Source organism: Sphingobacterium sp. 40-24 (assembly GCF_001899705.1).
Taxonomy (GTDB): Bacteria; Bacteroidota; Bacteroidia; order Sphingobacteriales; family Sphingobacteriaceae; genus Sphingobacterium; species Sphingobacterium multivorum.
Genome location: NZ_MKWH01000063.1, coordinates 115,343 through 173,013, shown reverse-complemented (window position 1 = coordinate 173,013; position 57,671 = coordinate 115,343). Strand labels below are relative to the sequence as shown.

48 protein-coding genes (2 of these 48 running past the window's edge) are annotated in these 57,671 nt (G+C 39.3%); 24 read left to right on the top strand and 24 right to left on the bottom strand.

The annotated features are described in order from the left end of the window. From BGP15_RS24180 to BGP15_RS24155, 6 genes are all read right to left on the bottom strand, one after another. Positions 1 to 3,508, bottom strand: partial view of a helicase-like domain-containing protein gene (locus tag BGP15_RS24180; RefSeq protein WP_286770862.1) — the 5' portion only. Its footprint begins 1,814 nt before the window's first position; 3,508 of the gene's 5,322 nt are visible here — the first part of the coding sequence; it begins with the start codon at positions 3,506 to 3,508; its stop codon lies off the left edge, out of view. Next, entirely contained in the window at positions 3,495 to 3,932 is a 438-nt protein-coding gene (locus BGP15_RS24175) for a DUF1896 family protein (RefSeq protein ID WP_286770861.1), read from the bottom strand. Before BGP15_RS24175 ends, BGP15_RS24180 begins: the two co-directional genes overlap by 14 nt. A gap of 174 nt (positions 3,933 to 4,106) precedes the next feature. Next, complete coding sequence (locus tag BGP15_RS24170) at positions 4,107 to 6,191, bottom strand: type IA DNA topoisomerase (protein WP_286770860.1); 2,085 nt, start codon at positions 6,189 to 6,191, stop codon at positions 4,107 to 4,109. 5 nt (positions 6,192 to 6,196) lie between these two features. Next, entirely contained in the window at positions 6,197 to 7,582 is a 1,386-nt protein-coding gene (locus BGP15_RS24165) for a DUF3945 domain-containing protein (protein ID WP_286770859.1), read from the bottom strand. A 71-nt stretch (positions 7,583 to 7,653) separates the two neighbouring features. Then, positions 7,654 to 7,953, bottom strand: coding sequence for a helix-turn-helix domain-containing protein (locus tag BGP15_RS24160; protein WP_061084772.1), 300 nt, complete (start codon positions 7,951 to 7,953; stop codon positions 7,654 to 7,656). Positions 7,954 to 8,192: 239 nt separating this feature from the next. Further along, positions 8,193 to 9,035 (bottom strand): RteC domain-containing protein, encoded by an 843-nt coding sequence (locus BGP15_RS24155; protein ID WP_286770858.1) that lies wholly within the window; start codon positions 9,033 to 9,035, stop codon positions 8,193 to 8,195. 472 nt (positions 9,036 to 9,507) lie between these two features. On the opposite strand from BGP15_RS24155, the gene BGP15_RS24150 reads away from it, so the two are divergent. The 3 genes from BGP15_RS24150 (at position 9,508) to BGP15_RS24140 (ending at position 14,312) form a co-directional block, all read left to right on the top strand. Further along, a complete protein-coding gene (locus tag BGP15_RS24150) occupies positions 9,508 to 10,119 on the top strand; it encodes a Crp/Fnr family transcriptional regulator (protein WP_124535535.1) in 612 nt (203 codons plus the stop codon). Between the two features lie 627 nt (positions 10,120 to 10,746). Then, positions 10,747 to 11,724, top strand: a complete 978-nt coding sequence (locus tag BGP15_RS24145; RefSeq protein ID WP_286770857.1) for a DUF6602 domain-containing protein — start codon at positions 10,747 to 10,749, stop codon at positions 11,722 to 11,724. A gap of 1,475 nt (positions 11,725 to 13,199) precedes the next feature. Then, positions 13,200 to 14,312: an acyltransferase family protein gene (locus BGP15_RS24140; RefSeq protein ID WP_286770856.1), complete on the top strand. Its 1,113-nt coding sequence runs from the start codon at positions 13,200 to 13,202 to the stop codon at positions 14,310 to 14,312. A gap of 9 nt (positions 14,313 to 14,321) precedes the next feature. On the opposite strand, the gene BGP15_RS24135 is transcribed toward BGP15_RS24140, so the two are convergent. Further along, positions 14,322 to 14,822, bottom strand: coding sequence for an SRPBCC family protein (locus tag BGP15_RS24135; protein WP_286770855.1), 501 nt, complete (start codon positions 14,820 to 14,822; stop codon positions 14,322 to 14,324). Between the two features lie 310 nt (positions 14,823 to 15,132). Here BGP15_RS24135 and BGP15_RS24130 point away from each other — a divergent pair, with 310 nt between their 5' ends. Next, complete coding sequence (locus BGP15_RS24130) at positions 15,133 to 16,713, top strand: discoidin domain-containing protein (protein ID WP_286770854.1); 1,581 nt, start codon at positions 15,133 to 15,135, stop codon at positions 16,711 to 16,713. Positions 16,714 to 16,906: 193 nt separating this feature from the next. Beyond that, a complete protein-coding gene (locus BGP15_RS24125; RefSeq protein WP_286770853.1) occupies positions 16,907 to 17,428 on the top strand; it encodes a DinB family protein in 522 nt (173 codons plus the stop codon). A 71-nt stretch (positions 17,429 to 17,499) separates the two neighbouring features. On the opposite strand, the gene BGP15_RS24120 is transcribed toward BGP15_RS24125, so the two are convergent. Beyond that, on the bottom strand, positions 17,500 to 17,955 hold the full coding sequence (locus BGP15_RS24120) for a GNAT family N-acetyltransferase (RefSeq protein ID WP_070569080.1): 456 nt from the start codon (positions 17,953 to 17,955) through the stop codon (positions 17,500 to 17,502). Positions 17,956 to 18,174: 219 nt separating this feature from the next. Here BGP15_RS24120 and BGP15_RS24115 point away from each other — a divergent pair, with 219 nt between their 5' ends. From BGP15_RS24115 to BGP15_RS24105, 3 genes are all read left to right on the top strand, one after another. Then, on the top strand, positions 18,175 to 19,269 hold the full coding sequence (locus BGP15_RS24115) for a sensor histidine kinase (protein ID WP_286770852.1): 1,095 nt from the start codon (positions 18,175 to 18,177) through the stop codon (positions 19,267 to 19,269). Positions 19,270 to 19,411: 142 nt separating this feature from the next. Continuing rightward, the gene (locus BGP15_RS24110; protein WP_286770851.1) at positions 19,412 to 20,725 is read left to right on the top strand and encodes a sensor histidine kinase; all 1,314 of its coding nucleotides are present in this window, start codon (positions 19,412 to 19,414) and stop codon (positions 20,723 to 20,725) included. 128 nt (positions 20,726 to 20,853) lie between these two features. After that, positions 20,854 to 22,974, top strand: coding sequence for an ATP-binding protein (locus BGP15_RS24105; protein ID WP_286770850.1), 2,121 nt, complete (start codon positions 20,854 to 20,856; stop codon positions 22,972 to 22,974). Between the two features lie 101 nt (positions 22,975 to 23,075). Here the strand turns inward: BGP15_RS24105 and BGP15_RS24100 are convergent, their stop codons facing one another. Together BGP15_RS24100 and BGP15_RS24095 are read right to left on the bottom strand one after the other, a co-directional pair. Beyond that, positions 23,076 to 23,405, bottom strand: coding sequence for a YegP family protein (locus BGP15_RS24100; RefSeq protein ID WP_070569093.1), 330 nt, complete (start codon positions 23,403 to 23,405; stop codon positions 23,076 to 23,078). 162 nt (positions 23,406 to 23,567) lie between these two features. Next, entirely contained in the window at positions 23,568 to 24,908 is a 1,341-nt protein-coding gene (locus BGP15_RS24095; RefSeq protein WP_286770849.1) for a M60 family metallopeptidase, read from the bottom strand. 925 nt (positions 24,909 to 25,833) lie between these two features. On the opposite strand from BGP15_RS24095, the gene BGP15_RS24090 reads away from it, so the two are divergent. Continuing rightward, the gene (locus BGP15_RS24090; protein ID WP_286770848.1) at positions 25,834 to 26,235 is read left to right on the top strand and encodes a helix-turn-helix domain-containing protein; all 402 of its coding nucleotides are present in this window, start codon (positions 25,834 to 25,836) and stop codon (positions 26,233 to 26,235) included. A gap of 151 nt (positions 26,236 to 26,386) precedes the next feature. On the opposite strand, the gene BGP15_RS24085 is transcribed toward BGP15_RS24090, so the two are convergent. The 3 genes from BGP15_RS24085 to BGP15_RS24075 all read right to left on the bottom strand — a co-directional run bounded on the left by BGP15_RS24085 (position 26,387) and on the right by BGP15_RS24075 (position 29,912). After that, positions 26,387 to 27,685 carry a hypothetical protein gene (locus tag BGP15_RS24085; protein ID WP_070561061.1) on the bottom strand — a complete coding sequence of 433 codons (1,299 nt, stop codon included), beginning with the start codon at positions 27,683 to 27,685 and terminating at the stop codon, positions 26,387 to 26,389. Between the two features lie 210 nt (positions 27,686 to 27,895). Beyond that, entirely contained in the window at positions 27,896 to 28,411 is a 516-nt protein-coding gene (locus tag BGP15_RS24080; protein ID WP_070561062.1) for an N-acetyltransferase, read from the bottom strand. Positions 28,412 to 28,496: 85 nt separating this feature from the next. Then, the gene (locus BGP15_RS24075; protein ID WP_070561063.1) at positions 28,497 to 29,912 is read right to left on the bottom strand and encodes an aminotransferase-like domain-containing protein; all 1,416 of its coding nucleotides are present in this window, start codon (positions 29,910 to 29,912) and stop codon (positions 28,497 to 28,499) included. Positions 29,913 to 29,970: 58 nt separating this feature from the next. Between BGP15_RS24075 and dxs the strand changes: the two genes are divergently transcribed. Then, the gene (gene dxs, locus BGP15_RS24070) at positions 29,971 to 31,893 is read left to right on the top strand and encodes a 1-deoxy-D-xylulose-5-phosphate synthase (RefSeq protein ID WP_312351356.1); all 1,923 of its coding nucleotides are present in this window, start codon (positions 29,971 to 29,973) and stop codon (positions 31,891 to 31,893) included. A 287-nt stretch (positions 31,894 to 32,180) separates the two neighbouring features. Next, a complete protein-coding gene (gene msrB / locus BGP15_RS27085) occupies positions 32,181 to 33,176 on the top strand; it encodes a peptide-methionine (R)-S-oxide reductase MsrB (RefSeq protein ID WP_236560210.1) in 996 nt (331 codons plus the stop codon). A 59-nt stretch (positions 33,177 to 33,235) separates the two neighbouring features. Here the strand turns inward: msrB and BGP15_RS24060 are convergent, their stop codons facing one another. Further along, positions 33,236 to 33,991: a response regulator transcription factor gene (locus BGP15_RS24060; protein WP_115048810.1), complete on the bottom strand. Its 756-nt coding sequence runs from the start codon at positions 33,989 to 33,991 to the stop codon at positions 33,236 to 33,238. Positions 33,992 to 34,141: 150 nt separating this feature from the next. Between BGP15_RS24060 and BGP15_RS24055 the strand changes: the two genes are divergently transcribed. After that, a complete protein-coding gene (locus BGP15_RS24055) occupies positions 34,142 to 34,948 on the top strand; it encodes a DUF5694 domain-containing protein (protein ID WP_070561200.1) in 807 nt (268 codons plus the stop codon). 86 nt (positions 34,949 to 35,034) lie between these two features. Continuing rightward, positions 35,035 to 35,766, top strand: a complete 732-nt coding sequence (locus BGP15_RS24050) for a DUF3667 domain-containing protein (RefSeq protein ID WP_236560211.1) — start codon at positions 35,035 to 35,037, stop codon at positions 35,764 to 35,766. Positions 35,767 to 35,811: 45 nt separating this feature from the next. Here BGP15_RS24050 and BGP15_RS24045 read toward each other — a convergent pair whose 3' ends face one another. The 3 genes from BGP15_RS24045 to BGP15_RS24035 all read right to left on the bottom strand — a co-directional run bounded on the left by BGP15_RS24045 (position 35,812) and on the right by BGP15_RS24035 (position 39,858). Then, the gene (locus BGP15_RS24045) at positions 35,812 to 37,527 is read right to left on the bottom strand and encodes a M14 family metallopeptidase (protein WP_115048812.1); all 1,716 of its coding nucleotides are present in this window, start codon (positions 37,525 to 37,527) and stop codon (positions 35,812 to 35,814) included. 140 nt (positions 37,528 to 37,667) lie between these two features. Further along, positions 37,668 to 38,612 (bottom strand): aldo/keto reductase, encoded by a 945-nt coding sequence (locus tag BGP15_RS24040; protein ID WP_070561067.1) that lies wholly within the window; start codon positions 38,610 to 38,612, stop codon positions 37,668 to 37,670. Between the two features lie 190 nt (positions 38,613 to 38,802). Then, positions 38,803 to 39,858 (bottom strand): NAD(P)-dependent alcohol dehydrogenase, encoded by a 1,056-nt coding sequence (locus BGP15_RS24035; RefSeq protein WP_070561202.1) that lies wholly within the window; start codon positions 39,856 to 39,858, stop codon positions 38,803 to 38,805. A gap of 199 nt (positions 39,859 to 40,057) precedes the next feature. Between BGP15_RS24035 and BGP15_RS24030 the strand changes: the two genes are divergently transcribed. Both BGP15_RS24030 and BGP15_RS24025 read left to right on the top strand, forming a co-directional pair. Next, on the top strand, positions 40,058 to 40,624 hold the full coding sequence (locus BGP15_RS24030; protein WP_070561068.1) for a YceI family protein: 567 nt from the start codon (positions 40,058 to 40,060) through the stop codon (positions 40,622 to 40,624). A gap of 234 nt (positions 40,625 to 40,858) precedes the next feature. Beyond that, positions 40,859 to 41,443: a hypothetical protein gene (locus tag BGP15_RS24025; protein WP_070561069.1), complete on the top strand. Its 585-nt coding sequence runs from the start codon at positions 40,859 to 40,861 to the stop codon at positions 41,441 to 41,443. Positions 41,444 to 41,475: 32 nt separating this feature from the next. On the opposite strand, the gene arr is transcribed toward BGP15_RS24025, so the two are convergent. Then, the gene (gene arr, locus BGP15_RS24020) at positions 41,476 to 42,219 is read right to left on the bottom strand and encodes an NAD(+)--rifampin ADP-ribosyltransferase (protein WP_083295751.1); all 744 of its coding nucleotides are present in this window, start codon (positions 42,217 to 42,219) and stop codon (positions 41,476 to 41,478) included. A gap of 268 nt (positions 42,220 to 42,487) precedes the next feature. After that, positions 42,488 to 43,714 (bottom strand): amidohydrolase, encoded by a 1,227-nt coding sequence (locus tag BGP15_RS24015; RefSeq protein ID WP_175441938.1) that lies wholly within the window; start codon positions 43,712 to 43,714, stop codon positions 42,488 to 42,490. Between the two features lie 390 nt (positions 43,715 to 44,104). Between BGP15_RS24015 and BGP15_RS24010 the strand changes: the two genes are divergently transcribed. Then, positions 44,105 to 44,749 carry an ankyrin repeat domain-containing protein gene (locus BGP15_RS24010; RefSeq protein ID WP_201303541.1) on the top strand — a complete coding sequence of 215 codons (645 nt, stop codon included), beginning with the start codon at positions 44,105 to 44,107 and terminating at the stop codon, positions 44,747 to 44,749. Positions 44,750 to 44,898: 149 nt separating this feature from the next. On the opposite strand, the gene BGP15_RS24005 is transcribed toward BGP15_RS24010, so the two are convergent. Beyond that, a complete protein-coding gene (locus BGP15_RS24005; protein ID WP_115048814.1) occupies positions 44,899 to 46,083 on the bottom strand; it encodes a metallophosphoesterase in 1,185 nt (394 codons plus the stop codon). A gap of 317 nt (positions 46,084 to 46,400) precedes the next feature. Here BGP15_RS24005 and BGP15_RS24000 point away from each other — a divergent pair, with 317 nt between their 5' ends. The 5 genes from BGP15_RS24000 to BGP15_RS23980 all read left to right on the top strand — a co-directional run bounded on the left by BGP15_RS24000 (position 46,401) and on the right by BGP15_RS23980 (position 51,277). Beyond that, complete coding sequence (locus BGP15_RS24000; RefSeq protein ID WP_115048816.1) at positions 46,401 to 46,916, top strand: DUF2975 domain-containing protein; 516 nt, start codon at positions 46,401 to 46,403, stop codon at positions 46,914 to 46,916. Between the two features lie 3 nt (positions 46,917 to 46,919). Continuing rightward, positions 46,920 to 47,126 carry a helix-turn-helix domain-containing protein gene (locus BGP15_RS23995; RefSeq protein ID WP_046672837.1) on the top strand — a complete coding sequence of 69 codons (207 nt, stop codon included), beginning with the start codon at positions 46,920 to 46,922 and terminating at the stop codon, positions 47,124 to 47,126. A gap of 69 nt (positions 47,127 to 47,195) precedes the next feature. Then, a complete protein-coding gene (locus BGP15_RS23990; protein WP_070561072.1) occupies positions 47,196 to 48,068 on the top strand; it encodes an ABC transporter ATP-binding protein in 873 nt (290 codons plus the stop codon). A gap of 2 nt (positions 48,069 to 48,070) precedes the next feature. Then, the gene (locus BGP15_RS23985; protein ID WP_070561073.1) at positions 48,071 to 50,287 is read left to right on the top strand and encodes a hypothetical protein; all 2,217 of its coding nucleotides are present in this window, start codon (positions 48,071 to 48,073) and stop codon (positions 50,285 to 50,287) included. Positions 50,288 to 50,548: 261 nt separating this feature from the next. Further along, on the top strand, positions 50,549 to 51,277 hold the full coding sequence (locus tag BGP15_RS23980) for a M1 family aminopeptidase (RefSeq protein ID WP_070561074.1): 729 nt from the start codon (positions 50,549 to 50,551) through the stop codon (positions 51,275 to 51,277). A gap of 73 nt (positions 51,278 to 51,350) precedes the next feature. Here the strand turns inward: BGP15_RS23980 and BGP15_RS23975 are convergent, their stop codons facing one another. Further along, entirely contained in the window at positions 51,351 to 52,556 is a 1,206-nt protein-coding gene (locus tag BGP15_RS23975; protein ID WP_070561075.1) for an aminotransferase class I/II-fold pyridoxal phosphate-dependent enzyme, read from the bottom strand. A 144-nt stretch (positions 52,557 to 52,700) separates the two neighbouring features. On the opposite strand from BGP15_RS23975, the gene BGP15_RS23970 reads away from it, so the two are divergent. Next, positions 52,701 to 53,159, top strand: coding sequence for an Lrp/AsnC family transcriptional regulator (locus BGP15_RS23970; protein ID WP_070561076.1), 459 nt, complete (start codon positions 52,701 to 52,703; stop codon positions 53,157 to 53,159). A gap of 6 nt (positions 53,160 to 53,165) precedes the next feature. Here BGP15_RS23970 and BGP15_RS23965 read toward each other — a convergent pair whose 3' ends face one another. Continuing rightward, complete coding sequence (locus BGP15_RS23965) at positions 53,166 to 54,188, bottom strand: bestrophin family protein (protein WP_046672841.1); 1,023 nt, start codon at positions 54,186 to 54,188, stop codon at positions 53,166 to 53,168. Between the two features lie 266 nt (positions 54,189 to 54,454). Between BGP15_RS23965 and BGP15_RS23960 the strand changes: the two genes are divergently transcribed. Beyond that, entirely contained in the window at positions 54,455 to 54,991 is a 537-nt protein-coding gene (locus BGP15_RS23960) for a hypothetical protein (RefSeq protein ID WP_139144872.1), read from the top strand. Between the two features lie 37 nt (positions 54,992 to 55,028). On the opposite strand, the gene BGP15_RS23955 is transcribed toward BGP15_RS23960, so the two are convergent. Next, positions 55,029 to 55,598 (bottom strand): gluconate 2-dehydrogenase subunit 3 family protein, encoded by a 570-nt coding sequence (locus BGP15_RS23955; protein ID WP_070561079.1) that lies wholly within the window; start codon positions 55,596 to 55,598, stop codon positions 55,029 to 55,031. Positions 55,599 to 55,619: 21 nt separating this feature from the next. Beyond that, positions 55,620 to 57,308, bottom strand: a complete 1,689-nt coding sequence (locus tag BGP15_RS23950) for a GMC oxidoreductase (protein WP_115048818.1) — start codon at positions 57,306 to 57,308, stop codon at positions 55,620 to 55,622. A 348-nt stretch (positions 57,309 to 57,656) separates the two neighbouring features. Between BGP15_RS23950 and BGP15_RS23945 the strand changes: the two genes are divergently transcribed. Continuing rightward, positions 57,657 to 57,671, top strand: the beginning of a protein-coding gene (locus tag BGP15_RS23945) for a sugar phosphate isomerase/epimerase family protein (RefSeq protein WP_070561081.1). It continues 1,038 nt past the right edge of the window; 15 of the gene's 1,053 nt are visible here — the first part of the coding sequence; it begins with the start codon at positions 57,657 to 57,659; the stop codon falls past the right edge of the window.

Sequence of the window (57,671 nt, the reverse complement as noted above, 5' to 3'; positions counted from 1 at the left end):
TAAAAAGGCAGTATAACTCTGTAAGTGAATTTGAAATAGTGGTTCCAGAAAGAAAAGTTGCACCAAGATCTTTCCCATTTCTTTCCTGAATTGTACGGATGGCAAAAAGGAGGTTGAGTGCCTTTTGGCTGCCTTGTACATTGCCCAATCCGGCGACGCGCTCATGACGCGTATTGAACATGAGATTTTTGAATTTATGGCTCTCATCCACAAAAATATGATCAATACCCATCATTTTAAAGTCGACGACATCATCCTTTCGGTTTTCGATATCATGCTCCAGTGTCTTAAGCTTCACAGCTAAGTTTTTCTTCCGGATTTCTACACCTTTCATCATTGCACCAGATACATCTTTCCCCTGACTGCGCAGTGCGTCAAGATTTTGCTCCACAGACATCAGTTCCGCTTGAAGTATCTCTTTCTGCAATTCTGTTGATTGGGGGATCATACCAAACTGGTCATGTGTGAGGATAATGCAGTCCCAATCATTGTTCTTGATATCGCCAAAAATCTTAAGCCTTTTCCGGGGTGTGAAGTCCTTTTTACCGGGGTATAATATCTTTGCGAAAGGATAAGCTTTTCGATAGGTTTCTGCAATCTCGTGAACATTGGCCTTTAGCGCTATGATCATTGGCTTGTGAACTAGCCCCAACCTTTTCATTTCTTGCGCTCCTGCACACATAATAAGTGTCTTGCCTCCCCCAACTTCATGATCACAGATACCGCCATTATTGCTTTTAAGCATGTAAATAGCATCTTTCTGACTTTGATAAAGATCCTCTATGCCTACTGCCCTTCGGTCAAGCCCTGGAAATGTTTGATGGCTACCATCATAATACGGTCTGACATGACAATTAAAAAGCTCGTTATATCTTCCGGTAAGTTCCCATTTAAAATTATCGTCCTGCTGATAAAGCCAATCCGTAAATTCATGTCGGATCTCATCAATTTTGCCATTGGCCATCTGGATAGCATCCATATCCTTGACCTTGATGGCATTCCCATCCGCTAAGTACTCAGTTTTGGTGATATCCGGAGTGGTATTAACAAGAGCATGCCGCAGCAGGTTCAAACCATCAAATGTCCGGTTCTCAGATTTAATAGCGTATTTTTCTGAAATCCTAATATTGCTGGATTTTGCATTTACAGAAAAATCATCGCTGCTCTCTGAATAGTAAATCCGTACATCGGTGTCAAAGAGATGGCTTGCGAAACGGTTATAAATTTCTGTGTCGATCCACCGCTCCCCCAGGTTAAAATCTAGCTCCTCAAATTTAATCGGTTCAGGAATGACTTTTTCAAGCGCTTCCAGACTCTGCCGGGCTTCCATGTCTTCCGGATGGTTAGCAAGGTAATCATTCAGTTGCGTCGCTTTTAAAACAACATTTCCAGCAAGAAATTTCTGAGATACTTCCAATTCACCAGATAACGGATTGAAGAAAATTTGGCCCTGCAGATCTTTCCGTAATTCGTTTTCGGAAAGGCCGCTCACCTGCATCATAAAAGCAAGATCTATGGAGCCCGTTTGATTAAGTGAAGCCGACAAAGCCTCTGAAGCGCTGCTTACAGCAACTTCTGCCGTGGAGAAACTAACTGGATGTGTAAAAATATCTGCCTTATGGATGACACCACCAACCACCCGCTCAAGAAAAGGAACTTCATTTCCGGAAGAGTCCATTTTAATGAATCTAATATTTTCGGCTATATTTAAATTTCCATACCGTCCAGTAAACTCATCATATGTCCTATTTAAAAGCTGTCGCCCCTCTTTATCCTCCGCTCTACTTCTAGCTTCAATTTCATACAGCGAATGGTAGCTATCCCTTAGGTTGATATAGCTCTGGATTCGCTCCTGATCCTTTTTGGATAATTCAAGTGGATGAAAAATATAGGTCCCATCACGACGGTTAATTTTTAGTTTCCCGATACTGCTACCCGAAATAATTATAGTATCTTCACGGTAAAATGCCTTCACTTCACCGTCAAAGGCTCTTACCTCATTTTTTAACACCGCATTGTCAGGTAGTTCATGAAATAACGATGCGACCTCTTTAGGTTTCGTTAAGTTTGTTGCTAGAGGCTTTTTTTGCACGCTTTCTTTCTGATCCGATCTACTTGCCCGTCGCGGTTTATTATGACTTGTATTGACTTCATCTGCATCAAAAAAGGAAAGCTGCTGAAAATTTGTAATCTTACTTTGGCCTGTGCTTTTCCTACTTTTCTTTGCCTTTTTAACCGATAAATCATCAATAACCTGATCGGAAAAAAGGCTTAGTTGAGTCACTGTTTCAGAATTACCAGCATCAGGTTTTACGCTTTTTGGAATATTTAGAATTCGTTCTGATGTCAAATTATTACCAACCTCTTTCATGCTGTGTTCATCATAAAGCTCGCGGTTGAAATACTGCAGGAAAGCCTCTGAAAGTTTTAGATGAACATCCTTTGCAATTCCAGCAACTCCACCATCATGCACATGCACCGTTGTCGGCTTCCCATATTGATCAGTATCCTGAAAAGAACGCGTAGCAATAATGTAGTTTGGATTATAAAATAAGAGGTTGCAGTTTTCTGTGGTCCCCATAAAATCGCATGCACGCATAGATAAGGAACGAGGCTGTGTATTTTTTTGCAGAACAATGAGGTCTGTCCCTACAGACGTACCACTTTCTTCAAATAGATTATTCGGTAACCGTAGCGCAGCCACGAGATTGTGCTCACGCATCAGTGCTTCACGGATCGGATAGTTGGAAGGACTGTTCAGAACCCCTTGCGAAGTTATAAATGCCAGCAGCCCCCCTTCGCGCAGTTTATCGGTAGCTTTTAAAAAGAAATAATTATGGACGCTCTGCGCAGCAAATTTCCGGGCATTATCTGTACCCCTTGAATAAGTTAGATCAAATATTGAAGTGGTTCCGAACGGAATATTACCGATAACGAGATCATATCCTGTATCTCCTTCGCCAATATTCTCAAAGCTGTCTATTCTGATATCAGCATGGGAACCAAACAAATTTTTCAGGATTTTCCCCGTTATTAAGTCCTGTTCATAAGCACAAATATTTACATGATCCAGTCCTCTAAAGGGTTCAATAAAAGCTCCTACACCGGCCGATGGCTCAAGGATGCTACCAATATCTATTCCCGTTTCCAGTATTGCCTTTGCTATGCTGCCGCTAATCTCTTTCGGTGTGTAAAATGCATCTAGAATAGAACCCTTAATTTTTGCCACATAGTCGGCATACTTACTTTGATCTTCTGTATTTTCTCTGATGAGCGTAAATAATTCCTGCGTCATCGCAAAATAAGGCCGATCAGAAGCCTTCCAGCCATTGATGTCATCCGGTAATGAGACGGGATTTAAGATAAATTTCAAGCCTCCAAATCCCGCAAAATTACGTAGCAGCAGTTTTTCGTGCTCGGTTGCTTCCCGCCCCTCCTTTTCAATACTGAAACTTGTTCTGATGGCATCAATGTTCTGCCGTAAATGGCGTTTCTTATCGAATACCATTTTGCTCAATCCAAATAGCAATAAAACCTGTTAGCTCCGTATACAGCAGATCATAACCAGTTGTATAGGCGAAATCATCAGTCAATTCATAATGCTCGAAGCATTCCTGGCATTTTGGAAGGATCTTCAGTGCAAAATCGCGATAATCGAGTTCATCAAAAACATCAGAAAATTCGTAGGAAAGAACCTCAAACAGAGAATCAAATTTAGAAAAGTGCAATCCCTCATAAAGAATGCCGTCGGCGATCTCATTACATTCGTTAATAGGATTGCCTGCCCTAAACGCGCCATCGTATGCGTTTGCTGCCCACCTGGCGCGCTGATCAATAAAATTTGTATCAGCAGATCTTTCAGGAAAACTTGAATCAATGTGATCCTGCAACTTTAATTTGTAATAGGAATAGTCCTTGTTATGCTTTTTCATATCGCTATAATTTTTATAAGTTTTATAGCGGTAAACCTAGCTTGGTTGAGCTGCACTGTTGGCATTGTGTCCTATCCGTTCCTATCCTTGCATCGATATTCCTAAATCCCTATAAAAAAAGAAACCCGGAACCATTTAAGGCTCCAGGCTTCACTAACCAAATCACATCAGGAACTATTTGTATTTATGTTTCTTTTTTTCTTCAAATTCAAAAGTGGTCGAACCAGATCCGTCCAGTAAGATATAAGCACTAAATGGTTTCTTATTTCTACCCACCATTTTTTTTATTAAAGGTGTCCGCCGTTTTGTTAAAAGCGCTTCAATTTCTTTGTATTGCAACTGGACGCCGCAAATGTTCCGGAATAATTTCCAGCCACAATTCTGATCTGTACATCTGATTATTTTTTCTCCGAGAATTACTAAAGAAGTGCATTTTGGGCAGTTGAGATGTACGGTATTCGATGATTTTCTTTTAATATTCAGCAGCTCATCGGTAACCTGCTGTACCATCAGCTCTACCTCAGCATGAAAAATCCCAGAATCAAGTTCTCCATTTTCGATTTTCTCAAATGCAATTTCCCACTGCGCAGTCATTGCAGCATCAGCAATTTTCTTATCGGCTACAATTTCGTAAACAAGCATTCCCTTATCTGTAGGGACAATAGCCTTGCTTTTTCTTCTGACGTACCCGCGGTCAATTAAGGTTTCAATCACGGCAGCCCTTGTTGCCGGCGTTCCAATACCTAAGCCTTTGAGCATCTTGCGCTCCTGTTCATTATCTACCGTAGCGCCAATATTTTCCATCTTATGAAGCAAATCAGCTTCCGTGTATAGCTTTGGAGGCTTGGTCTTCTTTGGAAGTACCTCTAAACTGTCTATTTTAACCTGGATTCCTACTTGCAGATCTGGAAAATCAGTGACCAGATCATCACCTTCCTCATCAAAATCACCGTTAACAACTTTCCATCCTGCAGAAACAATTTTGACAACCTTCAAATTGAAATCATAATGAAGAATACCAAATTTAACATCTGTGATTTCTTTATGGCATGTAGGTGAAACAGCTTCAAGCACGCGCCTGGCGATCATATCATAGAGAGCATCCTCATCAGCGTTCAATCGGGTCGGAATATTTTCCGTAATCAATATACCATGATGGTCTGTGACTTTTACATCATTTACAATGTGTCTGTTGTAGCGTTCCCACTTGATTGTGTCAACAGAATCTTTGCAGGAAGATCGAGAACCTAAGGCTAGAATCAGCGCAGGTATTTCGGGCCAGACATCTTCGGGAATATATTTGGATCCCGTTCGAGGATAGGTTATAAATTTCTTTTCGTAAAGTTGCTGGGCAACTTCCAGGGTCCGCTGAGCAGAGTAGCCGAGCTTTTTATTCGCCTCTTTCTGCAGTCCTGTCAGATCAAATAGAAGTGGCGCTTGACTTGTGCCAGCTTTCTTTTCTACCTGTTTTACTTCTGCCACTCCGACACGTTCCAGGGTCCTCCTTACTGATTCAGCTTTTTCTTTATCTTCAAAATTATCTGTCGAAAGACTCTTAATACGAGCACCTTCTTTTATAGAAGAAAGTTCAAGCTGAAAGTAGTTTTTAACCTCAAATGATTCACACGCTAGAAAACGCTGACAAATTAGTGCAAGAGTTGGCGTCTGTACCCTTCCAAGAGAAAAAAGTCCATCACCCAAGGCAACGGTCAGCGCCTGCGTAGCATTGATTCCAACAAGCCAATCGCATTCAGACCGCTGCTTACCGGCCAGAAAAAGACCATTGAAATCGCTTCCCGGCAAGAGATTTTTGAATCCATCGATGATGGCCTTTTCGGTAAGGCTGTTAATCCAAAGCCGTTCAAAGGGCTTTGTGCAACCCAGATATTGGTAGATAAACCGGAAGATAACTTCGCCCTCACGCCCTGCATCAGTCGCCACGATTATACTTTCGCACCGCTTAAAAACAGACTCAACTACTGCAAGCTGCCGTTTCGATCCCTCATCGTCAATAAGGCCTTTACCCGACTTTATTTTTCTTCCTATTAATTTGAATCTTGATGGAATAATGGGAAGGGATTCCCTACTGAATCCCTTAATCCCATAATCTTCCGGCATAGCAGGACCTACCAGATGTCCCAGTGCCCAGGTCACCAGAAAACCTCCGCCTTCACAATATCCGTCTTTTTTATCTGTTGCACCTACGATACGTGCAAGCTCATAAGCTACTGAGGGCTTTTCCGCAATAATTGCTTTCATCAGGATCAATTCATTTTTTGTTTTCTGGTATTTTCCTTCTTCACAGTACCGTTCTGAACCGCATTTTTATTCGCAGAAGTCCCCTCTTTTTCTTTCCCCTGCCCCTGTTTCTGTATCTCTGTCTGTTTTTTAGATTTCTCCTGATTGGGATGATCAAAATCGAATTCTAATCTTCCGCTCTCTTTATTTTGCCAGACATAGCCCGAGTAAAGTTTTGTGCCTTCTTTATTGACAATATCTTTCACATGAATCACTTCACCATCCTGCAAAAGCTTCTTTTCCTTTTCATCCAAAATTTTACCTCTAAATTCATCAGGGATGCCCTCAACCTGCGCCTGTTGTTGGCTCTCCCCCTGTCCGACAAAAACAAGTTTTTTCGCGTCGGCGTTATATTGCAGATGCTGATTGAAGACTTCTCCCGTTTTCGAGTTTACCATACCTTCCACAAGGACCTGTTTACCCTCCAGCAGTTCAGCTTTTTGCTCCGGACTAAGTTTCACACCACCAAATTTTTCACTGATCTTGATCAGATCTACTGGAAAGGACACAACCTCATTGGTTAATTTGTCAATACTGATGAGAGCCTTCACCGTCGAACCGTCGGAATAATTTGTAAGTTCCGCAACGCGCCCCATGTTTCCTGTTTTCTTTAAATTATCCCGATCCTCAGCTGTAAAAGAATGGCCATAAAACTGATTTTTAAGATCTGGTTCCACTCGGACTCCATGAGCCATCACGACAACTTTGTCCTGTACTTTACGTAATGAGAGACGTGCATCTCCTTTCATCACAACACCATCAAAATTCCCTTCAATTCGGTAAATCCCATCAGATTTATATCCTTTCAGCAGTTTCTCAAGTTGTCCGTTTTTTTCAAGCAGTTCACGATTTAAATTCAGTTTTTCAAGTGATGTCCAGTCGATCTCCTGAGCATTGTACTTTTGAGGTCTACTCTCTGTTGTAGGTGCTGTGCCCTCCGATGTTTGATTTGTTTCCATATTTTTATTATTTAACTTATTATCATATTTGATTTCAAGTGCATCAAGAAGCTTATTACCCTCGGGAGTGGGATGGTCAATGGCTTTCTGTAGCTTCTTAGCAACTTCATCCAGATTAATTTCAGGTGACCTGAAAAACCGGAATGATAATGGATCATTGAGCCGGCGCCAGAAGTTCGAAAAGAAATTGCTTATAGCGTCCCCCTTGTCCACACGCATAAAATCCAGAAGATTTGACTTCTTAGGTGTAGAGGTTTGCAGCTTCCCTTCCTCATCCACACCCTTTACCGCCTCGATACGATTCTTTTTTTTATCAAGTACTAAAAGAATATCGGAAAGAGATTCAAGTACTTGCTGCGGCTGGTTTTCTTTAGAAATAGTTTGTTCGTTCATAATAGAAAGTATTTAAGTGCTTAAAATTATTGGAAGGATTCTAAGAAGGAATTCCGCTCTCTTTCGCTTTCCTACATAGGCGTAAACTTTCCGCCGTGGTAACTGTCACGGATAAACTGGTGGACGTCAGAACTCTTGTAGAAAACTTTTCCGCTTATTGTAAAGTATTTGATCTTACCAATGGTACGATAGCGTTGCAGACAACGGTAGGTTATCTTTAACATTTGCAGAACGTCCTGGTTGTCCAATAATTCTTCGCCGTCGATGCTGAGCCTTTTTTTCTCTCTATTTTCGATATCACCGGCAAGGACGTCGAATCTTTTCATGATTCGTTCCATCCAATTCAAAAATTCAACTCTGTCAATATTCATAGCCTTTTGCTGTTTGGTTTACAGAGCCAAAATTGGCCTTGTTTTTCCGGCAAAATCTAACAGTGCACATACCCATATGCTAGTCAGATATAATTTTTTTTTGCAGGCTTTCTTTGTGTGACTGTTGCCTGGGAGATTGGATTAGAAACATCTACATGGGTACGATATGACTAGGTATGGGCAAAAAAAAAAGGATAACCCGTTGGATTACCCTTCTTATATATTGATTCTCTTCCAATCTATAAATCATTGTCCATATATTGTTCAAGATTGTATTTTAGCGAATGTAGAAAGCGAGCTCTTTGACCTGCTCTAAATTTCATCTGATAAAATGCATGATGAATGTCACCGAGACTTACCTCGAATATATTCTCGAAAAGCTGGCTGATCTTCCGAATTCCGACACGGCCATTTGAAACACTTCTTGAAATGTGAAGCGCATAGATAAGCTCAATAAGAGCATTCTTTGAATCAGTCCAAGAAAATTCGGCATCTTCACTGATATCGAAATCTTCGTTATTTGTAGGTTCAACTCTACCAAATTTTCCCGAAAGGTAAGAATGATAAAGATCGTAAGCCTTGATCTGCGCGACCTTATAATCGTAGTAAGTCGAGAAATCCCTGTCAACCTCAAAGAAGAAGCTATCGACTCCATCAAAGTAGTTTATATTTCCTAGTCTATAATAGAACTCATCTTTGTCTGACCTACCGGTACGATAATAACTGTAGAAATCTGAAGAAGCTATATTTTTTTTATATTCCTTGTTGAGTAACTTAAGCTGCTCCGCATAGTAAGCTCCGGACAATTCCGAATTTAGAGGGCTATATGCTTCAATTTTTACTACCTTGTTGTAAAACATAAGCCTGCCCAGAATCTCGGGCTTTACTCTTTTAAAGAAAATAATTTCCTCCAAAATACTTTCAAAACCTTTCTGATTTATTTGTGCTTTTAATTCGGTTAGAGTTTTATCAAGAAATGAAACCATGTGAAAAGCTTCATCAATTGCACTTTTTGTGCTCCTTGATATATTTATCTCTTCTTTTTCAATAGTTAATAAAATGTTTTTATATGCCTGTTTCATATGATTGTTTTTTAAAGTGATTATGCCCCACACTTTAAAATATATCCCGCTGTGTTGAGATAAAACAAAAATAAATATACACTATAATTTATTGCTTAATCATTGATTATGAAGGGTTTTAATTATTCGTAGTAAGTCAATTATTATCCGCTCGCATCTAATAAAGATTTGAGTACATAACATAAGTAGCTTAATTTGGCAGATAACTTTTAGGTATTACAATAAAAAATAATAATACTATAAAGAAATGCATATAGCGTATTTGTATTAGTTCAGCAAATACAGTGTACTTTTTCTAACAGATCTTTTTCATAGGTCAAAAATTGCAGTGTGGTTTTCATTATAACAAATTAAATACTATTTCTAACCATTTTTTTTGATAAAAAGCAAAAAAAATCTGGTTTAATTGAAATTTTAATCGTAAATTACATTTATCATTAATAACCACCGATCCAGCTTCTACAAAGTCTAAATGAAAAATATGGTAAGTACATTGGAAGAAAATTCAGCAAAAGAAACTCTGCTAAAGTTTCTTGATAGTATTCATTCCATGTCGCCAGAACTCCGAGACGCTTTATTCTTAAATACATATTTGCAAAAAGTAAACAAGAAGCATATTCTACTTAATATCGATGAAATCCAGAAGTCACTTTTCTTTGTTGTCAAAGGTTTAGTACGCTCCTACTACCTTGACAGTTTTGGAAAGGATATGACGTCTTGGCTACTCTTTGAAGGGGATCTAGCAATTTCTGTATATAGCTTTTTCAGTCAGAAACGATCTTTTGAAGTTTTGGAAGCTATAGAAGAAACAAGTTTTCTTGTACTTAGCCATGAGAAGCTCATGCAGCTCTATCAGCAGTTTCCCGAATTCAATTATATCGGAAGAATTCTTACTGAGACCTATTATATAAAAGCCGAAGAGAAGGCCAATGAATTACGTGTTTTTAGTGCAACAGAACGCTATCAGCATTTAATAAGAAAATACCCAAATATCGTTGCGCGCGTCCCTTTAGGTATGATTTCTTCGTACCTCGGAATAACGCAGTCTACATTAAGCAGAATCCGTTCAAAAACGGTACTTTAACCTATTTAGCACATTAATTTTGTTCGCTAATTTTTTTTTTTAGGACACTCTAGGAAAAGATAGGTTAGGTTAACTATTACAGGCCGATCTAGTTTGTGACTTTTGTAGTATAGCAATTATTTCAAAAAACATAACGGATATTATTTCTTATCCTCCAAATATATATTCTAACGAATTCACTTAAAACTATTTATCAAATTAGTAACATAAAAGTTGGACAGCTAACTTGTGAGATGCTAGAAATACGTTATACCTGTTCACTGACCCAAACCAAAATCTTAAACTAAAATTAAAGAAGATGAAAAAAAGACGTAAACGACCACCACCTAAGTTGCTCAATCCCCGTAGAGGAGAAAATTCAAAACAGTTAATGCCCCACAAATCTGTTAATCTCAACTACACCCGAACCTAATAAGCAATTTGCAAAAATTTAAAAATCTATGGATAGACAATTGAAATATGATCCACAGTTTTTGAAGATAAAACAAAATATAGAGTTGGTCCTTTGCCAACTCTATAAATTCCTTAAATACTACCAAAAGTTAAAAACATGCCATACAAGAGGTACACAAGATTTTTCAAATTCAAAAAACAAAATTTGTAATTTAGATAGCTAAATATTTAAAAATGGCACATGATAATTCTCCACTAAAGAGCCAGATTCCTAATCAAGGTTGGAAACAATTTCTTATAGCAAGGGATGAAATGCTTTCCGCATATGATAATGCAAAGGAGCATTCCAATAAACGGCAGGTAAAGACAGGTCATGGTAACGTAGCAGAATCAGCTTTCCGCAGATGGCTCACCAAATTTTTACCGAAGCGGTATGGTGTTACAGCCGGTTACATCATTTCGCCTGGAGTACCAAATGCTGAAAATTTTATTCACTATGACGTAATTATATACGACCAGTTAGAATCACCAGTACTGTGGATAGAAAACAATGCCGATTCTTCTGAACTAGGACGATCCATGGCAATTCCTGTGGAATATGTTCATGGAGTAATTGAGGTTAAATCTGCATTCAACAAGAAGGCAGTCAAAAAAGCGGTAGAGCAATTGACAAAACTCAAACCGCTATTAGCTTGTACGGAGCCTGCGAACCACCCCATGAAATTATATCTTCCGCCAAACTTCTTTTTTGCGACGGTCTTTTATGAGCTTCGAAAGAAAGACGAAATGGACTTCGCTGCTCTAGATGAATTAGTTGAAGCCGCAGCAATGAGGGGATTTTATGGAGGTTATATACTCCGTGGTGAAACCATAGAAAAATATTATAGCGGCAAATTAATACTGCTTAGAGAGTCGCAAGAAAGAGTAAGAAATAATCAATCTCTTTTGTTTTATGCACACTCGAAAAGCTATAAGGTAGCAGATGGTACTTTTAGAAAAATACAGCTCGATTATGAAGAATCATACTTTTCAGAATTTGCTTTCGATATAATAGCTTTATTAAAAGGAACATATAATCCAGATGTATTGTCTAGTATATACGGTATGGGATCAACGCAATGGGAAAATGGCAGTGCAGTAGATATTAGATATTTTAAACCCGAAGACGTTAAAAAATTTGACGAAGAAACTGCCAATTTCTTTAGAAAATAAGAATCATCTTATCTCAAAGCCGGAAAGTGAACTCAACAATTTTATTGTGCTGGTCCAATAAATTTCAAATTTGGCATAGCGCTAAAATTGTATTGGAGTTGATATAGCAACTCCAATACAAAAATTAAATCATGATTTGATCGTTAAACAAATAACTCTAAAGGATTCGAACTCAAAAATATAAAAACAACATACTGTATATCAACACTTTACAGTATTTATTACAATTTATACATTGATAAAAGTTCGAAAAATAAATCCTTTTAACATAAGGCTACAGGATTCGAACACTTTTTTAAAAAATATAAAAACCTATAAATCAAACACATAATCGCAAAATCCAGTTTAAATCCATAAGTAAAGAGTTCGAAGATAATCCTTTCAGGTTCACTGAGAAAAGCTAATCGCAAGATTAGCTTTTCTTGTTTAAGCGTATTACCTTAGATTTTCAAAGACACATAATTATCAATGTGGAATTTGTTTATCAGGTTATCCTACTTCGATTTAATGATGTCATTTATTTTCACGCAATGACTTTAATTCTTTAATTCCGTTCAAAATACCTCCTATAATGATATTTCCATATCCAACAGCCGATAATTCTAAATGTATATGGATTAGTTTTAAAAATGTAAGTAGTCAACGTTAAAACATTCCAGTTTTAGATGCTTTGAAAGATGTCAAAAGATCATTTCGCTTTATCTCTATACCTAAATAAACTATTACCGCGAAACAGTTTTTTTTGTCACAGAAGCGTAGTTCCTTTTCCTTTTTTTTTTTTGATCTTTAATTGCAGTAAATGAGGATCAAAGAGTGATCAGATTCTAATTTAGTACAGTGCTTGTTCAGTGATTGTTCAGTGCTCGTTCAGTGCTTACTCAGTGGGAACTGAACAAATACTGACTAATCACTGTCTAAAAAATGATTGAAAACTGTTATTACCTCCCAATTGGTATTAGAATGTATCAGTTTTAATGCCTCCTTAGCTATTTATTGTCAGCCAAGTGTGGCAGCCATCAAAAAGGGATCGAGCTAACCATATTAATAACGCTGCTGTCTACCCGGGCGTTTAGCAATTTAGCCCCATATTTACATAAACGAGCAGAATAAGTGCTGGACCTTGATCGATGACATCCTTGACATTGCATGTAGTAATAAACAACGTGGTTTAATTGCGTATAGCGATTAAAGAAAACCTTTGTGAATCGGACAGCAAGATATAAAAATTTGGAGTATTGAATCCCGCGATGCTTCATCGACAAGAAAATAAGCTGGCTAGCTGTATAGACCAGTAACAAGAATAGTGAATCCGTATAAACGAATCTGCGTAACACCAAAATGAGACTAACCATCGGGATTTTGATACAATATGATCAAAATCAAATGTGTTATTTCACTATTTTCACCCATTCATTCGATAACATGTATAAACAATTAGCAAGTCCATCGACATCTTCGAAATACAATCAGAAGCCATGAATAATAAAAACCTTTCTACAAAACCACACTATCCCATTTTAGACGGACTACGAGGATTGGCGGCGATTATCGTTGTCACCTTTCATCTCACCGAGCCATTGGCAACAGGTCACCTCGATATCTTGGTAAACCATGGCTATTTGGCAGTTGACTTTTTCTTTCTTTTATCTGGCTTTGTAATCGGTTATGCTTATGATGATCGCTGGCGTACAATGTCGATTGGCACTTTCTTTAAACGCCGTATTGAACGCCTTCAGCCCATGGTTATACTGGGTATGACTCTTGGCGCGATAGGCTTCTACTTTACCGATTCCACCATCTGGCCACTTATTCATACCGTCCCGATTTGGAAAATGCTTCTCGTAATGCTCATCGGTTATACGATTCTCCCCGTCCCCCTCTCTTTGGATATTCGTGGTTGGCAGGAAATGCACCCGCTCAATAGTGTTGGCTGGTCATTGTTTTTTGAATATATTGCCAATATTCTCTATGCTATCGGTATTCGTAAATTATCCAAAACAGCTTTAAGCATTTTGGTCATTATCACAGCTTTGGCGCTCGCGCATTTGGCGATTACAAGTCCCAATGGTGATGTTAGTGGTGGCTGGACGTTAAATGTTGAGCAAGTGCGGATAGGAATCACCCGCACCATGTCTCCCTTTTTTGCGGGCCTTTTGCTATCCAGAATAACCAATCCCAGCCGTATCCGACATGCATTTTTATACTGCAGTATTTTAATCGCCATTGTGTTGTATATGCCTCGTATAGGCGGAGCAGATCAGCTTTGGTTGAACGGGATATATGAGTCTGTATGCATTATCATTGTATTTCCCTTGATTGTTTACTTGGGAACAAGTAACATATCAAGTAGCAGAATAGAAAATAAGCTCTGCAAGTTTTTGGGTGACATCTCCTACCCGCTATACCTCGTACACTATCCTTTGGTCTATTTTTATGTTGCCTGGATCAGCAATAACAAGGATGTGACGCTAGTGACAGCCTTGCCTTATGCCCTATTGATTTTGCTGACGAGTATTGCACTGGCCTATGTCAGCTTGAAATGGTATGACGAACCTGTCCGTACATGGCTCAGAAAGAAATTGGACTAATCATTGTTTCTATAGCTCTGCTTTGAGCTTTTGCAAGAGATGGGGTAACTTTTTGTGCAACTGCTTTTTCCAGCCCATTTCCATAATAAAACTGATCAAAACCAGCTTAATGCCTTTATAACCGGACTGTTTCACTTTCAAAAGAGTCCCACTACAGGTTGGTTCTAATGAAAAGCTCAACACTGTATCCAATTTTGTGAAGATTCCTTTCGTTAGTTTATCTGCCTTATCCGAATGAATTCCGGCACAGGCCAATGCTTTCTCACCAGTAGCTTCACCCCGGTAGCTATACGCAAGATATTGCTTGGGTATTGCCGAAATAATTTCGCAATGCGTAATACCATCCCAGCCCTTCTGGGCTTTCATCCTAAACGTAAAATAATGTCCTGTCTCGGTTTCGATGTCGTTTGGCATAAACCAAGCCCCAAGCAGGTCTGCTTCCGTCAATGCACGCCACACCAGATCTTGGTCATAGGGCAAAAATACTGTCAATTTAATTGTTCTCTCCATTTTTTGCATAGCTAAAACTGCTGGCCCAACAGTAATATCAGTTTTTTGATTTTTTCCATACGATTTAATTATTCATGCAATCAAATGTAATAAGACCACGATGAAAGCCAAGTACACCATCGGTTAAAGATCGTCCATTTCCTATTAATTCTTAATGATTTCCTACCCAAACGAATTAAAATGTTACAAAACAATTTCCAAAGCTGATTAATCAATCGATTGACTAAACTAATTATGATAAAAGTTTATTTTTTTTTACACACCATAAAAGAACCTTATTTATATTTATTGATACACAATATAAACCATTATGAGAAAACTTTTAAATTTAATGCTTGCAACCCTCGCACTAGGGGTTGCATCCTGCAACAAGACCTTGGTTAACACCGAAGAAAGTGTAGGAAATCTAAAGGCAAACGCAGCAACAACTTCGGTAACCAATGAATGGAGCAGTAATCCCTATAAGCTGAACGTCATTTATTTTGTTCCAAATGATGTTGACTCCATTCCCAATTTCAGAAAGCGTCTTAGCAAGATCCTCTTAGATGCTCAAAATATGTTTGCAAATAATATGGATCGCGAAGGCTTCGGAAGAAAATCTTTCGGATTGGATCTACTCAATGACAGTTTGATTAATATCCATTACATCGCCGGAAAATACGGCAAAGCTACTTATCCATATTCGGGGGGTAGCGGAGCAGTGAAGGCAGAAGTGGACAGCTATTTTAACCAAAATCCGTCAGGAAAAAAAAGCGAGCACAATCTAATTATTATTCCAACGTATAATACAGATCCAGCTAATCCTGGAGGCCCGCCGTTCTATGGTACAGGCACCAGCTGCTACGCCTTAGATTATGTAAATCTGGACGCTAAAAACTTAGGAATAGGCGGCGATATTGGATGGAAAGCAACCGTATGGATCGGTGGAATGATTCACGAACTGGGCCACGGATTAAATGCCAGCCACAATAGGATGAACAAAACATTAGCACCAACTTTAGGTACGGCATTAATGGGTTCAGGCAATTCAACCTATGGAATCTCTACAACTTCATTGACCAGTACCACAGCAGCAACATTTAACAATAGCCAAGTATTTAGCACTGTGGCAAGAAGTGACTGGTATGCGTCCGCTTCTGCAGAAATTACATCCTTGTCATCAAGCTTTGTGAACAATAAGATTATCATTTCCGGGAAATTTACGACAACAAAACCGGTCAATGACATTGTTGTCTGGCACGATAGAGAGCCTTTTGGTGTAAACAACGATTATGATGCCGTACAATGGGCCACAAAAATAATTGGCCAGGATAGCTTTCGATTCGAGTGTCCATTAGCTGATTTTTATGATCTGACAGGGAATTACGAAATGAGAATAGGGTTTCTCCATGCCAATGGAAGCCGTACAACCTTAGGGTATGCTTATAACTTCGTTAACAATGTACCCGATTTATCCAAGGTTGTTACCTATAAACTTTTACCGACAACAGGTTGGTCAATCGTCGCTAGCGATAGTAACGAGCCTGGATCACCGGCGAGCAATGTATTGGATATGAATAGAAGTACAGTGTGGCATACGCCCTGGTCGTCCACTCAAACTCCACAGCCTCACTTCTTCTCCATCAATATGGGGGCAGTACGCACCGTGAAAGGAGTTGCTTTCCGTAACCGCGACAATTTAAATGGAGCGATGAAAGATGTCAATATTTACTCAAGTTCAAATGGTGTAAGCTGGACATTGATCAAAACGACGCAGCTGAGCAAAGTTGCTGGTTCCTGGATCAATGTCGATCTGAATGCCTCCGTTAACACCCAATACCTTAAAATAGAATCGACAAGTTCTTGGGGTGATTTCTTCTATTCTCATCTTGCAGACTTTGGTGCATATTAGTTTTTAAACCAATAGAATAGGCGGCCGGTATAAAAAACAATACCGGCCTTCTTAAATTTGATCATCATCGAATTAATGAGATTCATCAATGCGGTTAGCGAATAATTTCTTATTTTTAGTACATCATACTGACTTTGACGTATCAATAAGCTAGAATAAACGATCGAAGTAAACACTTAACAAAAAAAATAGGATGAATCGACAAGAACTGATCAAAACTTTTTCAGACAACCACCATACGGTTATTGCCTATATCCAGGCATTGCCTGATTCCCTTTTTTTATACCGTAATCATGAAAAATGGACAGCTGGTCAGCAGCTAAAACATATTCTCTTAACGCTTCTACCCTTTCCAAAGATATTGCAATCAAAAGAGTTCATCGTCCAAAAATTCGGCACCCTACAACGTACAACTTGGGATTACGATACGGTACTTAACAATTATCTCAAAACAAGCCTACAGGCACCAAGTCAATTTTTGCCTGAAGATATCCTGCCCGCACAGAAAAAGGGCTTTATAACGCAATTAGAAGAAGTAATAACTAAAATTAATCAGTTATTTGCACTGTACAATGAAGAGGAGCTCGATAGCCTAGTCTTACCCCATCCTTTGCTCGGAAAACTCAGTATACGTGAAATGTTTTACCTGATGAGCTATCATCCCCTACACCACCTGAATCAAATTAAGGAAAACTTGGCGTCATTAAATCACTAAGTCGCACCCTATTTTCAACATGTTGCCTGACTAGCATTCATGGTTTGTGTCTATTCCTTCATGGTATTTGTCTATTCCCTTGTATGGACCATATCATATAAATCAAAGCCTTCAGCCCAATAATCTTTATGGATTTCCCGTAGTACAAAACCATTTTTCTTATAAAATCCAAACGTAAATTGAGAGGTGCCGACTTCGATCTTTTCAACCTGATGATGGGCGTAAAGAAAGTCAATGCGATGATGCAATAAGGTTTTTCCAAAACCAAATCCATGATATTTTGGATTTAAAAAACTCCAACTCAAATATCCTGTGCGCTGATCATCGGAAAAACCTACACCGCCGCCACCAATAATTTGTCCGTTAACCAGTGCAACAAAATACGTCTCCATTTCCTGATCCAGATATTCCCTGAAATCGGCAACCTCGCTCTGTGCAAAGTACTTCGGTATATTCATATGAAGAATATCAATCAGTTTATTGCTATCCTGAACATCATATTTCCTAATTTCCAAATACTTATCCATAATTGGTATGATTACAAATCCCTGTCTATTTTAAACTTACATCTCCTGTGAAGTTTCTTAAATATAGGAATAATTTAGTGGGTTTTTATTGCACTATTCCCAAGCATACCCGCTGATCGCATTTTTATTAAAAAACATAAAAAACTATGGCTATTGGCTTGATTTTTGATTAATTTTACGCTCGCACTGTGGCAAGCAGATGATTATTAAACACCCAATATGCAAAAACCTCAAAAGGATTTACCGATTTTTTTTGAAGCATTAAATCAAATGCCGATTGCCACGGCCATTTATGATAATTCGAACCTCAATATCGCATTTGCCAATTCTCGTATGTTAAAAATGTGGCGTACAGAGAATGAAATCGTTGGACATTCCTTTGGAGAGGTTTTTCCGGTTTTTACCCAGGAAGGATTTACCGATATACTCCGTAACGTCTGGGAAAGCGGTGTTACCTACAAGGCAGTTGAAACTCCCGCAACGATTGTTGACGGTGATTTCAAAATCAAACGCTATTTTGATTTTGAGTATAAGCCACTCTTTGATAAGCGCGGACGAACAAATTCCATCCTCCACACAGCTACCGATGTCACGCATAAGATACACGATGAGAAACCTTTAGATAGAGAAAATATAACTATCAATCCCGCAACCAACCTGCGCATGATATCCTATACACTATCACATGATGCGAAAAATCCCTTGGCGCTCGCTCAATTGGGTATAGGTGTACTTAAAGAACATTTGGATATGCAAACCAATAGGCGGCTCGAACTGTATGAGGTCATCGATCAATCACTTGAAAACATCGCTGACATTATCGACAAAACGGTAGAGCTGAGCCTTGCCCCAATGTATAGGCTACGGAAACAACCTGTCCGTTTAGATCTTACATTGCCCAATTGGTGCCGGGAAGCTAAATTATTATTCCGTAGCCCGCATACTGAACTTATCTTTGGGGACCTTTTTCCAGTAAACAGTGATCAAAATGGAGTTTACCAAATCTTTACAAACTTGATCAACAATGCCGTTAAATACTCTTCGGCCAATACGAAAGCAGCGCTGCATATTTATAGTGAAAAAGTAACGAACGGTGTGTTATATATTATTAAAGATAATGGTATCGGTATTCCGCAGCATGAACTGGAAAATATCCGTATGGAAAGACTTCGTGGCTCAAATTCAACGGAGTACCAGGGAAAAGGCATCGGATTGTTTATCGTTCAGGAAATTCTTGAAAGGCTCAAAGCGCAGATGGCCATTTTCAGTCAGGAAAACCAAGGGACCGAAATTCGTTTGTTTTTTCCAAATTAATAACGTGACGTAGCCTTTTATCTTCCTTTCAGGACAGATTTTGCCAATCTTGTCCTGCTATTCAAGAAAAATCATTGTTGAACTCCTGATTTATAGCTAATTTTGAATGTTTAGAAATTGCAAGCAAATCAGACAAGTCTTTATGAATCATTTTCGTAAATATTGGAAACTACTTTCCCATATTGGTGCACATCCGGACATGTCATACATCGATTTCAAACGCGTATACATGATCAATCTGATTGCATTGTTATGTTTATTTCCGACAATTTTCTTTTCAATCCTCAATCTTATCGACCACCGTTATATTTTAGCAGCGATTAACTTCTGCAATTCACTATGTGCGCTTACGGTCCTTCTACTTCAATATTATGAGAAGCGTACTATCGCTAAGGCAACACTGTTGACAAGTAATGCTGTGTTTTTCTTCGCTGGAGCGCTACTTTATAAAAATGGTGGCGAATACTTTTTATTGTGCACATTGATTGTCTCCATGTTGATGTATGATAATCGAAAGATCCATATAGCCCTTTGTATTACGGTAGCTTTTTTGATTTCACTCTTATATCTACTTCCCGATATACTCCCGTTAAGCCAGCAAGTACCTCGATCTAGGTCTGTTTTCAATATTATCAATGCACTAGCTTTTATGGTCGTCGCAGTCAACTTCTTTCTTGACATCATCTATAAGAATATAAAAAAAATTGAGCAGCAACGCCGCAACTTAGAATCCATGAATCGGGACAAAGAAAAAATCTTTTCTATTATCGCGCACGACATCAAAAGTCCTTTTGCCAATCTGGAAGCACTGGTCTTTATGTTTCGTAATCAAATGCTCGACAGTACAAACTCCCAGGAATACATCCAGCAGATCTTTCAACAAATTACGCAGCAGAATCAGGCGTTGGATGATTTATTGCAATGGGGTAGCAGCAGTATGCAGGGGATCAATACCAAAGCATCACCCCAGTTCATCAAACCTATAATACAACAAATTGTTGAAGTTTTTAATGAGAATGCACAATCTAAACAGCTAAAAATCAATATTGATATACCAAACAACACACAGATAATTGCCAATCGGGATCATACCATCATTATTTTACGCAACTTGATCAGCAATGCGATTAAATTCAGCTATGTGAGCGGGAATATCAACATCTACACCAGCATGGATGAAACCTATACACATATTCATATTCAAGATGAAGGAATAGGAATTAACCCTTCGAAGTCCGCCGTACTTTTTAATGAGATCCAGCAAAAGTCTTTCGGAACGGAAGACGAACCCGGATCGGGCGTAGGCCTTGTTTTATGTAAGGATCTTATTGAGCGGAACAAAGGTGTAGTGAATATCCAAAGCACACCTAATAAGGGATCCGTTTTTACGGTCGGATTGCCATCCTGCCCCAGCCATAAACCACAAACCGAGTTCGAAGTACCCACATCCTGTTAATTCAACTATAGGTTTAGAAATTTTTTGGTGGTTTTATGGAATCATTGAATTGCCGATGAAGAGAGAAAAATTGAATCTCCCTTTTGTAATTAAAACTATATCTTTATAAAAAGAATTACAGGGTCACTATGATAGAGAATACGTTTGGAATGGATATAATGCCTGAAAATGAACATGACCGACTGAATGCCCTCAGACGCTATAAAATAATGGGAACCCCCGCTGAAGCCAGCTTTGATGGAATTGCAAAATTAGCCAGCCAGATCTTTAATGCCCCTATTGCATTGCTCTCATTGGTGGATGCAGAATCGGTCTATTTCAAAGCAAATATCGGCATGGGCACCACAAAGGAAACGAATCGAGGGCAAAGTTTGTGTAGTCTGGCTATTTTGGACAAGAAAGTAACAGTCTTTGAAGATACATTGGAAGAAGATATCCTACTGACCAATCCAACTGTAATTGGAGACTTTGGGCTACGGTTTTACGCAGGTGCACCCCTTATTACACATGATGGTTTTATGATCGGTTCACTGTGCGTTATCGACAAGCATCCGCGGGCTTTCAGCGCAGCTGATCGACAGATATTAGCAGGTCTTGCACGCACAGCGATGGATCAAATCGAGCTTCGAAGTTCTTCCATCGATAAAATTGATGAGCTTGAGGGCGTCAATATTACCATGGCAACCATGCAACAACGACTGCTCGAACTTAATGACGAAATGGAGCTTGCCAATGACGAACTTTATCGCACGAATAGTCAGCTCAACAAATCCTATGATTTGACAGTGCTACTCAATAAAAATCTCAAAAAAAGTGAACGTCGATTCAGATCCTTTATAGATAAGGCCCCAATAGGCTTTGCGATTTTAACAGGCCGTGAGTTAGTTATTGAAGTTGCCAACGATAGGATGCTCAAGCTCTGGCGCAAAACCGAAATTGTCCTCGGCAAACCACTTGCACAAGCGCTTCCAGAACTTCAGGGACAGCCCTATTTAGGGATATTGGACGATGTCTTTACCACCGGCCAAAACTACATTGGAGATACTGCCTACGCAAGACTTGAGTCTATGGGGGTATTGGGCGATCATTATTTTGATTTTACTTATGAGCCGTTAAAGAATGATGAAGGTGAAACGGAGTCTATTATTGTCATAGCCAATGAAGTTACCGAGCGCATCAAAAGAAACGAACATCTTGAAGCTCTCAACTATCAGTTGGAAATTGCACTAAAAGCTGGTGAACTCGGCTCCTACAATCGCGATATCAAAACAGGAAAAATGGACTGCTCCGAAACCTGTAAAATCAATTTTGGTCTTACCAAAAACGACCGCTTTGACTATGATGACCTCATGCGAAGCATCGTCCCTGAACACCGCGAAATGGTGTATCAAAAGGTGCAGGACGCTATCCAGAACAAGACCACTTATCACGCTGAATATCTCATCCGTTGGCCTGATGGATCGTTACACTGGATCAATGCATCAGGTCTTCCCAAATACGATCCAGAAGGTCATGCAACTCACCTCATCGGCGTAGTGGCAGATATTACAAAACGAAAGAATTACGAATCACAAAAAGATGACTTCCTGGGCATTGCCAGCCATGAACTAAAGACACCCGTCACGGGCTTAAAGGGAACGATTCAATTGCTGGAACGATTTAAGGACAAAACTGGAAGTGAGATCATTTCAAGGCTTATTGATCAGTCTGCTGTCAATATCAAAAAAATCGTTACACTTGTTGATGACCTGCTCAATATGCATCGAATCAGTGAAGGACAGCTTCATCTCGAAAAAACAACCTTCAAAGCGTCAAAGATTCTTGCCTCCAGTTGTCACAATATCATATCCCAAGGCAACCATCAAGTTAATATTACGGGCGATCTCGATGCAACTATATTTGCTGACGAGCAACGCCTTGAACAAGTGCTTGTTAATTTTGTCAACAATGCCGTTAAATATGCACCAGAATCGAGAGAAATCAATATCACTGTGGAACAGCTGCAAGATTGTATCAAGATAACCGTCAAGGATCAAGGTGAAGGTATTGATCCGGCAGTACAGCCTTTTATTTTTGATCGATATTATAGAGCAAACCATGAAGGCAAATCGTACTCGGGGCTCGGGCTCGGACTCTATATCTCCGCTGAAATTATCAAAAAACACGCGGGTCTAATAGGAGTTGACAGTACGGTAGGCTTGGGCAGCAGTTTCTGGTTTTCCATTCCACGCCCACCAGCGGAAAGATAATCGCAAAAGAGCCGGTAAAAAACCGGCTCTTTGTTATAAACTCCTATGCGCTTCTATTTACAGACTGCTTATGTGCAGCCGATCGGCATTTCAATATAGACTTAGGCTATCTCCTCAACCGTCGCGTCAGGCGCATTCTTCTTGACAGATTCAATGCCGTTTTCCATACCACTTGCGCTTTCATACATCTCGCTGCTTCCAATAATTTGACCATTGGTCGCCTTGAGATTGAAATAGTACTTACCATTGGTAGCAGTTTTACGATCAAATTTGTTATCGTCCTGAGCATTCTTCTTAACAGATTCAACGCCATTTAAACAGTTTGCTTTAGTTGTATAACCTTCACTGCTTAAAATCACCTGTCCGTTTCCAGCTTTTAGATTAAACTGAAATTCGCCATTTTTCCGAGTTTTTACTTCAAATTTACCCATTTTCTCAATTAATTAAAAAAATACGTGGTTATTGGAATGAAATCCATACTACAATATAATACTTTTCCATGTTTTTATTGTAAAACAACGATTAATTTTTTTTCCGCGATAACGTACTTGTTTCTATCCGTCTATCTTGTCCAACAGGGTATTTAAGAATGTTTAATCTCTTAAAGTAGTTAGATCCTGCATTGGCGCTGGCAAATTCAAATCAGCTATAGCTGTATAGACAGATTCATCAACTTTAAACCCCCATTTTCTAAAAAAATCCGAGAGATCTTTTTGAGCAATCTGACATGCAGACAGCATAAAATAGCGCATTTTCTCTGCATCTGTCGAAACTGCGGGCCTGTTCTCGCGCGTAGTTTTGCTAAGTTTGATGTAAAAATCGTCGCCAAATCCCAACCAGAGTTGATGAAACATAATCATTTTCAAATCATTATCCCCCAAATTAAAGTTACGATCAGCGATATTTTTTTGAAAGTAAGTCGTCAATTTAGGCCAGGAATTATTGGCTGTCACTCGACTTACCGGCAATCCAAATCCCCTTTCGCTGGCTAGCGAATAGACATTCACGGTTGTTTCTGTCAGATTGCCCCAGGTCCAAGCTTTTTGTTGATAGGTGTGGCCGACCTCATGCCATATTCCCCATCCATTTGTATTGGACAGATATTTTGGCTGCAACATACGATAAGATAAGGCATCGGTAAAATAAATAGAAATACCGGCTGCCATATAGCCTCCAGCACTCGAATCCCTCACTGTAATCAGATGCTTATTGTAAGGTACCGCATGAACTCCACTGGTACCATTCAAGCCACTGATCCGATTGGAAAAGTCAATAATTGAATCCAGTCTATTAACAATCAGCTGTTGATCTTCGTCCCTGTACAACAGGGCATCGGCAATTTTGGCTACCATAATGGTGTGATCCGACGAGAAGACGACATCCGGTACGGTACTTTTCAACGAATCCAATGTAGCTACCCATTGCTCATGGGAGGTTATCCCCTTTTGAAAGTAAGGGACCGGAATAAATCCATTGCCAAAAGAAAGCTCGATTTCTCCAGTTGTTGTATAATTATCAGCTGTATAAATCACATAAACCAATCCCCCGTATTGATCCACTGTGAAAGTTTGCGTACCTGCCTGGAGATTGAAATACTGCCGGACTGGTCGAATATTATCTCTAAAAGGCGTCCCGATCGCTAAGCGTGCTGCTGTAGTACCCGAGTTGACTTTTACGTTTATAGTTATGGTACTGTTTGGCGCCACATAAAATCCGGTCATTTGCATCTCATTGTGATTCGCTCGAAACTGAAGTCTATCAGCCTCCGTTGCGGCCGAAGGACTTACGTTGAATAGTTGGACCGAATCCGCTATTGCTAAGGATTCTGCGCCGGTATCGTTTGGTAAGGTGTACATTAAGCTGCCATCTTTCCGGCAGGAAATGCTCATAGCGATCACTAAAATCGTGATTAAGGAAAACACGGTCTTTCTCATAATTTTTAAATAAAGTTTATAAATTGTATTAATTGTCCGCACTTCTTCCGATCATCCTACAAAGCCTCAGCGGCTGTTTCGAAGTTTTTTATTTTTTTGATCGATTTAGGATTCCACAAAACTTGAAACAAGATGATCCATACAAAGAATTCTCTTCACCTTCGGTAAAGTATTAGTTCATAATCTTAAAGCAAGATATAATATATTGTACAGAAAAATAATCAACTGCTTCAGATCAAACGTTTGCACAATCAACGAAAACCTTTTCGCTTAGACAAACATAAAATAACCCAAAAGAAAGTATATTTTATAAAAAATGACAAGAATCGAGTAATAACCTTATTCTGTACCGCGATAGAAGCTAGATGTTATTCAAACTAATCGCTCAGATCTAACGCTATTCGCTCGAACACTCCATCATCCAGCACTAGCGGAGCTGCGCATGATCATCTCAATAACCATGATTAAATTATAGATGAAGATGACTTGAAGTGGATTAATTAGACGTGAATCCTAAAAAACCTAAAAAAAAGCAGTATAACCAAAGGTTATAATCAACGTATTTCATAGTTTTATTTTTAATAAAGATAACATACGTAAAAACCTATATTACAAAGAATAATACAAAATAAAACAAGAGAAAAATGAAATCAGAAAATAGAACAAAAAAACGATTTCTCTCTTCTCGGAGCCAAGTTTTAATTTATCCTTCTATTTTTCAAAGGATAATCTGCTTCGCTTCAGTTTACCAGAATCAATTATAAAAAATTATAATTTTAAAAAGCGAATCGTTAATTTCGAAAAGTACACTATGAAATTAATACCCTAATTTTGCTTGTATTCAAAAAAGTTTGATGAAACATTTAATCTAAACTATAGCCTCAGAACACTATAGTGAATCAATAACAAGCGATTATCTTAAAACATGAAAAATAACATAAAGGAACAAAAAGAAACATTAAATCAATTGGATCAAAATTCAGCACCGCTAGCGGAACACCCCATTATAGTAGAATTTAAAAAACTCATTCACCAGTATCCTCAGAATCACTGGGATCTCCAATTCTACTTGAAAAAGCTCAACGTTTCAAGAATGGCCTTACATCGATTGACACTTTCAAGCCGTGAAACTTCACCCAGCACGATCGTCAAGGAAATTGTCGCAAGTGAGATTGCCAAAAAACTTGCTACCACTGAAATTCCGATTAAAGAGTTGACTTCGTATTATGGTTTTAGTTCTTCAGCATCATTAACACGGTTTATAAAAAAGCATACCGGTCTGAGTCCCCGAAAATTTAGGGCATTAAATGCGCTGGATTATATTTAAAAAATAACTCGAAGCTATCTCCCGATCGATAGCTAAAAATTGAATAGCATAGGGTAAGCTTTTTATGAAATTTGGGCGATATTCCTATATTTACCAGTATTTAATGCTGATTTGGTAAAGCTGCATAGTACAAAAAATCAAGATAGTGTATCTACTGCTTTTTGATAAGCCTGTAGTTATTCAGCGGTTCGTCCTTTTGCACGGCATACTGATCTTTGAGTTGCATCACCCAGCCCTCACCCTCTACGCGTTGCCCTTCGATTTTTGTAGGCCTACTAACTGTTATTTTATCCCAATTGGGCCCCATAAGCGCTCCACTTTTGACTTCAAGAATCCCCCAGTTATCAGTAATCCTTATGGTTGGATAAACAGTTCCCAAATCTGCGATTGGAAGGATATTTCTCGGATCAAAAGACACATTCATTTTCTCGAATTTTATAGTCATATGAGGCTGGTCTACAAACAAGGAACGATAAAATGCGATTTGCTTTCTTATTTTTTCCGCACGTAGCCGCTCTTCTCTGAATACCAGGTTCCCGTTATACTTCGCTGCTATGACTTTTACTGTTGCCGCAAGATCTTTCGGAACCTCAATGTTCAATTCGCGCATAAAAAATGCGGTTAAATCCGTATTTACTGAAATCTTTTGGTTCCAAAGCGGATCCTTTAAACTCATTATATAACCATAGATCGGCGTGGTATTATAGGCAAAAGACCTTACATAAGTGGGATTCGAGAAAAATCTGTCTACAACATTAGTAAAATGTTTTTTTGTTTTTTCTTTGTTTCTCCCACTAATCATTAGCCCGGTATACTCTGCGATTCCTTCATTAAGCTCCAATTGGTTTTCAATGTGGGCAGAACCTGGAAAAAGTGAATTTCGATACTTCCGAAAAATCAAAGCACCCTTCAAATGCATTCGTTGTTCATCTTGCGCGTCTGAACAAACCGCCTTTTTAAGTGCTTCCAATTCTAAACGTAAATATATTCGTCCATTCTCTTGGTCGAGATGGATACTTTCGCTGTTATTTTGAACAAATCCCAAAACCGATTGTGCTGAATGAAACAATTCATGGGCCAACAAATTGATCCGTGTATAATAATCTTTAGATAAAGGCAGCATAATCATCGCCCAAGTAAGCCCATTCCACGTTAAAGATGTATTGGCAATATTTACACTATCGGGTAATTTACCGATATAGCTATTTTTGTATTGCACAAACGAACTATCGGCACCAGAGTTATTACTAAATAGCTGCCGCGTATCAGGGTTTACCAAAATAATATTATCATATAAATCCCTATTCCACAACGAATAACCAATCTTAGCCGCAGTTTTAATTTCACTAAAGTACTGAACGATACTCTCTGGCTTTATGTCCTTAAATTCTTGCCCAAATGCGAATACACAGAACCAAAGATATAGAAGCGTTATAACTATTTTCTTCATTAAACAATTATGAAAAGGGATTATAAACGATATTTTTTAGTTTAAAGATATTGTTAAAGTTTGACAAACACCTTCTTTTTAAAAACTAAAAATACACATTATAAAACTAAAATATCTATCATTAAACAAAAAAAAGCGCACTAATCTGTGCACTTTTTTTGCTAAACATTATTATGCTTTGTTTAAACTTCACGATAAAGTTCCTTTGAACTATGAGGTCGCCTTAAGATATATTGCTGATTCCAAGGCCAATCCCTCGAATCTGCTAATCCCTGGCTGTTTTATAAATCCATTCTGCTCAAAAAATCCTATCGACGAACTTATTATGGGTTCATTCACCCATATCACGTCATAGGGATTGCAGACGGCAAGACATTTGTCCATTAAAGATGTCTCCATTTGCTGCCGAGCTGCATGTTGGCAGACACCAAAGTCCGCGATTCGAATCGCACGTGTACCTGCCAGGGCATCCGGTTTCTGCCCTTTCGAGGTTATTCTTGCATAACCCATTGGTTGATCGTCGGCATACACCACCAGCCATTGGTTTGACATGCTGTTTATTTCGTTGACAAGTGTTCTGGAATTAAAATTGTCAGCGATGTAATGTTCCAGTTCAGCTGGCTCCACTAAGTTGGCGAATTTTTCTAGCGCCAGTGTTTTGGTGATCATCGACAACGCTTCAATTCCCTGCTCTGTTGCCACCGTAAATTTTGTAACTATATTCATATATGCATCTCCTATTAAACAAACAAATGTACATGCTATCACTTGCTATTATTCGATACACATTATTCATTTAGCATCAGTACAGCTACAGGTTCCCACATAAATACCGACCTATATGCTGGATCGCTTCAATTCGTTTATCAGAAAATTTATCCGCGATGACCAACCTAAAATAATGTCCAAAAGTATTCGCAAAAGAGAACGTATAACCCGGTGTGAATCTCGCACCAATTTTTTCACATTGCGCATAAAAATCCGACATATCTGTACTTTCGGGCATTTTAACCCAAAGACTATATCCACCTGCCGGGGCAATCACTTTGGTTTGTTCGGGAAAACTGGAAGCGATTAGGTTGGTGGCTAGATAGGCATTTTTTGCCAGTTGCATCTTCAGTGAACGAATATGCCGATCGTAACTACTGCTGCCGATTAAACGGCTTACAGTCTCCTGATTCAAAGGGGAAACTGTACTGCCCAACGCAAACTTGATCTGTTCGGCATCTTTCAGAAATAGCCCTGTGCTTAACCAGCCCAGTCGAATTCCAGGTGCCAGGGTTTTTGAATAAGATGAATAAGTCATCACCAATCCGCTTTCATCAAATTGTTTTAAAGTAGATGGTCTACTCCCGTGAAAGTTTAGGTCGCCATATATATCGTTCTCGATAACAGCAACATGATATTGATGAGCAATCGCCAATAAAGCAATTTTCTGTTCATCTGCAAGCAAAATACCTGTTGGATTATGAAAATTCGGTGTTAGCACGACGGCTTTTACAGCACTTCTTTGACATGCTCTTCTAAAAAAATCAATATCGAAGCCTTCTTTAGTCAGAACAGGAACTTCAATGACACGCAGTTTGAGCACCCGAATGACCTCCAATACAGAAAATACACATGGACTTTCCACAGCAACAATATCTCCGGCTTCGCATACGGCTGCCAAGGCGATATACAAGGCCTGTAAAGCGCCATCTGTGATCAGCAGTTCATCTGTATGCAGCAAGGTCTGATGAGAGGCCGCACGGCTGACAATGTTGTCCTTCAATTGTACAGAGCCATTAGACGGATAATAGCGTAGCAATCCTGCCCCTAGTTCCCGAATGACCTGTTGCATCGTCCGAAGTAAAAGTTTTTGCGGAACAAGGAGATCCCCTGGAGCCGCAACATTAAATTCCGAAAAACCCCGCCCCAAAGGTGACGCTGTTGTCAGGCCCAGCCTTTGTTCAAAGACAGCATCCCTTACTATTGGTGGACGACCATGCCCTCCTGGTTCTGCCAGCATTTCATTTTTCGCACTGACATAGTAGCCAGATTTCGGAACGCTTTCCACTAGGCCACGAATCATAAGATATTCGTATCCAGCTTGAACAGTACTCATACTTAAACCATAATAATCTTTAAAATCACGTACTGAAGGTAGCTTTTGTCCGGGTTTATAGACCCCTGATTTTATATTTTTCTCGATTGCCTGTGTAAAGATTTCAAATTTATAGTTCTTCATCTGTATTGATCACTTTTACCTATACTGTACCTGTATCGCAAATCTAATCAATCTAAATTTGTCTAAAAAAGAAATGACAGGTAATTATCAAATCAACAGCCCCAGTGAATTACGAGCTCTTCCACAGGAGGTATTACCCGAATTAGGTCAGGAATTAAGGAACCTCCTCATTGACCATATTGCTACACATGGCGGTCATTTTAGTTCAAGCCTTAGTGTTGTAGAACTTACCATAGCAATACATTATGTGTTTAACACCCCTGAGGATAAATTGATATGGGACGTTGGTCATCAGGCTTATGTCCATAAATTAATCACAGGTAGAGCGGCTCGCTTCCATTCGAACAGGCTTCTACATGGCATCAGCGGATTTCCTGTTATGGAAGAAAATAACTTTGACGCCTTTGGTACTGGTCATTCATCCACATCCTTATCAGCAATTCTGGGTATGGCCTGCGCGGCCAGGTATAAGGGTGATCATAACCGTCAACACATCGCTGTTATCGGTGACGGCGCCATGACTGCCGGTCTAGCATTCGAAGCTTTAAATAATATTGGTTTCGAGCAGCCCGACCTATTGATTATATTAAATGACAACAATATGTCTATTGATGCCGGTACGGGAGCGCTACAAAATTATCTGACCGACCTGACCTCGGGGCAAGCCTATAATCAGTTCAAATCACAGATCAAAAAGCTGCTGTCGCGTAATAAGGATCGGGCACAATGGTCAATTGCTGCGATTAGAAAAATAGAGAAACTGATAAAAACGGGACTACTTGCTTCAAGCAATATTTTTGAGGCCTTAGGTATACGTTATTTTGGACCAGTGGATGGGCATAATCTCCATAAGCTTATCAAAATATTCGAGCAGTTGAAGCATATAATGGGGCCCAAAATAGTACATTGTGTGACGCAGAAAGGAAAAGGTTTTGCACCGGCCATGTTAAATAAGGCAGAATGGCATGCCACGGGGAAATTCGACAAACTGACAGGTGAACGGTTAGAACACCAGCTACCGCAACTCCACAACGAGACTTTTCAGCAGGTGCTGGGCGAAACGCTGACACAGCTGGCCCGAAGGAATAGTCGTATTATGGCTATTAGCCCAGCGATGCTTTGCGGCAGCAGGCTAACCGCAATGAAACAGCAGATGCCCAACCGTGTTTTTGATGTTGGTATCTGCGAACAGCATGCCGTTACTTTTTCTGCTGGCCTTGCTGCCGATGGACTACTTCCTTTCTGCTTTATCTATTCGACATTCTTACAACGCGCCTATGATCAGCTTATCCACGACGTCGCTTTGCAGAAATTGCCAGTCGTGTTCTGTATTGACAGGGCCGGTGTTGTCGGTCCCGACGGCCCCACTCATCAGGGGGCATTCGACATTGCTTTTCTCCGATGCATACCCAACATTACGGGCGCTTCCCCCATGACGCTTACAGACTTTAAAAATTTGTTGTTCACGGCTCAGGACATCGCTCTCGACGGACCGTTTGCAATCCGCTACCCAAAAGGTCGAGGTAACCAAGAGAAGCAATCCGACAAATATAAAAGACTTGAAATGGGAAAAGGAAGAAGACTTTGTTCAGGTAAAGACATTGCCCTACTCTCTCTTGGACCCGTTGGTCAATATGCACAGGACGCCTGCTGCGAGCTGCTCCAGGAGGACATCCACGTCGGGCACTATGATCTCCGGTTTTTTAAACCGCTCGACGAAGCGTTATTACATGAGGTATTCCAATCATATTCGTCTATCATCACCATCGAAGATGGATGTATCGCAGGTGGAGTGGGCACCGCAGTGCTTGAATTTATGGTGGAACATGGTTACTCGGCTACGTTAAAACGTCTTGGTTTGCCCGACTCGTTCGCAGTACAGGGTACACAGCAACAGCTTCACCAACTTTATTACTACGACAAACAGGCTATTATAGCCACAGTGAGACAGCTACACAGAGATACAGCTGGCGAAGTTTAGCTAAAAGGTCTTTTTGTCAGGACATACCTTTCATAGACTTATTTCGTCTTCCAATTGTAAAAAGAATCTATTAGAGTCAAAACTGTTTATATCTTCTAAGTTAAACATCCAGAAAGGTACGGTGTTTGTAGCCTACATGAAAGAAACAATGTTGTTTCTTTCATGTAGCAATCCATACCATGAAACACTTATTCGTCCTCCTTGCTATAGCGACCGGCTTATTTCTGATCAGCAAGGTTTGCTTTTCACAAAAAGGGAAAGACTTAAAACCGTCAACACAAAATACTATGAATACTACAAATCAAAAAGATCATGTTGTCTATTTTGCAGGAGGATGCTTCTGGGGAACTGAGCACTTCTTTAAACAAGTGCGCGGGGTCACCGCAACGGAAGTTGGCTATGCCAATGGAAACCTTCAGCACCCTTCTTATGCACAAGTTTCGACAGGAACGTCCGGGTTTGCCGAAACCGTAAAGGTAAACTTCGACCCAGCGCTTGTCGATCTAAAGCTGCTCGTAGACCTTTTCTTCAAAACAATTGACCCAACTTCACTGAATAAACAAGGCAACGATATCGGTACGCAATACCGTACAGGCATCTATTATACCAATGCCGACGATGCTGCTGTTATCAAAGAGCAAATAGCTGCTTTAGCAAGTCAATACAGGAGCAAAATAGTGGTGGAAATAGAACCTTTACAGAATTACTATAATGCTGAAGCTTATCATCAAAAATACCTGGACAAAAACCCCGGTGGTTATTGCCATATAAGCCCTGATTTATTTGAACTTGCACGAAATGCCAACCCCGAAAAAGCGAAAGTGAACATTGAGAACAGGTATAAAAAAGCTGACAAGGAGACCTTGAAGAAGGAGTTAACTCCATTGCAATACGATGTTACACAAAACAGTGCAACAGAGCGCGCATTTGACAACGCCTATAATGACGAATTTAGGGAAGGCATTTATGTCGATATCACAACTGGAGAACCCTTATTTGTCTCAACAGATAAATTTGAATCGGGCTGTGGATGGCCAAGTTTTTCCAAACCAATTAGCGATAGCTTGATTCAAGAACACGCCGACAATTCGTACGGGATGCGCAGAACGGAAGTACGCAGCAAAACTGGTGATGCACACCTCGGCCATGTTTTTAACGATGGACCCGCAGATAAAGGTGGTCTACGCTATTGTATAAACAGTGCTTCACTTCGATTTATTCCAAAAGACAAGATGAAAGCACAGGGCTACGAGAAGTACTTACCCCTATTGGTAAAAAAATAATCTGCAGCGCCTCGATTGAGGCGCTTGCCCTGAACATTTCAACATCCGTCAAGCCATCGTTACAATAACCTATTATTCAATGCATAAACCAATGCTTCATTCATGTTACTTACCCCCAGTTTTTCAAATAATTTTCGCCGATGAAATTTCACCGTGTCAATGGAAACGAAAATTTTTTCGGAAGTTTCATGAATGGTCAGACCGCGATGATAAAAGCGTAAAATTTCTATTTCACGTTCGGTAAGGTTAATCTTTTTTTGGGAGTTCCATCTCCCAGTCAACAGATCCAACTCCCAAACTAAGTTGGAGTGCAACTTTTCGATCGTCACGTTGCCCGAAGACACATTGGTGGATAAAGATACGATACAAATTGCCTTCCATATTTTCCCCTCTTCTGTCAAAAAAACCGGCGTCAGTTTATGATTAATCAAAATAAATTTGTTATGCGCATTTTGTATCTGAAAATCATACGATATAACGTAAAGCTTCCGTTCCTCTATGGGTATTTTTTCGTAAAAACTGAACCCCGCTTCGTTAATCGTAATGAGCATCCGGAAATCATCGGACGGAACATATTTTTGATAAAAGCCATAGCCCATTTCCATCACCTCTGTGGCTGTTAAACCAGCGAGAAACAGCGGGTTGTCTGAAACAAACTCAAAGCTTTTGGCCTGATAATCGATTAGATAGATACTCTGGTAAGTAATTCGTGAGAAAGCTTTGACAAGCTCAATATAGCCATGCGTCTGCAGGATGTCCTTTTCTGAAAGACGATCAACATTATTTTTTTGTGAAAATAGCGCGTTAAAATCCATAACGAAATTCTAAGTTTCGAAGTTAAATAAAACTACACTCAAGTGTAGCTTTTATTTGGACAAACTGTAATACTTTTGGACAAAACAGCTAGAAAAATACAGCTAACTGAACGAAAAGCCGGAAAAAACATAAAACCATTTCTTACACAGATGCTTATTAAAACTATACAGATTCGAAATATTGGAATCGCCCTTGGGGTCTTATTTTTTGGGAACAGCTACGCACAGCAGAAAATCGAAGTTTTAAATTTTGGGACATTTCACATGAGCTATACCCCTGATGCCCATAAAGTAGAATTTGATGAAAAAGATCAAAAAAACAGAAGAGAAACTTATCATGTAGCCAAACTGTTGGCTGATTTTAAACCAACCATCATTTGCGTAGAAGTCATTTCTGAAAAAAACAAAGAATTGAACAGTGACTACAGATCTTTTATCGACGACAAAGGCCATAAAGCTAAGTTTGGTGGTGAAATAGCGTTAATCGCTTATGAAGTTGGCAAACTTGCAGGGGTAAAAACAATTTATGGAATTGATGAACAACAAACTGCAGCATATAATTACAACATTGCCAATGAACTGGAGAACCAGGTGGATACTGTAACGTATAAAAACTACATGGGAAAAATCATGAAGGAATTCACCCATATTGACCAACTCTCCATTTTAGATAAATTAAAGGTATTTAATCACAAAGAGACCCTGCAAAAATTTATCAATGTAAACGCTGATATCTTAACCTACAGTAGTACAAAAGGTAATTTTGAAGGAGCAGACGAAGCCACTAAATTTTACGGAAGAAATCTACGGATACTCTCCAATTTAAATCAGATCCCTGTCACGGCGCAAGATCGTATTTTGCTGATCACCGGTGCTACTCACGCAGCTTTTCTTGGTGAGTTTTTGCAACGGAGCCCCAAATACAAGCTTGTGGAAGTTGCTGAATACCTCCAATAAAATGGTCCGTAAAGAAAGTTTGCCTTTATAGGCTTTAAAAATGATATAGAGTACCTAACCTTAATTACCTAAAGAAAAACTTCAACATGATAACTTGCAAAAACTGCGGTACAGACATTACGTCAAAATTTTGTCCCGATTGTGGCCAACCTGCAACGCTGAAAAGAATAGATGCGCATTATATCACCCATGAAATAGAACATGTGCTTCACTTTGAACGCGGCATTCTCTATACCATTAGCGGATTGGTAACAGCGCCGGGGAAGAATGTGCAAAACTACATTTCTGAGAATCGTAGCCGGCTGGTCAAACCTATTATTTTTGTTATAGTAACCTCTTTAGTGTACTCAATTATTGCCCACTTTTTCCATACTGAAGAACGGTATATGCAGTCAATCGACAGCCATGGTATTGAAAGTAAACTCATCATCACGACCCACATCTTCCGATGGCTACAAGATCATTATGGTTATGCTAACATTATCATGGGATTCTTTATCGCCCTTTGGACTAAATTATTCTTTAAAAAATACGGCTATAATCTTTTTGAAATCATCATCTTATTATGTTTTATTATGGGGATGGCGATGTTAATTTATGCTTTTTTTGCAATAATTGATGGTATAACCCACCAGCGTTTTATCTTATACGCAACATTGGTGACCTTTGCATATTACTCCTGGGCCATGGGACAGTTTTTTGATAAGACTAAAAAGATCAGCTATTTCAAAGCATTTGCCGCTTTAATAATAGGCTTTATCTCCTATTTGATCGTCATAATGTTCATTGGTATTACCCTGGATATACTTATAAGATAGCCATATTGTAACGAACGCAGCCTTGTGTATCAAAAATCACCGTGATCAATTGATGCGATAAATAGGATAAAGAAGATGTGACTCTTCATAGTAAGGTGAATGTTTGTATATCCAATCCAGCTGCGCACTACTACTCGCAGCAAGTTTAGGGTTGTTCATCTTCTCGCGTTCAAAGGCAGCTCTTAAATCTTTATTCTCTTTTAGAAGTTTGGCTGCTGTATCTTCAAAAACATATGCTGAATAATATTCTTTCTGTCCTAAGATCGCATCAAAGAAATTCCAATTAAAATAAGAGTCTATTGCTTCAGGTTCTAAAGTTTCCAGCAAGAACTTTACACCGTCCTGATTCAAGGGGACTAAATAATCACCAGCACGAAAGTTTACCTTATTGGATTCCCGGAGGAGGCTGGTATCAAAATGTAAATAATGCCCTTCATAAGGACTTGAAGTTGTCTTGAAATCCTTAATTCGATACTGTTCCACCGCTATTACCGTATCTTGTTTTAGCGGAATCATTTTGATCTGATTGAGTGTTAGCAAGTTAACAATTTCCCATTCAGACTGCGGAATGACATAATACGATGGAATAGTTACTTCTTTTGTCGGAACATAGGTATTATATAACTTAACTTGTTTTGAAAACTTAGCGTTTCTATCATACCACAATCTATCTTTCGAGGAGACATCGCTCGGCTTATATTTTGCCTCGAAGCCCTTAAAGTCCAGTGGTTCATATTTCGATGAATCAAGCTTCCATGCTATGGCATATTTATCCCCTATTTGATATTGCTTGAGGTTTTCAGTTCTTTTTTGTTTAATCTCCTTATAATGCTGTTCCATAAAATCCAGATTACAACGCATATAATCATAAGTCGCTTTGACACGTTCTTGATAAGGTTTCAACATATGTGTTTCCACCACGGTTCCGATGACATTAAATAGACTGGTGTAACCTGTTGCATATCTTGGCGAATCCATAAAAGTTGGAAAACCACCATCAGGTACATCGTTGTGGATGTTAACATAGGGAACAGACATAAACCCTTTCTCCTGGAGATCTTTCAGTAAGGTTTTTTGCATGTTGTTATTAAAATAATTACCTAAAAGGTTTCCCAGACGTTCTTTGTTTGTTGAGATATAAGTAAAAGTGTACTGATAATCGGCCCCATTGCTCACATGATTATCGATAAAAACATCCGGCTTGACCCAGTGGAAAATCTGCTGAAAACTGCGCGAGTTTTTAGTGTCTGTCTTAATAAAATCCCTATTTAAGTCATAATGCCTTGCATTTCCACGAAAGCCATACTCTTCAGGGCCATTTTGGTTAGCTCGGGAAAAGCTCCCACGATTTAAAATCCCACTGACATTGTAACTCGCGAGCGCAACAACGATAACATTTTGAGGTGCCTTTACCTTTCCTGTCGCCAAATCCCGCATGAGCATCATAGTGGCATCAATACCATCGGGTTCTCCGGGATGAATACCGTTGTTGACCAATAAAATACACTTCCCTTTCCTAGCGACTTCCAGTGTCTTTCCAAACGGATTAAATACGACCACATCTATTGGTTTATTGTTATCGTCTTCTCCCTTTGTTTCATAATGAATTGATGTATATTTCTCCGCCAATTCCTGATAGTAGGCCCGCATTTCTTCAAATGTTGTGGATTGATTACCATTGCCCCGTTCATAAGGTGTAGGCATTTGCGCATAACTTCTGCCAAAAAGCATAAAAGAAAATAATATCAGGAACCGTTTCATAAGATCAATTTAGCGTCCAATTTACGATAAACTTGTTAAAATACATAAGCTATCTCCACCGTCTATCAAGAACGACTTCTCAATAAAAACAAAATCCCTCAGAAATGTAGGGATTTTGTGATTGCTCTTTTACCGGTATTTTAATTGCTGACCTCGTTTAATAATTCGATATCTTCTGTATCCAACTTAAGAGCCGGCGCCGCACATAGCGTATCCAATTGACGCTCACTTGTGGCACTCACAATGGGAGCGGTAATCAGCGGTTTAGCCAACAACCATGCTAATGCTACAGTAGCCTGTTTTGTCTCATGCTTCTCGGAGATAGCATCGAGCGCTTTCAGGACAGCTTTACCTTTAGCATCAAAATATTTTTTGATCCCACCGCCCCTTGCCGTTTTATCAAAGTCAGTTTCAGTACGGTATTTACCGGTCAAGAAACCTGCTGCAAGCGACCAATATGGAAATACACTCAACCCATACTTCTCGACCAAGCCCGCATAATCTGTTTCAAAACCTGCACGCTCTACCAAATTGTAATGCGGTTGCAACGCAACATATTTGGGAAGACCGTTTTTCTCTGCTACATCAAAGCTTTCCGTTAAACGCGCTGGCGATAGATTGGAAGCGGCGATATAACGTACCTTGCCTGCCTCTATTAAGTCCGCATAAGCCGACAACGTCTCTTCCACGGGGGTTATGTTATCGTCAAAGTGGGTATAGTATAGATCTATATGATCTACTCCCAACCGTCGTAATGATTCATCAGCCGATTTCAAGATATGTTTCCTTGAGATATCATATCCGTGTTCCTTGGTCTCCGATCCGACTTTTGTTGCAATTACTATATTTTGACGGTTACCACGGCTTTTTAACCATTTTCCAATAATTTCTTCGGACTGCCCTCCGGTTCCATTTACCCACCACGAATAGGTGTCTGCCGTATCAATAAAATTAAACCCTGCTCCTACAAATTTATCTAACATTTCAAACGATTGCTGCTCATTTAATGTCCAGCCAAAAACATTCCCACCAAAATTAATTGGAGCTATCTGCAAATCTGTGTGCTGTATTTCTACCTTCTTCATTGAAATTATCTATTTTATTGTTCCTTTAAATAAAAAAATAGCTATGCCTTTCCAGCTGAAAAGCTCAAGCTAAAGTTACGGTATCCATCTTGAATCATGTCAGCATTCTTCAAATCCAATTGTCAAAACGCGTAAAGATTTTATTGCGATTAAAAAAATAGGTCGGCTCTTTAACCGACCTGTTCTTGGATTACTTTTCAATAGACGACATGTCGATTACGAAACGATATTTTACATCACTATCCAATACCCTTTGATAAGCCTCATTTACATAGTCGATATCAATCATTTCTGTTTCGGGTAGAATATTATGTTCAGCACAAAAATCAAGCATATCTTGAGTTTCCTGTATTCCCCCAATGCTGGAAGCCGTTAGGATCTTATTTCCCCCCATAATTGAGCGTCCATTGATTTCCATGGGCGCAGCTGGAATCCCCACACAAATATAAACTCCCTTTGTTTTCAATAATGCAAGATAGAGGTTATAATCATGCGGTGCCGATACGGTATCAATAATAAAATCAAAATACGATGAGAATTCTCTTATTTCATCTGCCTCATGCGTATTTAAGAACTTGTGTGCGCCAAGTAGAGCCGCATCCTCCTTCTTACGTGGAGAATGGCTTATCATTGTGACTTCTGCTCCCATTGCTACTGCAATTTTAACAGCCATATGTCCCAATCCACCTAAGCCCAACACACCAACTTTATGTCCTTTGCTAATATTCCATCTTTTTAATGGCGAATAGGTGGTGATTCCAGCACAGAGTAGCGGTGCCACCTTTTTAATATCCAACGATTCCGGCACATGCAGCACAAAGTCCGCATCCGCAACAATATTATTGCTATAACCACCAAAAGTATAGCTGTGATCATGCATCACATCCTTGCTGTTGTAAGTCCAGACGGTCTTCTTTTCCGAACAGAACTGTTGTTGGTCTGACTTACAGTTATCGCATTCGCCACAGGAAGCCACCATACAACCGACACCTGCCAGGTCTCCTTTTTTAAACTTAGTCACTCCACTACCAACGGCACTTATCCGACCGACAATTTCGTGCCCGGGAACAATTGGGTACTGTGTACCACCCCACTCGTCATGTACTTGATGAATATCGGAGTGACAGATCCCGCTGTATAAGATATCTATTAAAACATCGTTTGCACCAAGCTCCCTCCTTTCAAACTCCCAGTATTCAAGTGGAGAACTGCTGTCTTTCGCCGCATAACCTTTCGACTTAATCATATTATCTTTTTTTATAGACCACAATTTGGATGCGAAGATATCTCCGATCCCCTTTTTATATTGTACTAAGTTAGCGGGTATTGATGACGAATAGAGCAAGGCAAACACAATATTGACACTCCGCAAACAAAAAAACAAGTTTAAACATAGAAATATCCGCACAAGACCATGTATATTTGAGTTCATATAAATCATTTCAATGAAAAGAACCAGTCTAACGCTAGCAATTATTTGCTTAACATCAATGGCTTTCGCCCAAAAGATAAGCTACAAAGTGAACACGCAAAATTCGACAATCAAATGGAATGCTAAAAAAGTTGTCGGAGGACATGTGGGAACAATCAATATACAAGAAGGAACGGTACAGACAGAAAAAGGGAAAATTACCGGCGGTGGTTTTACCATAGATATGAATTCCATGGCTTGTACTGATGCACCTAAATTGACCGGGCAACTAAAAAATGAAGATTTCTTCAATGTGCCTACCTATCCCAACAGTAAATTTGTCATCAGTAAGGTTGATAATAGCAAAGGCAATCCAATCATAACAGGCAATCTGACGATCAAGAATAAAACAAAATCGATCTCCTTTCCAGCAAAAGTCACCACAACTGCAGATGGGCTTTCCGCTGAAGCTATCGGAGTCAAAGTAAATCGACTGGACTTTGATATACAGTATCGTTCAGCAAGCTTTTTCTCCGACTTAGGCAATCGCGCTATCGATGATGAATTCACCTTAGATATCCTACTTAAGGCTGTAAAATAAAAACTATTAGAGCCATTTGTTAATACAGATGGCTCTTCCTTCATTGCATCGTACCGAGAATCGATATGATCTTCCCTCCTCAACATAGCGCGTCCGCGCATTTCTACAGCAGCAAACAAAGACTCCGTTAAATTAGATTTGATTCAAATTGCACTTAGTAACCGATAAGATTGACGAAAGTAAAGTTTTAAAATTATCTTTAAACTCCCAAAAGTAAGGTTAGACAAATTATATATGGAGAAAATAAAAACTTTTCAACAGCACGAGCTTAATAGAATTAGAAAAAATTGGAGTGACAGTGGCCTCGCATTTGAAAAGTTGGGAAGATCTTCTAACATAGCAGATTATTCAGATCGCGAGATCAATGAAATGCTTCTCGGCGTATATAAAGACAGTAAACATCTTATGGTCGATGAAGGCTACTTTATCGATCTCACCCAAGCCCGTAAAGCCAGCTGTATTTTGGTTGATGTATCCTATTCAAGACGTATCAAACCTGCTCCAAACAGCGTCCTTAGTCTTCAGGATATCCGTAATTTTTATATTGAAGATTATTTCATAGAAACGGAAGAAGCATTTTCCAATAGATACAAACATAAGATAACCGGTTATTTAAAAAAGATCGGCGGAATCAGTTTGGGCAAAGGGCAATACAATTACCTGTATTCTATTCCGAACGATTTCAAAACTTTTTTCGGCGATACGCCAGCCGATCTGTTCTATCCGATCCAACGTTATATCAATGGTTTATTTTTTGACGACGATTATCGAATTTCAGCCTTCGAAGTTATCAGCAAGATTGTTATCAGTAAGACATAACTCCGATTGCCGGAGCAGGCACTCGTGATTTCTTAATTGATAATGTCGCCGCCACTCTCGTCTAGTTTATCACGAAATTTTTCAAGTTCCTGAGTGCCGGGTTTTGCCCAATTAGCAACTTCACCAATAATTTTTAATGGAAATTCAGATCGATAGGAACGTGTCGGATTTCCGAGGAATTTCTGATCCGTCAGGTTGGGATCATGCTCATAATCACCGGTAGGTTCAACAATAAATACGCGCTCGCTACGCTCACCTTTTGCGAGTGCCGCTGCAAGTCCAGCCCCATTCATCAAGCCTGTAAAATAAATGTGGTTCATTTTTAAGTCAGCTTGATAGTTGGAATTGAAGCCTGGAACCAATAAATCGCCGATTTGTGCATCTGCTTTTGTCCCATGATAAAAAGGTCCCTTATCAAAGGGGATATTTTTATAAGAAGAGGCCAGCCGAGCATACTCACTTGCCATTGCTTCTTCTCCTAAGCCTGTGTAACAGGCGCAAATCTTCAAATACAATCCGGGTAATGCACTGGTCGTCCGGTCATCGTTGATTACCAATGCATGCTCTAAGGCTATGTGTAGCCATTTCAGACCATCAGACAGCGATTTTTGTTGCCGCGATACAAAATAAGCCGCAAAAAACTTTTCATGGTCATCACTTGCCTCCCGATAACCTTGCATAAAAAATGACAGTGATTCTTCCGCTCTACCGCTTTCTTCCAGTTGTATTCCTTTTAGACAAAGTTTGACAACTTCATTAAATGGTGAAAATTCCATCGTATAAATTATTTTTTATCCAACATACATTATTCTCGCCTCAATTACAAATGACCACTCCTTAAAAACATCTGTTCTACAGCAAGGCCTTGGACGTGAAAAGCCAGTTATGAGGATAACCGGCTCTTCAACAAAATTGTTCTCTTAATTTCAATATTTCTCCACGCAATAACGTACAATTGGTTGGGCATTTAGGAAACGACACATTGCTGGAATCCCGAAGGCAGTTAGCGTTCGGAACGCAATCATTATCCGATAGTGGCGTCCTTTAGAACACAATATTGCCTTTGTGAATCAATGAAGTCACAGGTGAAATCCGAGAAACTGCTTCAGCAGAACAACTTGCCTCAACAAAAACCATACTGGCTTCATCGCCCACTTTCGGCCATTGTTGATTTCCATTATTATCCAAAGGCAATTTGTAACGTGTGGCGAAAGCGAGTGTTCTGGATAAGCCGAATTCTGTTCCATAGCCATACAGCTCAGCAATTAGATTCGCTTTCTGGAGCATGTTTCCCGAACCAAAGGTATTCCAGTGATCCTGAATATTGTCATTTCCAATCAAAACTTCCACACCATATTTTCGAAGTGTCGGAATAGGCATAATCATATTGCCAAAAGGCACTGAGGAGACGATTCCCACGCCCGCCTCGGCAAGACGCGCCGCAATTTTTTCGACTTCGACATTTGCGAGACGGCTAAGTGCAAAAGCGTGGCTAACAAAAGCTTTTCCTTTTAATTGGGGGTTTTCCAATGTTCGGTCGATCAAAAAGTCGATTGTCTTTAGACCACTTTCTCCCATTTCATGGAGATGTATGTCAACTCCCTTATCGTTATCAAGCGCCAACCGGGTAATCTGCTCCATACTTTTTTCAATACTTCCGTCCAAAGAGTACGGATCTACTCCACCGATGAAACTAACAGCATCCAGTTTTGCAACATCCTTCAAAATGGGTAAGGTATCCGTATAATAGAGACCATGCTGTGGAAAAGCAACCAGCTCCACGTCTACCGTGTCTTTTTTTGATGCAAGCGCCTTTTCTAAATTTGTTAGCGATCTTAGTCCAGATGTTGGATCAACATTGAAATGCGAACGAATAAAATCAGTTCCGTATGCCTGCAGAAAATTCAGCATTTTGCCCGTTCTTTCGACCGAGGTGCTTAACCATTCAGGAATCATCTTTTGCTCATACGCGATCATATCTTTTACGGTATGCCGCGTGGGAGATACTGCTTCCCATGGCAAACCAAACAACATTTTATCCAAATGGGCATGCATATCCTTAAAGGCCGGCAACATCAAATGTCCTTTTGCATCGATTCCATTGGCATTTGGGGTATTTGGTTTGATTCCTTTGATCTTACCCGCTTCAACTTCTACACAGCATAAAGCGGTATTTGTACTTATTACTTCCTCTCCATCAAACTCGAATCCCGTCTCAAGCCGTACGTTTTTTAAAATATATGTTTTAGCTTTCATATTTCTTTTGATCATATTCTTTTTTCTAAAATTTACTAGACAATGGAAACGGTATTATTTTTTCCGCATTTATGACTTAGTATGACCAAAACAAAGGTCGCGATGATTTTTCTGGATGTTTTGCAGAATACATCTCGAAGCTTGAACAATTTATCACAACGCAAACTTTGACTTAACATTGTGTGTGAGCAGGAGCTACACGAGTACACTTTCAGCCAGTGTTTGACCAATAATAGCGAAATTTAAGATCCACGCTTGTAATAAATTGTCCAACAGATGGAATGAAAACCACATTGTAAAAACAGCCCTATCTCCTATTTTTGTACTAGACGTCAAACTTATTCGACAGTTTATCGAAAATTACAGCATAATAGAATGATGAAAACGACTTTAATACTCCTGATCATGATGAGCATAACAAGTTCGTGCCGATCGGCATTAACAGAAAACTCCTATACTGAAAATTCGTCCCAGGAAGAGATTATTCAATTGGTCATCAAAAATGACCTGCAGGGAGTAAGAAGAGCACTAGAAAATAAGGCCAACGTAAACAGCAAAGATGCGAACAAACGTACTCTTCTACTTATCGCTACAAACAATGGAGCTCTTGAAATGGCCAAATTATTGGTAGAATATGGCGCCGATGTCAACATTCAGGCTGATAATATGGATAGCCCACTTTTATACGCGGGAGCAAGTGGGCAAGTTGAACTCGTCAAGCTTTTCTTAGATCACGGTGCTCGCTTTGATTTATTTAATCGATATAATGGCACAGCTTTAATACCGGCATGTGAACGTGGACATGTAGAAACGGTAAGATTATTGGCCAATACTAAAAATTTTCCGTTAGATCATGTCAATCGCTTAGGATGGACCGCTTTGATGGAAGGAATTATACTCGGTGACGGAAGCAAAAAATATCAGGAAATCGTTCAGATTCTAAAAGATGCCGGAGCAAAATTAGATATTCCGGACTTCAATGGCACAAGCCCGTTGCAACACGCACAACAAAGAGGCTTCAATGAAATTGTTAAGATACTAACATTATAAATATCAAGGTTCATCTTCCATTAAATGGTCAAATTTAAATAAAATTTCAGTAAGGATCTCACCATGCTGCAGATCAGTGTATGTTTCACCAATTGAAGGAAATGAACCTTATCGATTAATAGATGAGTGTTATATCTCATACCGAAATATCAGGCAACGCTTTTCCGTAATGTAATAACTGTAATTTCCGGCCAAACACCTATCCGCCCCTTTAGGCCATGAAAACCAAAACCACGGTTGACATAAAGATATTTTCCCTGTTTTTGATAAAGTCCAGCCCACTGTTTATAAAAATACTGAATTGGACTCCATTTTAACCCAAATAGTTCTATCCCAAACTGCATACCATGTGTATGACCAGCCAGCGTTAAATGGACATTTTGATCATAGTCCAAAGTAACATGATCCCAATGTGAAGGATCATGAGACATTAAAATTTTAAACGTATCTTTTTCTAATCCAAGAGTTGCCTTAGCCAAATCGCCATATTGATGAAACCCTCCTTTTCCCCAATTTTCAACACCAATTAACGAGATACGCTCACCTTGCTTTTCTATAGCTATCGATTCGTTTAGCAACAATTTAAACCCCATTTCATGATGAATTTCCTTGAGCCTATTCAAATTTAAGGCTTTTGATTTCATGCTTTCCCATTGCACATAATCCCCATAGTCGTGATTTCCAAGGACAGAAAACTTTCCCGAAGGAGCTTCTAATCGATTGAAGTCTGAAACCCAGGGTTCCATTTCGGAAGCCTTATTATTGACTAGATCGCCCGTAAACAATAACAGATCACTGTTTTGTGCATTGGCCAATTCGATACCTTTACGTACTCTTTTGATATCAGATAAACTCCCTGAATGAATATCCGACAGCTGTGTAATTTTAAAACCGTCGAACGCCGCAGGTAGATCAGGAAAAGTCAAGACTTCCTCACGCACTTTATAAAAATAACGACCTTTCGTTAAACCGAAAAAAATAACCAACAGCATGGCTCCCGCCAAAAACAATACAATTTCACTCAAAAATAGACTTCGTGGAGGAAAGGAACTAAAAATACGCATAAGATCTTCAACAAATAAAAAGGGCACTGCAAGCAATTTTGGGATGAAAACAATTAAAAATGCTGTGATCAGACTTGTGGCGGTCCGCTGGACATCATAACCCGTTCTCCGTAAAAAAATTAAAATAAAAACACCCAAAAACAGCAGAATATCAATCCCCCAATACATGTTGTGCCAAATTGAACCATGAATAACCGTACTAAACGCCTGAAAAAAATAGATATCTCCCAAAACGAATAGGAATATTATCAGTAAGAGTCTCTTTGCCATAGTGATTAAAGTATTGATTTTAAATCACTAATGATATGCCAAAAGATATTTTTTAACTTTTACAGCCCTTATCCTCTTAAATAGTGATGTCTATGTGACAATCGCATCGCTGTTGGCAGGGATCGATATAAGGGTTGTACGATCGATTTAAATTCCTGTCAATATGTCGCACTAGCTCCACATTCTCGCAGGCGCCAAAGTCAATGTAAGTGTTTGAGCATCCTATCATTTCTCTATAAATATTCTATTTTAATAAATAATTACCGTATAACGGTAATTATTTATATATTTACAGTATCAAACCAAATTATTACATAATGAACCGGACAAAAATAATCGGCAGAATCTTATTCTATATAACTTCACTTTTAGGGAGCTTATATTTAATCATAACCCTGTATGCCTTGATATGCCTGCTGACAGGCTGGAACACAGCATCCTATGGCAATGGAATGTTTCTTCATATCAACTATCCATTTACCATAACGCCCTTGATGAATATGGATAATAACGTATCGTACAAAGTATTTTCATTCTTACTACCCCTGTCATTCTATACCATCTTTTTTCTCTTGTCTGCGCAAATATTTAAATTGTTTACCCGAAGGAAGCTATTTACCAAATTCCACCTGCTTATACTCAAACGATATTACAGGTTAAATATATTGCTACCAATCGTCTGCACGGCTATTGCTGCAGTATTTGTTACAGTCGAAGGGGGTATTGCCATACTCATTGCTGTACATTTCATTTTAGGCATTTTTGTTTTTTTCCTCGCGGAAATCTTCCGGCAAGGCCTCCATTTACAGGATGAACAAGATTTATATATCTAGTACATGGCTATTGTTGTAAATATAGATGTAATGCTGGCCAAACGAAAAATGCAAAGCAAAGAACTTGCAGAACAAATCGGCATTACACAAGGTAATCTTTCGGTATTAAAAACGGGAAAGGCAAAAGGTATACGTTTCGAAACGCTACAAGCGATATGCACTGTATTGGAGTGTCAACCAGGTGATATATTGGAATTCGTGCCAGATTAGCGCATAAAACCATGACATTAAATATTAATAGGGCCCAGATTGCGATGTGGGTATAAAGACAAGTCTGTTATGAACCAGTTAAAAATCCAGAATCTTTCGAAAACGTATCCTAACGGGATGAAAGCAATTACGGGACTTTCATTACATATCGGTCAGGGCATGTTTGGACTGCTAGGTCCAAATGGAGCTGGAAAATCGACATTAATGAAGATCATTGCCGGCTTAGAACAGGCAGATACCGGTTCCATCGTATTGAATGATGTCAATATTTTAAATGAGCCCTCTTTTATAAAAAAACAGCTCGGTTACCTACCGCAAGATTTTGGAGTATATCCGCATCTGTCGGCTTATCAACTCATGCATCATCTTGCCGTACTTAAAGGAATTAAAAAAGAGGGACGAAAAGAACATATATTAGATTTGCTCGCACGTGTAAATCTTTACGAATTCCGTGACAAAGAAGTTCACAATTTTTCGGGAGGAATGCGGCAACGTTTTGGTATTGCGCAGGCGATGTTGGGTTCGCCTCAAATTATCATTGTAGACGAACCCACAGCGGGCCTCGATCCGCAAGTGCGCAATCGTTTCAACAATCTACTTAGTGAAATCGGGGAACAGATGATAGTGATCCTTTCAACACATCTAGTGGAAGATGTGCGAAGCCTCTGTGCTCAAATGGCCATTATCAATAACGGAAGTTTGATGGTCAATGGCGCACCCAACGACTTTTTAAAATCGTTGGAAGGCCGTATTTGGGCAAAAACGATTGACAAGAATGAATTACGTTATTTTAACGAAAATTTTCACACCTTATCAGCCCAATTACACGGGGGGCGGCTAGACGTCCATATTTATGCCACAAAAAGCCCAGGGAATGGTTTTGAGCAAATTAAACCTGATCTTGAAGATGTCTATTTCACACATTTATCTCAAATTGTATAGCCATGTTTATCGACTACTTTCTACTGGAAGTCAGCTTTTACTTTCCAAAAAAATGGTTTCTGGCACTATTATGCTGTTTTTTTGCATTTGGTTATTGGGTTAGTGTCATAGCTTCTTTTTCATTTGCCGGTGTTTACGCCAATTCTCCCTTTGTGTTAACTTACACCATAGGATTAGTATCGCTATTGAATATCTTTACTATCGTTATTTTTTCATCACAAATATTTTTACGTGAAATAGATGCACGATTTTCATCACTCCTGTATACAACCCTTGTCAATAAAAATATTTTTCAACTGAGTCGTTTTGTGCTGGTGTTTCTGATCACGGCCCTTACATTTCTATTCTTTATCCTTGGGCTGATGTTCGGTCATGCTTCACAAGGAGATGAACATGAGAAATTTATGCCATTCCGTATGCTCAACTACCTACAGCCCTATATACTACTCGTCCTTCCAAATATTTTTTTCTGCACCGCAACTGTTAGTGCAATTGCTTGGACCAGCCGTAGTAAAATGCTTGTTTTTCTTTCGGGAGTTTTCATTTATATCCTATACTTCGCTGTCTCTTTATTTTCGAATTCGCCATTATTTGCCAACGCATCCCCCGTTTCCTCCGAGACCATGAGCCGGATGGCCATAGTCGACCCTTTTGGTCTGGCTGCTTTCTTTGAACAATGTCAGTCATGGAGCCCAGCTTTGAAAAACTCGACATTGCTCCAGCTCAAAGGAAATTTTTTGATAAACCGGATTGGTCTACTTGTATTTTCATCTGCATTGACGTTACTTGCGATCCGTCGAGCACGTTTTCATTGCACGACAAAAAAGAATATAAAACCGCCGCTGCAAAAGGCTGGAAACCAGCCAATCCTTCCTAGGGGACAAATAAGCATATCCGAAAAAGGTTGGCTTTATGATTGGCATACGCTTTATAGCTTTCTAAAGATTGACCTTCGAGCCCTACTAAAAGGTTTACCCTTTGTCGTTGTCATTGCGCTATGGTTGTTTTTTCTAGGTATGGAAATATACAGTAACATCGATGCAGGAATGCGCCTACCACAACGCTATGCCAGCACGGGATTAATGGTTCGGAACATCATCAATAGCTTTCCTCTTTTTTTACTTTCCGTCCTATCTTTTTATGGCATGGAAACAGTCTGGAGATCTCGAAGTACGCGGATATATGTACTCGAAGACAGCACTCCAGTACAAGTAACAGTTGTCATGCTGGCCAAGTGGATCTCGTTGTGCTGTATTGCATTATTACTTATTACAATAAGCATTCTGCAATGCATGGTTCTTCAACTTATATTCCAATATCCAAAAATTGAATGGAATCTATATCTAAGTCTTTTTTATATCCTTGGCGTCCCATCTCTACTGGATGCTTCAGTTATTATCAGTATACAGACTATTGTGGGACTAAAATATCCAGCATTACTTTTGACAGTCTTGTTTTTTGCATTGACCAATTCCTTTATTGGTACCATGCTTGGCATAGAGCATCCACTTTTCCGTTTTGCAAAATCACCCTTAAACTATAGCGGCGACATGAATGGGTTTGGCGCCTATCTGCATGCATTTGGCTTTAAAATGATCTACTGGACTTCCTTTTCGGCCCTTATCGCTATTGGCACAACGCTCACCCGGCAAAAGGCAAGATCTTTTTCAGTAAACTTAAAATCGCATTCAAAGTTAAAGGTCTTCGCTGTGTTAATGGTTGCTGTCTTGTTGATTTCAGGCCATTTCATCTATCAGCGAACTCAAGTCGGCAATTCAGCAGCGGAAATAGATTGGATGCAACATTATGAACAGAAATACAGGCACTATCAGCATATTCCCCAGCCAACGATCGTTTCGGTCAAAACCGAAATAGATCTTTATCCGACGTCAAATGAATATATCATTAGTGGTCTATATAAGCTAGTCAATAAATCAGCCGCTCCGCTGGATAGTCTATTACTTTACACGGATCCTGCTATGGAATTAGCACATGTCAACATAGACCGCGCCGTACAAAAAGCTACCGACAGCACCTATGGTCACCACCGATTTAAACTAACAAGCCCCTTCATGCCTGGAGATTCTATTACAATGGAATTTACAATAAAATACAAATGGACACCGTTCAATCGTCACGATCCCATGAATGCTATCTTAGCTAATGGTTCTTTTATGCGTATCAGTCGCTATTACCCCATATTTGGTTATCAGCAATAAAATGAAATAGAAGACCCACTTGAGCGTAAAAAGCGAGCGCTGGGAAAAGCAAGCGCTTTAAAAAAGTTAGAACAGCCTGATGCTCTTCCCTACGACTATGGATATGTCGACCTTGAAACAATTATTTCGAGTGACAGTGACCAAACCTGTATCGCGACTGGAGAATTTATCAGAAAATGGCAAAAAGGAAATCGAAACTTTTTTCACTATAAATCAACAGGACCAATTCCCTTCCGTTTCGGTATATCATCAGCTGTATATATGGTTGAAAAATCCTCTTACGACAATATATCCATCGAGGTATATTATGACAGCAAACACGCGGAGAATGTTAAACAACTTATAAACGACTCAAAGCAAACTTTAGCCTATTGTCAAAACAACTTTGGAAAATATCCATTTAAAAGCATACGTTTCGTCGAAATATCTGGATTTGTTAGTGGATTTAACGCGACGGCTTATCCCGGTATGATTTTTATGAATGAGAACATGACCTTTCATTCAGATCTACGTCGCGAAAAAACAAGAGACGTCATTAATGAACTTGCCGGCCATGAGTTATCGCACCAATGGTGGGGTAACAGTCAAATTGACCCCGATGACCGGAGAGAAGGCGCTACAATGCTAACAGAAACGCTCGCTATGTATACCGAATTAATGTGTTATAAACACAAACATGGTCCCGAAGGAGTAAAGAAAATGGTCAAAATGTATCAAGATCTTTATGACATTGGAAAAGCAAACAGTGTAGACGAAGATTTAATGAGAGTATCCCCAGGAAATACAAACGTTGCCTATTATAAAGGCCTTTTAGCCATGTATCAATTACATGAATTGATAGGTGAACAAAAAATAAATACTGCTTTGAGGACTTTTTTACAGCACTATGCCTTTCCACATCGACCGCCCACAAGTAAGGACCTAATTCATGAATTTCTCAGGATCAGCGAACCAGCATTGCACAAGAACATCCGTAAACTATTTTTGTAGAAAATGTCGAAACAGTTTACGGATCCTCTCTGTCGTCGTGAACTTTTTATTCAACTAATGGCGATTATCCGCATTATTGTAGAATCCCAATCTTTTGCATGCATGCTCTCATTTTTTGATAAGTGCGCTCAATGTCTTGATCTAGGCCAATGGAAAACCTGATCAATCCATCGGAAATACCCATCTTTAAGCGCTCTTCTTCAGGAATTTCTGATGACGTAGAACTACCTGAACAGGAGAATAGCGTCTTATAGAATCCTAGGCTGACGGCTAAATACCCTAAATTTTCAGCCTGCATCAGTTCCATTAATTCATTGGCTTTTTCAGTGGTTTCCACATCAACTGTCATTAAGCCTCCAAAACCATAGGTCTCATGCATCATACTTTTCATTAATTCATGATCTCGATGCGAATGTAAGCCCGGATAAGATACCTTTAGTCCATCTTTCTCAAACCGTTCGGCAAGATACATCGCATTATAGCTATGTTGTCTCATCCGTATATGAAGTGTTCTTAAATTTTTCAATATACTCGCCGAACGTAAGCTGTCCATCGTTGGTCCCAATAACATACAGGTCCCTGTGTTCACATTTTTCGTTTCATTAATAAACTCCTGACTTCCACAATAAACCCCACCTACTGTATCACTACTGCCATTGATAAATTTCGTTAGACTATGGATGACAATGTCTGCTCCCAAAAGTATCGGCGATATAGACAACGGAGAAAACGTATTGTCGACAATCAGTTTTAGCTTGTGTTTTTTACAGATGGCTGAAAGTTTTCTTAAGTCAGCCACATGCAATAAAGGGTTGCTCACGCTTTCGCAATACAGCACCTTTGTATTAGGTCTTATCGATCTTTCGATTTCGTGGGCATCATTAATATCCAAAAATGTTGTCTCAATCTGGAAAGGTGGGAGAAAATTTTTGAGAAAGGCATAAGTTCCACCGTAGATCGTCCTACTGGAAATAATATGGTCGCCGCTTTTACATAACTGTAAAAGAACTGTTGTGATCGCTCCCATACCCGAAGATGTTACATTGGCCGCAGCGGTATTCTCCATTTTTGCTAAAGCTTGCGCCAAATACAAATTCATTGGCGAGGAATGTCTTGAATAGAGATAACAGCCTTCTGCATTCCCTTCAAATGTGTCGAACATTTTTTTAGCGGAAAGAAAGGTATAGGTAGAGCTGTCTGAAATTGACGGATTCACACCTCCAAACTCTCCAAAGTATTGCAAATCTTGAATTTCATTTGCTGCATTAAAATTATCCATATTTTTATCTTTAAAATTGAGATATTTTAGATTATATCACAAGTATTTTTATCTATATTAGAATATAAATCTATTATATCAACAATAATTAGTTAAAACATCTGAACACTTTAAAAACTGATACCAAACACAAAAAAATAATCTATGCACTTTGACGAAATTGACCTTAAGTTATTGCGTTTTCTCCAAGAAGATGCGAAACAAACGACCAAAGAACTGTCCTACAAGCTGAACTTGTCCGTGACAGCAGTCTATGAGAGAGTCCGCAAGCTCGAAAATACGGGAATTATCGCAGGCTATGTCGCCATACTTGATAAAAAGAAGATAGCAAAAGATTTCCTCGTATTATGCCACGTAAAATTAACACAGCACAAAAAGGAGTATATTTTACAGTTTGAAAAAGAGGTCATGAACCTTCAAGAGGTAACCGAGTGTTTTCACGTGAGTGGCGACTACGACTATATCCTCAAGATTTGTGTCAAGGACATGGCAGACTATCGCAGCTTCATGTTAACAAAACTAACTAGCTTACAGCACATTGCAAGCACCCACAGTTCCTTTATGATCGCTGAGGTAAAAAATACATTGGTAATAGATCTGTAAGAAGTTCTAAACCAACACACCGTTTTTCGATGCAATAGCTTCCGGAAGATCCTCATCTCCCACCATCTGCAATAAATCAATTTCAATGGTCCTACAAATGGAAAGCATCGGTACATCAAACATCAGACCTCCAAAAGGATTTTCGGTATAATCGCCGACCAATTCCATCACAATATAAATCCATCCTATGACCACACAAAAAGGAATACTGGTCCAGATACCCCAGTCCCCTAATTTCGCAAATTCATTCACGAGGCCCAAAGGAAGTAGAATGATTAAAATAACATTGAAGACAAAGGCTGTACTGGCAAACTGCCTAGGTGATGGAAATTTTTTGATCCTTTCTGCCTGTCCTTGATAATCGTAAAATTGATTCAGGCAATTCTGCAGTTGCGTTTGGTTAAAATCCGAAATAATCTGATCATTTTTCAACGCATTCACTTCTTTTGCTTGTTTAGAAATCAAATAAGTCGCAAAATTTTTATATTCGCTCTGCAACTTAAACTCCTCCGCAGAAAGATATTTACGCAAAAAAATCGAAGTTCTACTATAATCTGGAAAGCCAGCCTTTATCAACCTGTTCCGTTTCACATTCATTGAACCAAAATGTTTTTTCATGCTGATATGCTCCCACTCTGTCGGGACCAACAACTGCTCACGAAAAGTATAGAGCCAGGCAATGTGACGATAGGCGATTCTTTTCCTCCGTTCCTCCAAATCGGTATGATCACCGTCTTGGGTATCAAAAGCATATAACATAGCCGTGAACGAACGACTTGAATTGACAATTCCACCCCAGATTTTTCGGGCTTCCCAAAGCCTGTCATAGGCTTGATTATTTTTAAAACCAACGTAAAAAGATTCGGCCGTTCCGATTAATGCCAATGGCACCCACGGAATTATCATCCACTGCCAATTGAAAAAATAATAAATGACCGCCACCAAAGAACACCAAAGCGTCAGCCATATTAAATGTGCGCCCGCTAAATTAAATATTTGTCGATAGTTGAAATACTTGGTTGTGATCATAAAAAGTAAATATCTTCCTTTATTAAAAACGCTATGAAAGTACAATTTAAATTGTAACTGTCCAATACTTCAAATTGTTTTCGGCATAACGATATTTGATCAACTAATTTCAGCGCGATAGATAGGTACAACAACTACAACAACATTACCATCATTCCATTACTGATTAATAAAACAAGTATAAAGAACTATTGTATTTTTTTATGTATTTGATTAATTTTAATCTTACGGATAAAAACAATTGCCAAAGATATAACAAAGATACGATGAAGATAAAAGCACTAACATTAAATATAGGTCTTTTCCTTTTTGCGGCAACGACTTTCGCGCAGAATAAAGCCGACTTAAAATCATTGTTAAATAAAAACAGTGAATTTGTATTTCCACAGACAGTGGATAAAATTGCTGCTACATTGAATGTGAAAACAGAATTCTATGAAGATGCCAACGAAGAAAAGTATGCAAAATGGATCACAAAATCCGGTTTAGAACTTTATAGCAATTATGGGGCTGATAAATCCGTCAATGAACTATTTTTTGATATACCAGAAGACAAGTTTTTGATTGTCGAAGGATTACCTTTTGATCTGGCGATCAATAAAACAACAGTCAAAGAGGCTCTTTCAAAATTCAGCCAACACCATGTCAAAAAGCAAAAACTTGATGCGGGAAGCTCGTTTCCGGGCGGTACCAGACTGACGATGAAAACAGGGACACATTTTACAACTCTACTTTTCGATAGCAAAAATTTGTTAAAGTTCATAGGCTTGACAACCTCTTTAATTGACCCCGCTGCCAATTAAGGACAAGGGGTCAATATTAAATTTATACGATTTTTAGCTAGGTTGCCCAGGCATGGTCACCCTTTTGATAAGGGAAATCGCCATCATATTTCCCTGGGATTTTCACATAACGGAATACTTCCGTGGCTCCCAATTTTGAGCTAAAAAATGTAAGGAGAGTAAGCTGTTTAAACAGTGTGAAAAAATGAGGTAGATCGTTAGCGGATTTCTTTTCGTCATAATCCTGCGCTTCCTTGTCCAAAATATCGACAAAGGCCGTTTGGTCTTTCTTTTCGAGTTGCTGAAAATTGCGTCCAAATTCTTTCTTGGCACGTTCGTCAATTCCGGCTGTTCCAGCCAGAAAGACCTGCTGTTCTTCAGGTTTATAGCAGTCTCGCACCAGAACGGGAATCTCAGAACCTACACCAGCTTCCTTCGCCCCCGGTGTAGTGGTTTTAGGAAGAATGGCCTCAGCGAGATCACCCAAAAAATCGATTGATTTTGAATCAAAGAGCATTTCTATATCTTTCGAAGCAGACCTTTGGCATCCTTCCAAAAATAATGAAGCACCAATAACTGTTCCGCCCATGAGCATGGCTACACGTTGTATTGCTTCTCGTCTATTCATAACTATTACATCATAAAATAATTAAAGATTCCCTTTTTTTAATTCATTTACAGCAAAATCTACTGCCCTAGCTGTAAATGCCATATAGGTAAGCGATGGATTCACACAGGAAGAAGAAGTCATAAAGGCCCCATCTGTCAAAAAAACATTTTTAGCATCCCATACTTGGTTAAATTTGTTTAATACCGAGGTTTTCGGATCATTTCCCATTCGTGCTGTTCCCATTTCATGAATTCCCTGTCCCATACTAAACCCGTTATCGTAGGTTGTTACGTCTTTGACACCGATAGATTCTAACATTTCCTTCATTTCATTGCTTGCATCAACCCTTATTTTCCGCTCGTTATCCTTAATCTCTGCGTCTATTGCCAATACGGGAAGTCCCCATTTATCTTTTACCGATGAATCCAATAGGACTTTATTTTCGTGATATGGGAGTATTTCACCAAACGCGCTGAAACCCACTCCCCAGCTGCCCGGCTCGGCGATAGCATCTTTCCAAGCGCCGCCCACGCTCTTATTATCGACCTTACCCGACCATTGTCCCCTCGAAGCCCCACCCTGATAGCCAAAACCACGGACGTAATCTCTCCTCTTGGTATCGCCGGCAATATTGGCAAATCGGGGCACATATAATCCATTGGCCCGTCGTCCAAAAATATATTTATCCTCAAATCCCTCTACTCTTCCCCCAGCCCCACTATTTAACATGTGATCCATTAGGTTATGTCCCAGTTCACCACTACTGCTTCCAAGCCCACCCTCCCATACATTGGTAGCGGAATTCATTAATACCCAGGTGGAATTTAACGTTGAAGCACATACAAAGACGATTTTAGCAAAATACTCATAGGTTTGATTCGTCTCCGCATCAACAATTTCTACTCCTTTAGCTTTCTGGGTATCACGATCGTAAATAATACTCTTTACAATTGAAAATGGCCGTAAGGTAAGGTTCCCTGTCTTCACTGCTGCAGGCAATGTTGCAGATTGTGTGCTAAAGTAAGCGCCGAAATTGCAACCCAACCAACATTTATTTTGGTATTGGCAATTAACACGGCCATGGTGGGGCACTGTTATGTTGGCTACCCGGCCAATTATAAAATGTCGTTTTCCCTGATAATGCGATTTTAAGCGTGCGGCAAGGTCTTTTTCCACGATATTCATGTCCATGGGTGGCATAAATTCACCATCAGGCAACACCGCTATACCGTCTCTATTACCCGAAATGCCGGCAAATTTTTCAACGTGACTATACCAAGGTGCTATTTCTTTATAACGTACGGGCCAGTCAATGCCATGTCCCTCTCTGCTATTTGCTTCAAAATCAACATCCGACCAACGATAACTCTGCCGTCCCCACATAAGCGAACGCCCGCCAACGTGATAACCCCGGAACCAATTAAAGGGTTTTATCTCCTTATACGGACTCTCTGTCTCATTAGTCCAAAAGTCGATGTTCCCTTCATTCATCCATTGATTTTTAATTCCAAAAGGTAGGTAGTGCTGGGCGCGATCCAATGGCACCCGGCCCCGATGCGGAAAATCCCATGGATCTTTATTGGGTGATGGGTAATCTTTGATATGCTCAATATTGCGTCCTCTTTCTAACATTATGGTTTTAAGTCCACGCTCTGTTAGCTCCTTGGCTGCCCAGCCACCTGTGATCCCAGACCCGATGACAATTGCATCATAAACATTATTTGCCATTTATTTATAATTGGTTTATTGGGTTATTACTCGAGGGGAAATTTCCCGCTCAAATCAAGTCTTCTCCACAATCAAGCGCCACACTGGTGCCTGATAGCTTTACTTGTTTAGACGAGACATTCTTATATCATTTGGAAAGCGTAAGAATGGATCGTCTAGACAAGTTTAAGGTTTTTTTTGATTTTATTGCAACCGGTTGCAAATTTTTGTAATATTGTATTAAACAAGCAGGTAGCTTGGATAACCAAATTATAATAGTATAAACGACAGACGCAGCCATTTCTTTAAACGTATTGGAATATGGATCTGTTTTGTACATAACGTAGTCTTTTTCTAAACGCAATACATATGACAACAATTAAA

Bases quoted from the DNA above. Each gene is read 5' to 3' on its own strand.
- BGP15_RS23990 (WP_070561072.1), top strand. From the start codon at position 47,196: ATGAACCAGTTAAAAATCCAGAATCTTTCGAAAACGTATCCTAACGGG.
- BGP15_RS23965 (WP_046672841.1), bottom strand. From the start codon at position 54,188: ATGATCACAACCAAGTATTTCAACTATCGACAAATATTTAATTTAGCG.
- BGP15_RS23970 (WP_070561076.1), top strand. From the start codon at position 52,701: ATGCACTTTGACGAAATTGACCTTAAGTTATTGCGTTTTCTCCAAGAA.
- BGP15_RS23975 (WP_070561075.1), bottom strand. From the start codon at position 52,556: ATGGATAATTTTAATGCAGCAAATGAAATTCAAGATTTGCAATACTTT.
- BGP15_RS23960 (WP_139144872.1), top strand. From the start codon at position 54,455: ATGAAGATAAAAGCACTAACATTAAATATAGGTCTTTTCCTTTTTGCG.
- BGP15_RS24110 (WP_286770851.1), top strand. From the start codon at position 19,412: ATGAATCATTTTCGTAAATATTGGAAACTACTTTCCCATATTGGTGCA.
- BGP15_RS24085 (WP_070561061.1), bottom strand. From the start codon at position 27,685: ATGAAGAAAATAGTTATAACGCTTCTATATCTTTGGTTCTGTGTATTC.
- BGP15_RS24015 (WP_175441938.1), bottom strand. From the start codon at position 43,714: ATGATCAAAAGAAATATGAAAGCTAAAACATATATTTTAAAAAACGTA.
- BGP15_RS23950 (WP_115048818.1), bottom strand. From the start codon at position 57,308: ATGGCAAATAATGTTTATGATGCAATTGTCATCGGGTCTGGGATCACA.
- BGP15_RS24050 (WP_236560211.1), top strand. From the start codon at position 35,035: ATGATAACTTGCAAAAACTGCGGTACAGACATTACGTCAAAATTTTGT.
- BGP15_RS23985 (WP_070561073.1), top strand. From the start codon at position 48,071: ATGTTTATCGACTACTTTCTACTGGAAGTCAGCTTTTACTTTCCAAAA.
- BGP15_RS24120 (WP_070569080.1), bottom strand. From the start codon at position 17,955: ATGGATAAGTATTTGGAAATTAGGAAATATGATGTTCAGGATAGCAAT.
- BGP15_RS24165 (WP_286770859.1), bottom strand. From the start codon at position 7,582: ATGAACGAACAAACTATTTCTAAAGAAAACCAGCCGCAGCAAGTACTT.
- BGP15_RS23955 (WP_070561079.1), bottom strand. From the start codon at position 55,598: ATGAATAGACGAGAAGCAATACAACGTGTAGCCATGCTCATGGGCGGA.
- BGP15_RS24060 (WP_115048810.1), bottom strand. From the start codon at position 33,991: ATGGATTTTAACGCGCTATTTTCACAAAAAAATAATGTTGATCGTCTT.
- BGP15_RS24055 (WP_070561200.1), top strand. From the start codon at position 34,142: ATGCTTATTAAAACTATACAGATTCGAAATATTGGAATCGCCCTTGGG.
- BGP15_RS24105 (WP_286770850.1), top strand. From the start codon at position 20,854: ATGATAGAGAATACGTTTGGAATGGATATAATGCCTGAAAATGAACAT.
- BGP15_RS23995 (WP_046672837.1), top strand. From the start codon at position 46,920: ATGGCTATTGTTGTAAATATAGATGTAATGCTGGCCAAACGAAAAATG.
- BGP15_RS24040 (WP_070561067.1), bottom strand. From the start codon at position 38,612: ATGAAGAAGGTAGAAATACAGCACACAGATTTGCAGATAGCTCCAATT.
- BGP15_RS24145 (WP_286770857.1), top strand. From the start codon at position 10,747: ATGGCACATGATAATTCTCCACTAAAGAGCCAGATTCCTAATCAAGGT.
- BGP15_RS24125 (WP_286770853.1), top strand. From the start codon at position 16,907: ATGAATCGACAAGAACTGATCAAAACTTTTTCAGACAACCACCATACG.
- BGP15_RS24155 (WP_286770858.1), bottom strand. From the start codon at position 9,035: ATGAAACAGGCATATAAAAACATTTTATTAACTATTGAAAAAGAAGAG.
- BGP15_RS24010 (WP_201303541.1), top strand. From the start codon at position 44,105: ATGATGAGCATAACAAGTTCGTGCCGATCGGCATTAACAGAAAACTCC.
- BGP15_RS24090 (WP_286770848.1), top strand. From the start codon at position 25,834: ATGAAAAATAACATAAAGGAACAAAAAGAAACATTAAATCAATTGGAT.
- BGP15_RS24135 (WP_286770855.1), bottom strand. From the start codon at position 14,822: ATGGAGAGAACAATTAAATTGACAGTATTTTTGCCCTATGACCAAGAT.
- BGP15_RS24095 (WP_286770849.1), bottom strand. From the start codon at position 24,908: ATGAGAAAGACCGTGTTTTCCTTAATCACGATTTTAGTGATCGCTATG.
- BGP15_RS24005 (WP_115048814.1), bottom strand. From the start codon at position 46,083: ATGGCAAAGAGACTCTTACTGATAATATTCCTATTCGTTTTGGGAGAT.
- BGP15_RS24075 (WP_070561063.1), bottom strand. From the start codon at position 29,912: ATGAAGAACTATAAATTTGAAATCTTTACACAGGCAATCGAGAAAAAT.
- msrB (WP_236560210.1), top strand. From the start codon at position 32,181: ATGAATACTACAAATCAAAAAGATCATGTTGTCTATTTTGCAGGAGGA.
- BGP15_RS24045 (WP_115048812.1), bottom strand. From the start codon at position 37,527: ATGAAACGGTTCCTGATATTATTTTCTTTTATGCTTTTTGGCAGAAGT.
- BGP15_RS24035 (WP_070561202.1), bottom strand. From the start codon at position 39,858: ATGATTAAGTCGAAAGGTTATGCGGCGAAAGACAGCAGTTCTCCACTT.
- BGP15_RS24030 (WP_070561068.1), top strand. From the start codon at position 40,058: ATGAAAAGAACCAGTCTAACGCTAGCAATTATTTGCTTAACATCAATG.
- BGP15_RS24025 (WP_070561069.1), top strand. From the start codon at position 40,859: ATGGAGAAAATAAAAACTTTTCAACAGCACGAGCTTAATAGAATTAGA.
- BGP15_RS24130 (WP_286770854.1), top strand. From the start codon at position 15,133: ATGAGAAAACTTTTAAATTTAATGCTTGCAACCCTCGCACTAGGGGTT.
- arr (WP_083295751.1), bottom strand. From the start codon at position 42,219: ATGGAATTTTCACCATTTAATGAAGTTGTCAAACTTTGTCTAAAAGGA.
- BGP15_RS24080 (WP_070561062.1), bottom strand. From the start codon at position 28,411: ATGAATATAGTTACAAAATTTACGGTGGCAACAGAGCAGGGAATTGAA.
- BGP15_RS24150 (WP_124535535.1), top strand. From the start codon at position 9,508: ATGAAAAATATGGTAAGTACATTGGAAGAAAATTCAGCAAAAGAAACT.
- BGP15_RS23980 (WP_070561074.1), top strand. From the start codon at position 50,549: ATGGTTGAAAAATCCTCTTACGACAATATATCCATCGAGGTATATTAT.
- BGP15_RS24160 (WP_061084772.1), bottom strand. From the start codon at position 7,953: ATGAATATTGACAGAGTTGAATTTTTGAATTGGATGGAACGAATCATG.
- BGP15_RS24000 (WP_115048816.1), top strand. From the start codon at position 46,401: ATGAACCGGACAAAAATAATCGGCAGAATCTTATTCTATATAACTTCA.
- BGP15_RS24175 (WP_286770861.1), bottom strand. From the start codon at position 3,932: ATGAAAAAGCATAACAAGGACTATTCCTATTACAAATTAAAGTTGCAG.
- BGP15_RS24170 (WP_286770860.1), bottom strand. From the start codon at position 6,191: ATGAAAGCAATTATTGCGGAAAAGCCCTCAGTAGCTTATGAGCTTGCA.
- BGP15_RS24115 (WP_286770852.1), top strand. From the start codon at position 18,175: ATGCAAAAACCTCAAAAGGATTTACCGATTTTTTTTGAAGCATTAAAT.
- BGP15_RS24100 (WP_070569093.1), bottom strand. From the start codon at position 23,405: ATGGGTAAATTTGAAGTAAAAACTCGGAAAAATGGCGAATTTCAGTTT.
- BGP15_RS24140 (WP_286770856.1), top strand. From the start codon at position 13,200: ATGAATAATAAAAACCTTTCTACAAAACCACACTATCCCATTTTAGAC.